General features: G+C 31.4%; 54 protein-coding genes, 4 tRNA genes and 1 riboswitch (2 of these 59 cut by a window edge). Of the genes, 33 read left to right on the top strand and 25 right to left on the bottom strand.

Annotation, left to right across the window (positions count from 1 at the left end; all coding sequences use genetic code 11):
- The 4 genes in view from F6464_RS09005 to F6464_RS08990 are tightly spaced (at most 44 nt apart) and all read left to right on the top strand, a layout consistent with a single transcriptional unit that may run on beyond the window.
- On the top strand, positions 1 to 500 hold the 3' portion of the coding sequence (locus F6464_RS09005; RefSeq protein ID WP_151107469.1) for a glycosyltransferase family 2 protein. 454 nt of this gene lie to the left of the window's left edge; only the last 500 of its 954 coding nucleotides appear in the window; the start codon falls outside the window, past its left edge; its stop codon occupies positions 498 to 500.
- A 44-nt stretch (positions 501 to 544) separates the two neighbouring features.
- Positions 545 to 2,272 carry a phospho-sugar mutase gene (locus tag F6464_RS09000; protein WP_151107468.1) on the top strand — a complete coding sequence of 576 codons (1,728 nt, stop codon included), beginning with the start codon at positions 545 to 547 and terminating at the stop codon, positions 2,270 to 2,272.
- On the top strand, positions 2,272 to 4,101 hold the full coding sequence (locus F6464_RS08995; protein WP_151107467.1) for an ABC transporter ATP-binding protein: 1,830 nt from the start codon (positions 2,272 to 2,274) through the stop codon (positions 4,099 to 4,101). The genes F6464_RS09000 and F6464_RS08995 overlap by 1 nt, the downstream gene beginning before the upstream one ends.
- A 10-nt stretch (positions 4,102 to 4,111) precedes the next feature.
- Positions 4,112 to 4,813: a hypothetical protein gene (locus F6464_RS08990; protein WP_151107466.1), complete on the top strand. Its 702-nt coding sequence runs from the start codon at positions 4,112 to 4,114 to the stop codon at positions 4,811 to 4,813.
- 14 nt (positions 4,814 to 4,827) lie between these two features.
- Here F6464_RS08990 and F6464_RS08985 read toward each other — a convergent pair whose 3' ends face one another.
- The 7 genes from F6464_RS08985 to tgt all read right to left on the bottom strand — a co-directional run bounded on the left by F6464_RS08985 (position 4,828) and on the right by tgt (position 13,132).
- Positions 4,828 to 5,676 (bottom strand): DUF1566 domain-containing protein, encoded by an 849-nt coding sequence (locus F6464_RS08985; protein WP_151107465.1) that lies wholly within the window; start codon positions 5,674 to 5,676, stop codon positions 4,828 to 4,830.
- 180 nt (positions 5,677 to 5,856) lie between these two features.
- The gene (locus F6464_RS08980; RefSeq protein ID WP_151107464.1) at positions 5,857 to 7,119 is read right to left on the bottom strand and encodes an asparagine synthetase B; all 1,263 of its coding nucleotides are present in this window, start codon (positions 7,117 to 7,119) and stop codon (positions 5,857 to 5,859) included.
- A 93-nt stretch (positions 7,120 to 7,212) separates the two neighbouring features.
- A complete protein-coding gene (gene dnaB, locus F6464_RS08975; RefSeq protein ID WP_151107463.1) occupies positions 7,213 to 8,757 on the bottom strand; it encodes a replicative DNA helicase in 1,545 nt (514 codons plus the stop codon).
- 140 nt (positions 8,758 to 8,897) lie between these two features.
- The gene (locus tag F6464_RS08970; protein ID WP_151107462.1) at positions 8,898 to 9,851 is read right to left on the bottom strand and encodes an acetyl-CoA carboxylase carboxyltransferase subunit alpha; all 954 of its coding nucleotides are present in this window, start codon (positions 9,849 to 9,851) and stop codon (positions 8,898 to 8,900) included.
- 151 nt (positions 9,852 to 10,002) lie between these two features.
- Positions 10,003 to 10,878, bottom strand: coding sequence for a DMT family transporter (locus tag F6464_RS08965; RefSeq protein WP_151107461.1), 876 nt, complete (start codon positions 10,876 to 10,878; stop codon positions 10,003 to 10,005).
- On the bottom strand, positions 10,865 to 11,950 hold the full coding sequence (locus tag F6464_RS08960; protein ID WP_151107460.1) for an LptF/LptG family permease: 1,086 nt from the start codon (positions 11,948 to 11,950) through the stop codon (positions 10,865 to 10,867). Before F6464_RS08960 ends, F6464_RS08965 begins: the two co-directional genes overlap by 14 nt.
- A gap of 51 nt (positions 11,951 to 12,001) precedes the next feature.
- Entirely contained in the window at positions 12,002 to 13,132 is a 1,131-nt protein-coding gene (gene tgt / locus F6464_RS08955; protein WP_151107459.1) for a tRNA guanosine(34) transglycosylase Tgt, read from the bottom strand.
- A 166-nt stretch (positions 13,133 to 13,298) separates the two neighbouring features.
- On the opposite strand from tgt, the gene F6464_RS08950 reads away from it, so the two are divergent.
- Positions 13,299 to 14,153, top strand: a complete 855-nt coding sequence (locus F6464_RS08950) for a transketolase (protein WP_151107458.1) — start codon at positions 13,299 to 13,301, stop codon at positions 14,151 to 14,153.
- A gap of 82 nt (positions 14,154 to 14,235) precedes the next feature.
- Positions 14,236 to 15,189, top strand: coding sequence for a transketolase family protein (locus F6464_RS08945; protein WP_151107457.1), 954 nt, complete (start codon positions 14,236 to 14,238; stop codon positions 15,187 to 15,189).
- Between the two features lie 80 nt (positions 15,190 to 15,269).
- Here the strand turns inward: F6464_RS08945 and F6464_RS08940 are convergent, their stop codons facing one another.
- Entirely contained in the window at positions 15,270 to 16,244 is a 975-nt protein-coding gene (locus F6464_RS08940) for an FKBP-type peptidyl-prolyl cis-trans isomerase (RefSeq protein WP_151107456.1), read from the bottom strand.
- A gap of 79 nt (positions 16,245 to 16,323) precedes the next feature.
- On the opposite strand from F6464_RS08940, the gene F6464_RS08935 reads away from it, so the two are divergent.
- Together F6464_RS08935 and F6464_RS08930 are read left to right on the top strand one after the other, a co-directional pair.
- Positions 16,324 to 16,692, top strand: a complete 369-nt coding sequence (locus F6464_RS08935; RefSeq protein ID WP_151107455.1) for an RNA-binding S4 domain-containing protein — start codon at positions 16,324 to 16,326, stop codon at positions 16,690 to 16,692.
- Positions 16,693 to 16,937: 245 nt separating this feature from the next.
- Positions 16,938 to 17,435, top strand: coding sequence for a phosphoribosyltransferase family protein (locus tag F6464_RS08930; protein ID WP_151107454.1), 498 nt, complete (start codon positions 16,938 to 16,940; stop codon positions 17,433 to 17,435).
- Here the strand turns inward: F6464_RS08930 and F6464_RS08925 are convergent.
- Positions 17,427 to 17,945: a shikimate kinase gene (locus F6464_RS08925; protein WP_151107453.1), complete on the bottom strand. Its 519-nt coding sequence runs from the start codon at positions 17,943 to 17,945 to the stop codon at positions 17,427 to 17,429. The genes F6464_RS08930 and F6464_RS08925 overlap by 9 nt on opposite strands.
- A 127-nt stretch (positions 17,946 to 18,072) precedes the next feature.
- Here F6464_RS08925 and F6464_RS08920 point away from each other — a divergent pair.
- The 3 genes from F6464_RS08920 to F6464_RS08910 all read left to right on the top strand — a co-directional run bounded on the left by F6464_RS08920 (position 18,073) and on the right by F6464_RS08910 (position 18,368).
- A tRNA-Lys gene (locus F6464_RS08920) sits at positions 18,073 to 18,145 on the top strand.
- Between the two features lie 27 nt (positions 18,146 to 18,172).
- Positions 18,173 to 18,245, top strand: a tRNA-Lys gene (locus F6464_RS08915).
- Positions 18,246 to 18,285: 40 nt separating this feature from the next.
- A tRNA-Leu gene (locus F6464_RS08910) sits at positions 18,286 to 18,368 on the top strand.
- 219 nt (positions 18,369 to 18,587) lie between these two features.
- On the opposite strand, the gene F6464_RS08905 is transcribed toward F6464_RS08910, so the two are convergent.
- The 3 genes from F6464_RS08905 to F6464_RS08895 all read right to left on the bottom strand — a co-directional run bounded on the left by F6464_RS08905 (position 18,588) and on the right by F6464_RS08895 (position 21,368).
- Positions 18,588 to 19,604 (bottom strand): type I restriction enzyme HsdR N-terminal domain-containing protein, encoded by a 1,017-nt coding sequence (locus tag F6464_RS08905; protein WP_151107452.1) that lies wholly within the window; start codon positions 19,602 to 19,604, stop codon positions 18,588 to 18,590.
- Positions 19,605 to 19,768: 164 nt separating this feature from the next.
- On the bottom strand, positions 19,769 to 20,254 hold the full coding sequence (locus F6464_RS08900) for a hypothetical protein (RefSeq protein ID WP_151107451.1): 486 nt from the start codon (positions 20,252 to 20,254) through the stop codon (positions 19,769 to 19,771).
- A 244-nt stretch (positions 20,255 to 20,498) separates the two neighbouring features.
- Positions 20,499 to 21,368 (bottom strand): SGNH/GDSL hydrolase family protein, encoded by an 870-nt coding sequence (locus F6464_RS08895; RefSeq protein ID WP_151107450.1) that lies wholly within the window; start codon positions 21,366 to 21,368, stop codon positions 20,499 to 20,501.
- A 337-nt stretch (positions 21,369 to 21,705) separates the two neighbouring features.
- On the opposite strand from F6464_RS08895, the gene F6464_RS08890 reads away from it, so the two are divergent.
- Genes F6464_RS08890 through F6464_RS08875 form a run of 4 tightly spaced genes read left to right on the top strand, consistent with a single transcriptional unit; the run spans position 21,706 to position 25,418 of the window.
- Positions 21,706 to 22,602 carry a MerR family transcriptional regulator gene (locus F6464_RS08890; protein ID WP_151107449.1) on the top strand — a complete coding sequence of 299 codons (897 nt, stop codon included), beginning with the start codon at positions 21,706 to 21,708 and terminating at the stop codon, positions 22,600 to 22,602.
- 55 nt (positions 22,603 to 22,657) lie between these two features.
- A complete protein-coding gene (locus F6464_RS08885; protein ID WP_151107448.1) occupies positions 22,658 to 24,118 on the top strand; it encodes a phytoene desaturase family protein in 1,461 nt (486 codons plus the stop codon).
- Between the two features lie 4 nt (positions 24,119 to 24,122).
- A complete protein-coding gene (locus F6464_RS08880) occupies positions 24,123 to 24,962 on the top strand; it encodes a phytoene/squalene synthase family protein (RefSeq protein ID WP_151107447.1) in 840 nt (279 codons plus the stop codon).
- Positions 24,963 to 24,974: 12 nt separating this feature from the next.
- Positions 24,975 to 25,418, top strand: coding sequence for a sterol desaturase family protein (locus tag F6464_RS08875; protein ID WP_151107446.1), 444 nt, complete (start codon positions 24,975 to 24,977; stop codon positions 25,416 to 25,418).
- Positions 25,419 to 25,595: 177 nt separating this feature from the next.
- Here the strand turns inward: F6464_RS08875 and F6464_RS08870 are convergent, their stop codons facing one another.
- From F6464_RS08870 to F6464_RS08855, 4 genes are read right to left on the bottom strand one after another with little or no spacing between them, the layout of a single operon-like run.
- Positions 25,596 to 26,132: a DUF4252 domain-containing protein gene (locus F6464_RS08870; protein ID WP_151107445.1), complete on the bottom strand. Its 537-nt coding sequence runs from the start codon at positions 26,130 to 26,132 to the stop codon at positions 25,596 to 25,598.
- 1 nt (position 26,133) lies between these two features.
- Complete coding sequence (locus tag F6464_RS08865) at positions 26,134 to 26,661, bottom strand: DUF4252 domain-containing protein (RefSeq protein ID WP_151107444.1); 528 nt, start codon at positions 26,659 to 26,661, stop codon at positions 26,134 to 26,136.
- A gap of 13 nt (positions 26,662 to 26,674) precedes the next feature.
- A complete protein-coding gene (locus tag F6464_RS08860) occupies positions 26,675 to 27,121 on the bottom strand; it encodes a hypothetical protein (protein WP_151107443.1) in 447 nt (148 codons plus the stop codon).
- Positions 27,108 to 27,617 (bottom strand): RNA polymerase sigma factor, encoded by a 510-nt coding sequence (locus tag F6464_RS08855; RefSeq protein WP_151107442.1) that lies wholly within the window; start codon positions 27,615 to 27,617, stop codon positions 27,108 to 27,110. The genes F6464_RS08860 and F6464_RS08855 overlap by 14 nt, the downstream gene beginning before the upstream one ends.
- 117 nt (positions 27,618 to 27,734) lie before the next feature.
- Here F6464_RS08855 and F6464_RS08850 point away from each other — a divergent pair, with 117 nt between their 5' ends.
- A complete protein-coding gene (locus tag F6464_RS08850) occupies positions 27,735 to 29,204 on the top strand; it encodes a S41 family peptidase (RefSeq protein ID WP_151107441.1) in 1,470 nt (489 codons plus the stop codon).
- 71 nt (positions 29,205 to 29,275) lie between these two features.
- Here F6464_RS08850 and F6464_RS08845 read toward each other — a convergent pair whose 3' ends face one another.
- Both F6464_RS08845 and F6464_RS08840 read right to left on the bottom strand, forming a co-directional pair.
- Entirely contained in the window at positions 29,276 to 30,346 is a 1,071-nt protein-coding gene (locus F6464_RS08845; protein ID WP_151107440.1) for a YncE family protein, read from the bottom strand.
- A gap of 5 nt (positions 30,347 to 30,351) precedes the next feature.
- Positions 30,352 to 32,175 (bottom strand): TonB-dependent receptor plug domain-containing protein, encoded by a 1,824-nt coding sequence (locus F6464_RS08840; protein ID WP_151107439.1) that lies wholly within the window; start codon positions 32,173 to 32,175, stop codon positions 30,352 to 30,354.
- A gap of 31 nt (positions 32,176 to 32,206) precedes the next feature.
- Positions 32,207 to 32,472, bottom strand: a riboswitch (cobalamin riboswitch).
- Positions 32,473 to 32,552: 80 nt separating this feature from the next.
- Here F6464_RS08840 and F6464_RS08835 point away from each other — a divergent pair.
- The 4 genes from F6464_RS08835 (at position 32,553) to F6464_RS08820 (ending at position 36,498) form a co-directional block, all read left to right on the top strand.
- Positions 32,553 to 33,698 carry an ABC transporter substrate-binding protein gene (locus F6464_RS08835; protein WP_151107438.1) on the top strand — a complete coding sequence of 382 codons (1,146 nt, stop codon included), beginning with the start codon at positions 32,553 to 32,555 and terminating at the stop codon, positions 33,696 to 33,698.
- Position 33,699: 1 nt separating this feature from the next.
- A complete protein-coding gene (locus tag F6464_RS08830) occupies positions 33,700 to 34,728 on the top strand; it encodes an iron ABC transporter permease (RefSeq protein ID WP_151107437.1) in 1,029 nt (342 codons plus the stop codon).
- Between the two features lie 165 nt (positions 34,729 to 34,893).
- A complete protein-coding gene (locus tag F6464_RS08825; protein WP_151107436.1) occupies positions 34,894 to 35,676 on the top strand; it encodes an ABC transporter ATP-binding protein in 783 nt (260 codons plus the stop codon).
- A 60-nt stretch (positions 35,677 to 35,736) separates the two neighbouring features.
- Positions 35,737 to 36,498, top strand: a complete 762-nt coding sequence (locus F6464_RS08820) for a dienelactone hydrolase family protein (protein ID WP_151107435.1) — start codon at positions 35,737 to 35,739, stop codon at positions 36,496 to 36,498.
- Here the strand turns inward: F6464_RS08820 and F6464_RS08815 are convergent.
- Together F6464_RS08815 and F6464_RS08810 are read right to left on the bottom strand one after the other, a co-directional pair.
- On the bottom strand, positions 36,491 to 36,943 hold the full coding sequence (locus F6464_RS08815) for a tRNA (cytidine(34)-2'-O)-methyltransferase (protein ID WP_151107434.1): 453 nt from the start codon (positions 36,941 to 36,943) through the stop codon (positions 36,491 to 36,493). The genes F6464_RS08820 and F6464_RS08815 overlap by 8 nt on opposite strands.
- A 12-nt stretch (positions 36,944 to 36,955) precedes the next feature.
- Positions 36,956 to 37,528: a pseudouridine synthase gene (locus F6464_RS08810; protein ID WP_151107502.1), complete on the bottom strand. Its 573-nt coding sequence runs from the start codon at positions 37,526 to 37,528 to the stop codon at positions 36,956 to 36,958.
- A 107-nt stretch (positions 37,529 to 37,635) separates the two neighbouring features.
- Between F6464_RS08810 and rmuC the strand changes: the two genes are divergently transcribed.
- The 4 genes from rmuC to F6464_RS08790 all read left to right on the top strand — a co-directional run bounded on the left by rmuC (position 37,636) and on the right by F6464_RS08790 (position 40,559).
- Positions 37,636 to 39,000 carry a DNA recombination protein RmuC gene (rmuC, locus tag F6464_RS08805; protein WP_151107433.1) on the top strand — a complete coding sequence of 455 codons (1,365 nt, stop codon included), beginning with the start codon at positions 37,636 to 37,638 and terminating at the stop codon, positions 38,998 to 39,000.
- 10 nt (positions 39,001 to 39,010) lie between these two features.
- Entirely contained in the window at positions 39,011 to 39,376 is a 366-nt protein-coding gene (locus F6464_RS08800; protein WP_151107432.1) for a 6-phosphogluconate dehydrogenase, read from the top strand.
- A complete protein-coding gene (locus tag F6464_RS08795) occupies positions 39,376 to 39,918 on the top strand; it encodes an acyl-CoA thioesterase (protein WP_151107431.1) in 543 nt (180 codons plus the stop codon). Before F6464_RS08800 ends, F6464_RS08795 begins: the two co-directional genes overlap by 1 nt.
- Before the next feature lie 101 nt (positions 39,919 to 40,019).
- Positions 40,020 to 40,559 carry a YceI family protein gene (locus tag F6464_RS08790; RefSeq protein WP_151107430.1) on the top strand — a complete coding sequence of 180 codons (540 nt, stop codon included), beginning with the start codon at positions 40,020 to 40,022 and terminating at the stop codon, positions 40,557 to 40,559.
- Here F6464_RS08790 and F6464_RS08785 read toward each other — a convergent pair.
- The 4 genes from F6464_RS08785 to F6464_RS08770 form a co-directional block, all read right to left on the bottom strand.
- Positions 40,546 to 41,514, bottom strand: a complete 969-nt coding sequence (locus F6464_RS08785; RefSeq protein ID WP_151107501.1) for an ion channel — start codon at positions 41,512 to 41,514, stop codon at positions 40,546 to 40,548. The two genes, F6464_RS08790 and F6464_RS08785, sit on opposite strands and share 14 nt — an antisense overlap.
- A gap of 12 nt (positions 41,515 to 41,526) precedes the next feature.
- The gene (locus F6464_RS08780) at positions 41,527 to 43,593 is read right to left on the bottom strand and encodes a CotH kinase family protein (RefSeq protein WP_151107429.1); all 2,067 of its coding nucleotides are present in this window, start codon (positions 43,591 to 43,593) and stop codon (positions 41,527 to 41,529) included.
- Positions 43,594 to 43,719: 126 nt separating this feature from the next.
- Positions 43,720 to 43,795, bottom strand: a tRNA-Gly gene (locus F6464_RS08775).
- Positions 43,796 to 43,947: 152 nt separating this feature from the next.
- Positions 43,948 to 44,655: a murein L,D-transpeptidase catalytic domain family protein gene (locus tag F6464_RS08770; RefSeq protein WP_151107428.1), complete on the bottom strand. Its 708-nt coding sequence runs from the start codon at positions 44,653 to 44,655 to the stop codon at positions 43,948 to 43,950.
- A gap of 280 nt (positions 44,656 to 44,935) precedes the next feature.
- Here F6464_RS08770 and F6464_RS08765 point away from each other — a divergent pair, with 280 nt between their 5' ends.
- Both F6464_RS08765 and gpmI read left to right on the top strand, forming a co-directional pair.
- Positions 44,936 to 47,332, top strand: a complete 2,397-nt coding sequence (locus F6464_RS08765) for a DUF5916 domain-containing protein (protein ID WP_151107427.1) — start codon at positions 44,936 to 44,938, stop codon at positions 47,330 to 47,332.
- Between the two features lie 124 nt (positions 47,333 to 47,456).
- Positions 47,457 to 48,974, top strand: coding sequence for a 2,3-bisphosphoglycerate-independent phosphoglycerate mutase (gene gpmI, locus F6464_RS08760; protein ID WP_151107426.1), 1,518 nt, complete (start codon positions 47,457 to 47,459; stop codon positions 48,972 to 48,974).
- Positions 48,975 to 49,007: 33 nt separating this feature from the next.
- Here gpmI and F6464_RS08755 read toward each other — a convergent pair whose 3' ends face one another.
- The gene (locus F6464_RS08755; protein ID WP_151107425.1) at positions 49,008 to 50,282 is read right to left on the bottom strand and encodes an acetyl-CoA hydrolase/transferase family protein; all 1,275 of its coding nucleotides are present in this window, start codon (positions 50,280 to 50,282) and stop codon (positions 49,008 to 49,010) included.
- Between the two features lie 201 nt (positions 50,283 to 50,483).
- Here F6464_RS08755 and F6464_RS08750 point away from each other — a divergent pair, with 201 nt between their 5' ends.
- The 7 genes in view from F6464_RS08750 to F6464_RS08720 are tightly spaced (at most 42 nt apart) and all read left to right on the top strand, a layout consistent with a single transcriptional unit that may run on beyond the window.
- Entirely contained in the window at positions 50,484 to 51,251 is a 768-nt protein-coding gene (locus F6464_RS08750; protein WP_151107424.1) for a DUF2490 domain-containing protein, read from the top strand.
- Between the two features lie 23 nt (positions 51,252 to 51,274).
- A complete protein-coding gene (locus F6464_RS08745; protein ID WP_151107423.1) occupies positions 51,275 to 51,949 on the top strand; it encodes a TetR/AcrR family transcriptional regulator in 675 nt (224 codons plus the stop codon).
- A 5-nt stretch (positions 51,950 to 51,954) separates the two neighbouring features.
- Positions 51,955 to 53,616 carry a peptidase domain-containing ABC transporter gene (locus tag F6464_RS08740; RefSeq protein ID WP_151107422.1) on the top strand — a complete coding sequence of 554 codons (1,662 nt, stop codon included), beginning with the start codon at positions 51,955 to 51,957 and terminating at the stop codon, positions 53,614 to 53,616.
- 2 nt (positions 53,617 to 53,618) lie between these two features.
- On the top strand, positions 53,619 to 54,968 hold the full coding sequence (locus F6464_RS08735) for an HlyD family secretion protein (protein ID WP_151107421.1): 1,350 nt from the start codon (positions 53,619 to 53,621) through the stop codon (positions 54,966 to 54,968).
- Positions 54,968 to 56,362, top strand: a complete 1,395-nt coding sequence (locus F6464_RS08730; RefSeq protein WP_151107420.1) for a TolC family protein — start codon at positions 54,968 to 54,970, stop codon at positions 56,360 to 56,362. The genes F6464_RS08735 and F6464_RS08730 overlap by 1 nt, the downstream gene beginning before the upstream one ends.
- Before the next feature lie 42 nt (positions 56,363 to 56,404).
- Positions 56,405 to 57,223 (top strand): type I methionyl aminopeptidase, encoded by an 819-nt coding sequence (map, locus tag F6464_RS08725; RefSeq protein ID WP_151107419.1) that lies wholly within the window; start codon positions 56,405 to 56,407, stop codon positions 57,221 to 57,223.
- A 16-nt stretch (positions 57,224 to 57,239) separates the two neighbouring features.
- Positions 57,240 to 57,671, top strand: partial view of a class I SAM-dependent methyltransferase gene (locus tag F6464_RS08720; protein ID WP_151107418.1) — the 5' portion only. 342 nt of this gene lie beyond the right edge of the window; only the first 432 of its 774 coding nucleotides appear in the window; its start codon is at positions 57,240 to 57,242; the stop codon falls past the right edge of the window.

The following is a 57,671-nucleotide window of genomic DNA, read 5'->3' as shown; positions in this document are numbered from 1 at the left end:
ATTTTAATTGTGGATTAAAAGCCTACAAAAATATAGTTGTAAAAAATATTGAAGTTTCTGGAGAAATGCATCGCTATATTCCAGTTCTAGCTAAAAATGCTGGTTTCGGTAAAATTGGCGAAAAAGTGGTGCTTCATCAGCCTAGAAAATATGGTGAAACTAAATTTGGTATGGATCGATTTATAAATGGTTTTCTAGATTTAATTACCATTTGGTTTCTTTCTCGTTTCGGAAAAAGACCCATGCATTTGTTTGGCGCTTTAGGTTCTTTAATGTTTATAATAGGATTTCTTTCAGCAGGATTTATTGGTATTATGAAACTTTATAAATTGTATCACGATTTGCCTTATGGGCTGGTAACTAACAATCCTTGGTTTTATATTTCGCTAACTACAATGATTATTGGAACCCAATTATTTTTAGCTGGTTTTTTAGGAGAGATTATTCTAAGAACCAAAAACAATGAGGAAAGGTATAAAATAAGTGAAACTACAAAGTAAATTAAACATATAGAAATAATTTTAGATTTATTAAAACATACATCATGGAAATCAAACAAAACATTTTAAACGCAGTAAACGAATGGTTAACACCAACTTTTGACAAACAAACACAAGACGAAATCAAAGAGATGATGACTTCTTCTCCAAAAAATTTAGAAGAAAGTTTCTATAAAAATCTAGAATTTGGAACTGGTGGAATGCGAGGCATAATGGGCGTTGGAACAAACCGTATTAACAAATATACTTTAGGAAAAAACACACAAGGTCTTTCTAATTATATGCTCAATTTTTTTCCAGGAAAAGCATTAAAAGTAGCTATAGCTTTTGACTGCCGACATAATAGCCAAACATTAGCAAAAGTAGTAGCAGATGTTTTTTCGGCAAATGGAATAAAAGTGTATTTATTTTCAGATATGCGACCAACTCCAGAGTTGAGTTTTGCTCTAAAATATTTGGGTTGTCAAGCCGGAATAGTATTGACGGCTTCGCATAATCCGCCAGAATATAATGGTTATAAAGTGTATTGGGAAGACGGTGGACAAATTGTTCCCCCTCAAGATGCGGCTATTGTTAACGTTATTGAAAGTCTAAAATACAATGAAATTAAATTTCAGGCAAATGAGGATTTAATTGAATATATAGACCTTGCTATTGACCAAGCTTTTATACAATCAACTATTGAAAATGCCAGTTTTAATACATCAAAGACTGCTAAGGAAAATTTAAATATTGTTTTCACTTCTTTACATGGCACATCTATAAAAGCTATTCCTGAAACATTATCAAAAGCGGGTTACACTAATGTGAATATTGTTCCAGAACAAGCTGTCCCGAATGGCGATTTCCCAACAGTGGTATCTCCAAACCCAGAAGAACCAGAAGCGTTAACGATGGCTTTGGCATTAGCAGATAAATTGAATGCAGATATTGTTATAGGAACCGACCCAGATTGCGACAGACTTGGAGTTGCGGTAAGAAACACTCAAGGCAAAATGATTTTGCTTAACGGAAATCAAACCATGGTTTTGATGACTGCATTCTTATTAGAGCAATGGAAAAAAGCAGGGAAAATAGATGGAAAACAATTTATAGGTTCTACAATAGTTTCTACTCCAATGATGATGGAATTAGCGACTGCTTATAATGTAGAATGTAAAATTGGCTTGACTGGTTTTAAATGGATTGCTAAAATGATTAAAGATTTTCCTGAACTTAAGTTTATTGGTGGCGGCGAGGAAAGTTTTGGTTTTATGGTAGGTGATGCTGTTCGAGATAAAGATGCGGTTGCTGCAACTTTATTAGTTTGCGAAATTGCAGCGCAAGCTAAAGCTAATGGAAGCTCAGTATATGCGTCATTATTACAATTGTATGTTGACTTTGGATTTTACAAAGAACACCTAGTTTCGTTGACTAAAAAAGGAATTGAGGGTTTAACCCAAATCAATCAGATGATGGTAGATATGCGTGAAAATCCTGTAAAAGAAATCAACGGACAAAGAGTAGTGATGCTTGAAGATTATAAAAATTCGACAGCAAAAAATCTTTTATCAGGCGAAGTAGAAACTATGAATGTGCCAAAATCGGACGTTTTGATATATTACACAGAGGATGGATCTAAAATCGCGGCAAGACCAAGCGGCACTGAACCAAAAATAAAGTTCTACGTAAGTGTAAATGCCAAATTAGATTCCGTAAATCATGTTCCAGAAGTCGAGTCTTATCTAGATGAAAAAATAAAAAATATCCTGCTAGATTTAAAAATCATTTAATGAACAATTTTAAAAAGTTATTTCCTTATATATTACCTTATAAAAAATACGCATATTTAAACATTTTTTTCAATATACTGTACGCCTTATTCAGTACGCTTTCTTTTATGGCTTTAATACCTATGATGCAGGTATTGTTTGACCAGACAAAAAGAAATACATCTGCGCCAGTTTGGGAAGGAATACTTTCAATTAAAGACTATCTAGAAAACTATTTGAGTTATTTTATTACCAATTCTACTGATAATTTCGGAATTGGATATACTTTATCAATAATGGTTTTTGTTATTATTTCGATTTTTTTATTGAAAAATTTATGCGATTACCTCGCCATGTTTTTTATTACTTTTTTAAGAAACGGAATTTTAAGAGACATGCGAAATGCCATGTACAAAAAAACACTAGAATTGCCTCTTGCCTTTTTTTCGGAAAAAAGAAAAGGAGATACCATATCTAGGATAGCTGGTGATGTAAACGAAGTACAAACTTCTTTCCTTTCTATACTTGAACTTATAGTAAAAGAACCCTTGACTATCATTTTTACAATAGTTATGATGTTTACAATAAGTATAAAATTGACTCTATTTGTATTTGTTTTTATTCCTCTTTCAGGCTATGTGATATCGGTAATTGGAAAACGACTAAAGAAGCAATCTACAAGAGCCCAACAGGAACAAGGTACTTTTTTATCTACTATTGAAGAAACTTTGGGGGGATTAAAAGTAGTAAAAGGATACAACTCCGAAAATTATTTTAATACCGTATTTCAAGAATCAACCAGTCGTTTTTTTAATTTATCAAACAGTATTAGCAACCGTCAAAATCTAGCCTCACCTATAAGTGAGTTTATGGGAATTATGGTAATTGCTATTTTGCTTTGGTATGGCGGACACATGGTTTTAATAGAAAAAACATTGAATGGCGCTTCATTTATAGCCTATATGGGATTGGCTTATAATATTTTAACTCCTGCAAAATCAATATCTAAAGCTTCATATAGTATTAAAAGAGGAAATGCTGCTGCCGAACGCGTTTTAGAAATTTTAGAACAAGAAAATCCTATTATTAGCAAAATTGATGCTCTGGAAAAAGACACCTTTAATGACACAATCAGTATTAAAAACATCAATTTTAAATACGAAGATGAAACCGTTTTAAAAGACTTTTCTTTAAATGTAAATAAAGGACAAACAGTTGCGCTAGTTGGACAATCAGGTAGTGGCAAAAGCACTATTGCCAATTTGTTGACTCGATTTTATGATGTAAACGAAGGTCAAATATCTATTGACGGTATAGATATCAAAAACTTAAATCTGCAATCTCTTCGGGGATTAATGGGATTGGTTACACAAGATAGTATTTTATTTAACGATACCATAAAAGCAAATATTTCTCTTGGGAAATTAGACGCGTCTGATGAAGAAATTATTGAAGCTTTAAAAATTGCTAATGCCTTCGAATTTGTCAAAGATTTACCAAACGGAATTTACACCAATATTGGAGACAGTGGCAACAAATTATCAGGTGGACAAAAGCAACGATTGAGTATTGCCCGAGCGGTTTTAAAAAATCCTCCGATTATGATTTTGGATGAAGCAACATCGGCATTGGATACTGAAAGTGAAAAACTAGTTCAACTAGCGCTAGAAAATATGATGCAAAACAGAACTTCAATTGTAATTGCACACCGGCTTTCGACGATTCAAAAAGCAGATGTGATTGTAGTGATGCAAAAAGGAAAAATAGTGGAACAAGGTAGTCACGAACAATTAATTGCTTTAAACGGAACCTACCATAAATTAGTTTCGATGCAGTCGTTTGAATCCTAAATGATTTGAAATGTACATTAGTGATAAAAAAATCAAGCAACCTAAAGACCCAAATACCATTGTTTGGAAGTATTTGGACTTGTCAAAATTTGTCGATTTGTTGTTGTACAGAAAACTATTTATGTCGCGTTCTGATAAATTTGAAGATCAATACGAAGGCACTTTCAGCGAGCCTACTTTTGAAGAAATCAAAAAACTTTCAGTCAACAATCCTGACTTTTTAGATTATTACAAAACCCACAGAAAAAATGTAGTTATTAGTAGTTGGCACATTAACGAATATGAATCCTTTGCAATGTGGCAAATTTTTACCCAAAAAAGTGAAGGTTTGGCCATTCAGTCTACTTTAGGTCGCTTACAAGAAGCACTGGCTCCTGAAATTAACTATGACCAGCACATAGGCGAAGTGAATTATATTGATTATAAAAAAGAATACATTCCTTTTAACAATACTTTTTTTCCGTTTTTGTTTAAGCGGAAAAGTTTTCAATATGAACGGGAAATTCGAATCATTTCTGATGTAACTTCACACAATTTGACAATAGATAACGGATTGAAAATAGATGTGGATATCAAGAAACTTATTGAAAAAATCTATATTCATCCCAAATCAGAAAACTGGTATAAAAATTTAGTGATTGAACTCGTTAAACGTCTTGGTTTTGATTTTGAAATAGAAAAATCAGATTTAGAAAGCGATATTTTGATATAGATAATTAGTATAACCTAAAATCTTCTTACTGCACGAACAAAAAAACCATTACCTTTAGTTGCGCCAGGTGTAGCATATCCTTGTTGAAAATAGGTTAAAAGGACATTAGTTGAACTTAATTCCGTAGAACTCCAATATCCACCCAATCTAAACCCATTAACTCCTAAAACCTTATTTACCAAAAATGCTGCATTATAGCAAAGGTCTAATTCATAATAAGAAGGCAAGTACCAATCATTGTATCCAGAATTAGAATATTGATCACACAATGTGGCCGCTGTATCTGCTGCATTACTATTTTGTGCAATTATAGCGCTTGTATTTGTCTGTCCATCTACAGTATTCGTAGCAAAAGGGGCTGGTACTACTGTAGAAGTAAACGCAGCTGATGTCCAAGGAACATTAAATTGAAATGGCCCTACTGCTGCTTTTCCAATATCTGTTAAAGAAGCAATTAGTCCATGTTCTACTCCAGATTCTTTCCAAACAGCAACAATAATTCCTCCCTCAAATAATTCACCTATATAGTGGCCAGACGAGCTTGAACCTGATCCAGAGCCCCCAACAGATTTCCAACTCGGTGTTCCAGTATTATCCCAATAATAAAATCCAGGTGGATTTAATCCAATTGTAGTAGTCAAATAAACCATCATCCCTTGCTGAGCAGCTGTTGGATTTGTAACAGGAAAAGCATCTATTTTTGGAATCAGAATACCATCAGTATTATTAGGCGTTGCCTGATTACTTGATGTAATTTCAAGTTGTGCATTTGGTGTAGTTGTATTTATCCCTACTTGTGCATTTGTAATAAATGACACAAACAAAAAAAATAATAACAATAGATTTGGGTTTCTTTTTTTCATCGTTTTATTATTAAATACAAACTGGTTGGGCTTATCAGCTATCTCGTTTTCATTTACTTAAGTAAATAAAAATAAGTGATTTAATTTATTTTGCAAAGTTAATTAAAAAAACAAAATATAAAATAATTGTTTAAAATTTTGGACAAAAGGATAATAATAATCGTTTATAGACATTTTTTCCTATGTTTTTAATTTCTTCTTTCTAGCAGCTGGAAATAAAACGTTATTTAAAATCAATCGGAAACCAGGGGAGTTAGGGTGCAAATCTAGTACAGTGGGTTCATCTCCTACTCGATGCTGATAATCCTCTGGATCATGACCACCATAATAAGTAAACATTCCTTTTCCTTTTTGTCCGTGAATATATCGAGCTTCACCATTTAGTTCGCAAGTCCCCATTACTAGGATATTAGATTTAATTAACTCTAACTCGTACGCTGTAGTTTGTCCCATAAAGCCTTTAATAAGCTGAGTATGATTTTGGCACAACATACTTGGAATTGGATCCCATTTTGCCGAAAAATCCATAAGAGTAAAATAATCTTTTTCAAAGGGAATTCGGCGTTTTTCAGTCATGTCAATATCAGAAAACTCATAGTGTTCGGGCTTTCTATCCAGTGTAAAGTTTTTGAAAGCAAATGTTTTTGTATAATCTATTTTAGTTTGATAATTGGCTTCACTTTCATCTCCGTCAAACATAGATTCACAAATGTCAACACCTTCCGCAGATAAAGCAATATCAAAACTATCAGTAGCTGAACACATGGCAAACATGAAGCCTCCACCAATAACAAAGTCTCTTATTTTTTTGGCCACGGCTAATTTTTCTTCAGAAACTTTTTTATAGCCCAATTTTGTCGCCAATACTTCAGCTTGTTTTTTCTGTTCAATATACCATGGCGCATTTCTATAAATCGCAAAAAATTTTCCATATTGACCTGTAAAATCTTCATGATGCAAGTGCAACCAATCATACAACAGCAATTGATCCGTTAAAACTTCTTCATCATATATGGGCGTAAAAGGAATTTCTGCATATGTTAAAACCATAGTCACTGCATCATCCCAAGGTTGCTTTCCTTTTGGCGTATAAACTGCTATTTTAGGTGCTTTTTCTAAAACTACTGCATCCATGTTTTGGGAAGGACTTGAAATTTCTTGTAAAATAGATTCTTGTTCGCTATCAGAAATGATTTCAAAACTAACACCACGAATTTGACATTCCTTTCTAATTTCAGGAGCATCGGGTAATAAAAAAGAACCTCCACGGTAATTTAATAACCAACTGGCTTTGTATTGTTTATCTAAACACCAATAGGTAATACCATAAGCTTTAAGATGATTTTTTTGAGTTGTTTCATCCATTGGCAAAAGAATAAAAGAGGCTTTTACTGAAAACGAAACAAGAAATAATATCAAATAAAATATTTTTTTGATGTGCATTCTTAAGTTTTTATTATTCAAAGATAATTGATTTATATGTAAATGAAATCATAAAAAAATCCACTCAATTGGTGGAATTTAATTATTTATTGCTTAAAAAGGGACATCGCTCTCATCATCTTGAGAATTTATATTACTCCCAAAAGCTTCGTTTGGCGAAGGAAGATTTTTTGTAGTAAATGGATTGTCTTCATGATTCATTTTTGAAGGAAGGTCATCATAACTTCCTCCATAATCGTCAAGATTGTCAAATTTACCAAGATTTCCAATAAACTTCAATCGGATATTTTCTAAGGAACCGTTTCTATGTTTGGCAATAATAAATTCAGCTTGACCTTGAGTTGGCGATTGTTCGTCGTCATCCCATTCATCAATTTTGTAATATTCTGGTCTGTATATAAATGATACAATATCGGCATCTTGCTCAATCGCTCCAGATTCACGAAGATCAGAAAGTAAGGGTCTTTTGCTAGAACCACGTGTTTCTACTGCACGAGATAATTGCGACAAAGCTATTACAGGAACACCTAATTCTTTAGCTAAGGCTTTTAAATTTCTTGAAATGGTAGAAATTTCTTGTTCTCTATTTCCGCCTCCTTTTCCGTTTCCGCCAGCGGTCATTAATTGTAAATAGTCGACGATTATTAATTTTATTCCATGTTGAGAAGCTAATCGTCTTGATTTTGCTCTTAAATCGAATATTGATAATGAAGGAGTATCATCAATAAAAAGGGGTGCTTTTTCTAAATTTTTTACTTTTATACTCAACTGTTCCCATTCGTGTTTTTCTAATTTACCTGTTCTTAATTTTTCAGAAGACAAACCCGTTTCAGAGGAAATTAATCGGGTAATTAATTGAACAGAAGACATCTCTAATGAAAATAAAGCTACAGGATGTCCAAAATCTATAGCAATATTTCTTGCCATTGAAAGCACAAAAGCAGTTTTACCCATACCAGGTCGCGCTGCAATGATTATTAAATCGCTTGGTTGCCAACCCGATGTAATTTTATCTAATTTTTCAAAACCAGTTGCAATTCCGCTTAAACCCTCTTTTCCAGCAATTTCTTCGATACGTTTTTTGGCTTGGATAACTAAACTTTGAGCTGTCTCTGAGCTTCGTTTAATATTTCCTTGTGTTACTTCGTACAATTTAGATTCGGCTTTGTCTAATAAATCGAAAACATCTGTAGTTTCATCATAAGACTCTTCGATAATTTCTGAGGATATTCGAATTAAACTGCGTTGAATGTATTTTTGTAAAATAATTCGGGAATGAAACTCAATATGTGCAGAGGATGATATTTTTTGAGTAAGCTGAATGAGATAAAAATCGCCTCCTGCCAATTCTAATTTTGCATTCTTTTTAAGTTGAGCCGATACTGTTAATAAGTCAATAGGCTGTGTATCTGTGAATAACTGAACAATCGCTTCAAAAATATGTTTATGTGCGTCTTTATAAAATGCGTCCGATTGAAGAATATCGATAACTTCATCTACTCCCTTTTTATCAATCATCATAGCGCCAAGAACTGCTTCCTCAAGATCTAGTACTTGTGGAGGTAATTTGCCTTTCTCTAAATTGATAATGGTAGTTTTATCTACTTTTATTGGGCTTATGTTTCTGAAATTTTCCATGTTGCGAATGTAGCTAAAAAATAAAAAATTAGGAATTAGAGTTATTAGAAATAGATGTTGATAAATCACTATTTTTTGTTTATAACTCAAAAAAAATCCGAAGCGATAAGGCTTCGGATTTAACACTCTTTTGTAAGATTTTACTCTTTGAATTCGCCCATTTTACAGTATTTATCCATCCTCTGGGCCACTAATTCTGTTGTTGATAAATCTTTTAATTCATTATATGATTTCATGATATATTGTTGCACCGTTTTAAAAGTAGTTTCTTTATCATAATGCGCTCCTCCTAATGGTTCTGGAATAATATCGTCAACTAATTTTTGTTTTTTCATATCGGCAGAGGTCAGTTTTAAAGCTTCTGCAGCTTGTTCTTTATATTCCCAACTTTTCCAAAGAATAGAGGAACATGATTCAGGCGAAATTACTGAATACCAAGTGTTTTCCATCATTAAAACTCTATCCCCAACGCCAATTCCTAAAGCACCCCCCGAAGCGCCTTCTCCTACAATCACTGAGATAATTGGAGTTTTAAGTCGGCACATTTCAAAAATGTTTCTGGCAATAGCCTCTCCTTGACCTCTCTCCTCAGCTTCAAGTCCAGGATATGCTCCTGGTGTATCGATTAAGGTAAGAACAGGGATATTGAATTTTTCAGCCATTTTCATCAATCGCAACGCTTTTCTATAACCTTCAGGATTTGCCATTCCGAAATTACGCAACTGACGCATTTTCATATTAATCCCTTTTTGTTGACCGACAATCATAAACGATTGCCCATCAATTTTTCCTAAGCCACCAACCATAGCCTTATCGTCTTTAAAACTTCTATCGCCAAAAAGCTCTAAAAAAGTTCCTTTTGTTAAATTAGTAATGTGTTCTAACGTATAAGGTCTATTAGGATGACGTGACAACTGAACGCGTTGCCATGCCGTAAGATTTTTGTATATTTTTTTCTTAGTATCTTCTAGTTTTTTTTCTATTTGTTTGCACGTATTGGTAACATCGATATTAGATTCCTGACCAATTGCTTGACATTTTTCTAGTTGGTCTTCTAATTCTTTTATGGGAAGCTCAAAATCTAAATATTCCATAGGATTTAATCGGTTTAATTGTAATTAGGAAAACAAAGATAAAATTTAATATTGTGAACGAAAGAATTTTTCTAAAATTAGTTGTGATTATTTTACAGAAACCTAATTTTTAAAGGCCTAAAAAAAGAAAAATTCAAAACACTATTAGGAATTATTTTTTATAATATTTCACAATTCCATTCAATATCACCATCGAAAGGATAACTCCCGCACCAATATAAAACGCTAAACTCATTCTTTCTTTTTCATTAAAAATAAGAACTGCTAGTATAACCCCGTAAATAGGCTCTAAATTTATAGTTAGCATTACCGTGTATGGACTTAAAAACTTCATGACCTTTACGGATGCAATAAAAGCATAAGCGGTGCAAATTGAACTTAACAAAATTAAGTACATCCAATCGGAAGCTTTTATAGTAAAAAAAGCCTTATCAAAACTATTGGTTACCAATAAATAAATTGAAATAAATAAAACACCTGCAAAAATTTCATAAAAAGAAATTATTGAGGGATTATAAATTTTGGCATACTTACTATTTGCAACAGAAAAAAGAGCGGATAAAAATGCAGAGCTTAAGGCATAAAGAATTCCATCTATATAATTTCCTTCCACTCTAAATATGATTCCTAATCCGAAAATAACGATTAATCCGAAGAGAACTTCATATTTAATGATTTTTCTTCCATGTAATAAGGGGTCTAAAAAAGAGGTGAAAAAGGCACCTGCTGAAAGACAAGCTAGAGTCACAGATACATTGGAAACTTTGATTGCTTTAAAAAAAGTTAACCAATGTAAAGCGATTATTAATCCTAGAAACAGAAATCCCGCAAGCGCTTTTAAAGGAACTTTGTATGAAAATTTTTTAAAAGAAATATAAAGTACTATAAAAACAGATGCAATTAACATTCTATACCAAACTAGCGGTATGGCATCAAGCGAAATTAAAGCCCCTAAAACAGCGGTGAACCCCCAAATAAATACAATTAAATGGAGATGAAGATAACTTTTTAGATTATCGCTTTGCATTTCGCAAAAGATATATTGCTAAAGATCCAAAAACAATATTTGGAATCCAAACGGCTACAATTGGAGGCATCGTAGATGATTCTGCCATAACTCCAAAAATTTTCTCAAAAAACACAAAAGAAAAAGATAAAAGAATGCCTATTGCCAAATTCAATCCCATACCGCCTCGTCGCTTCATTGAAGAAACTGCTACAGCAATTATTGTTAAAATAAAGGCTGAAACGGGTACGCTGTACTTTTTGTATAAAACGGTTAGATAAACATTAATGTTTGCATTGCCTCTACTTTTTTCTCTATCAATAAACTTAATTAAATCAAAAAGGCTTAACGTTTCAGCTACATAAACGGTAGGTGTTAAATCGTCAAGTTCAAAATTAAACTTCTTTACTTTTTGATCGGCTTGCTCAATAAAATCATCGAGTTTTCCGACTGTTCTTTTGGTATAACCAAAAAGAGTATACGTTTTATCTTTAGGGTTCCATTTTATTCTATTGGCAGTAATTTTATAATCTAATTTATCTCCTTTGAATTTTTCGAGAGAGAAATTGAAAGCAGTTTTTGATATCGAATTAAAATTACTTACATATATAAATTCATCGTCGCTAATTTGTCTAAACACATCTGACAGTTGCCTCATTTCAGCTTGTCCGTTACCTATAAGATAGGTGTACCTAAAATTTTTAAACCCTTCACTAGCTTTTGGGACTAAAAAAAAGCCCATTAATAACGAAACTAATGAAACAAAAGTAGCTCCAATGATATAAGGCCTTAGAAAACGTGTAAATGAAATCCCTGAACTTAGAATTGCAATAATCTCAGTATTGTTTGCTAATTTTGAGGTAAACCAAATTATTGATAAAAACAAAAAAATAGGAAAAAGAATATTGGCAAAATAAACTATAAAATCTATATAATAACTAACAACTTCTTTTAAAGGCACTTTGTGCTCTATCATTTTATTGATCTTTTCAGAAACATCAATAATAATTCCTATAGGAATAAATAACAATAACATAACCGAAAAAGTAGCTAAGTATCTTTTAAGAATATATTTATCTATTATTGTAAGCATTTTTTTTAAATTTTTGTTGGGTGTTGATAAAAACATTAATCCCCGTGCTCTTTACAATCTTTGGCTCATATTTTTAACCATCATTTCTTTCCAAACTCTGAAATCTCCTGCTAATATATGCTTTCTAGCTTCACGAACCAACCACATATAAAACCCAAGATTGTGAATGGTAGCAATTTGTTTTCCCAAATATTCATTGGCAGCAAATAAATGCCTTAAATAGGCTTTTGTATACTCGGTATCAACGAAAGTCATTCCCATTTCATCTAACGGAGAAAAGTCATCTTCCCATTTTTTATTTTTAATATTTATGGTTCCGTTTGCAGTAAATAGCATTCCGTTTCTTGCGTTACGGGTTGGCATTACACAATCGAACATATCTATACCTAGAGCAATATTTTCTAAAATATTTATTGGCGTTCCAACACCCATAAGATATCTCGGTTTGTCTTCAGGTAAAATATCACAAACAATTTCGGTCATGGCATACATTTCTTCAGCAGGCTCCCCTACGGATAATCCACCAATAGCATTTCCCTGTTGACCCGAATTTGCAATGTATTCAGCCGATTGCATTCTTAAATCTTTATAGGTACTCCCTTGTACAATTGGGAAAAAAGTTTGGTCGAAACCATACTTTGTAGGCACTTTCTCTAAATGATTGATACAACGGTCTAACCAACGGTGCGTCATCTTCATCGAGCGTTGCGCATATCTATAATCGCAAGGATACGGGGTGCACTCATCAAAAGCCATGATGATATCGGCACCGATCGTACGCTGAATTTCCATTACATTTTCAGGTGTGAAAAAATGATATGAACCGTCTATGTGTGATTTAAACTTTACGCCCTCTTCTTTAATTTTTCTATTTGCCGAAAGTGAATATACTTGATAACCACCAGAATCAGTCAGAATATTTCTATCCCAATTCATGAATTTATGCAAGCCTCCTGCTTTTTCCAAAATTTGTGTTTGGGGTCTTAAATACAAATGATAGGTGTTTCCGAGAATAATATCTGGGTTTATCTCATCTTTTAATTCTCGTTGATGCACCCCTTTTACAGAAGCAACTGTCCCTACAGGCATAAAAATTGGAGTTTCAATTACACCGTGCTCAGTAGTAATACTTCCAGCTCTAGCTTTTGTTTGCGGGTCTTTTTGTAATAAATCAAACTTCATATAATTATTTTCAGTCGGCAAAGATAAAAGATTTAGAACTTAGGATTTAAGATTTAGGATTTTATTTAATAGACAATAGTTACTCTTATGATAACTATTGCAAAAATCATTTGTCTTACGGCAAAATAAAAATTACTTTTGCGACAGTTTAACTTTAACATACAAAATGAAGCCTAACATACAACAATTAAACGATTTAACGATTCAAGTAAGAAGAGACATTCTTAGAATGGTTCACGCGGTAAATTCTGGACATCCTGGAGGCTCTCTTGGTTGTACCGAGTTTTTAATAGCCTTATACCAAAATCTAATGGATAGAAAAGAAGGTTTTGATATGGACGGAATTGGGGAGGATCTATTCTTCCTTTCAAACGGTCATATTTCGCCTGTTTTCTATAGTGTCTTAGCAAGAAGTGGTTATTTTCCAATTGAGGAATTGGCTACTTTTCGACTTATTAATACAAGACTCCAAGGGCATCCAACAACTCATGATGGTTTACCAGGAGTGAGAATAGCTTCAGGTTCATTAGGACAAGGACTCTCCGTAGCAATTGGAGCTGCTCAAGCAAAAAAATTAAATGAAGACAATCACATCATCTATACCCTTCACGGCGATGGCGAATTGCAAGAAGGTCAAAACTGGGAAGCCATTATGTATGCTTCAGCAAAAAAGGTAGACAATCTTATTGCCACAGTTGATCTTAATGGAAAACAAATAGACGGAACTACTGATGAAGTATTGGCAATGGGAAGTATCCGTGCTAAATTTGAGGCTTTTGATTGGGATGTTTTGGAAATAAAAGAAGGAAACAATCTAGAAGCTATTATTGCTGGGATGACCGATGCAAAATCCAGAACTGGAAAAGGAAAACCAGTTTGTGTTTTATTGCATACTGAAATGGGTAATGGTGTAGACTATATGATGTATAGTCATGCTTGGCATGGTAAAGCACCAAATGATGCACAATTAGAAAATGCTTTAGGCCAAAATTATAATACTGGAGGAAATAGAGACTACTAGAATTAATATTGTAGGTTACCATTTTCTCAAAGGAGGATTTTTAATCTTTCCATTTTTAAATCATTCAATTTTAAATTAAGTAATGAAAAAATATACAAATACAGGAAGTAAAGATACCCGTTCTGGTTTTGGAGCTGGAATGACCGAGTTGGGTCAAAAAAATGAAAATGTAGTAGCACTTTGTGCTGACTTAATAGGTTCCTTAAAATTTGATGAATTCAAGAAAAATCATCCTGAACGTTTTTTTCAAATAGGAATAGCCGAGGCCAACATGATTGGAATTGCAGCTGGTTTAACCATTGGCGGAAAAATTCCTTTTACTGGAACATTTGCTAACTTTTCTACAGGAAGAGTTTACGATCAAATTCGTCAATCAGTTGCTTATTCCGATAAAAACGTAAAAATCTGTGCTTCACATGCAGGTTTAACTTTAGGAGAAGACGGTGCAACACATCAAATATTAGAAGATATTGGATTAATGAAAATGCTGCCAGGAATGACCGTAATTAACACTTGCGATTACAATCAAACTAAAGCAGCTACACTAGCAATTGCTGACCATCACGGTCCAGTTTACTTGCGTTTTGGACGTCCGGTTGTTGCTAACTTTACACCAGCAGATGAGCCTTTCGAAATAGGGAAAGCCATTCTTTTAAACGAAGGTTCAGATGTAACCATTGTTGCAACAGGACATTTAGTTTGGGAAGCATTAATTGCTGCAGAAGCATTAGAAGCTAAAGGAATTTCAGCAGAAGTGATCAATATTCACACTATTAAGCCTTTGGACGAAGCTGCCATTTTAAAATCATTAGCCAAAACAAAATGTATCGTTACTGCCGAAGAACACAATATCCTTGGCGGATTGGGAGAAAGCATTTCTAGAGTATTAGCCTTGAATAATCCAGCGCCACAAGAGTTTGTTGCCGTTCAGGATAGTTTTGGCGAAAGCGGAACACCCGAACAATTAATGGAAAAATACAAACTAAACAATCAAGCTATTGTTGCGGCAGTAGAAAGAGTGATAAAAAGAAAGTAATCTTCTTTGCATTGTATAAGAAATCCCATCTCGATAACAAGATGGGATTTTTTTATTTTATTAATACTATCAATGTATTGTTAATGGCAAGAAGAATCTAAATGTTTTTTCTTTCCATTTCCTGAATTTCCACAAGTAGGAATCAAATCAAAAGAATAAGCTAAACCAGTTATCGGGTCTTTAATTTCATTTTTCGTTAAATACCCATCTCCATCGTCATCAATATCTAAATAGTTTGACCTCCCGTCGCCGTCAGTATCAAGATTGGTAAAATTACCATTTTCATCTACAACATTTTCATCTATCGAAAGGACTCCGTCTTGGTCTTGATCGCCTCGTTTTAAATCATACAACTTAAAAGTAAATACTAAAGGAGCGTAAGAAGGGATTCTAGAACCCAATGGAGGACTATTGAAATACGCTAATCCCGAAGGAAGAAACATAACTCCTGCGCCAAAGTTCGTAAACGAAGCAGGATTTGGACTTGGAGTTGCATCATATATTCCAGTCTTAAATTTTGGAAAAATCTCTCCCCAACCTCGAATGGTTCGGTCTAAACCTAACATTGATTGCGGAAATACAACAGTTTCAAAAAATGTTGCCGTTATAGTCGTTACTGATTCTTCACTTTTACTACTCAAGTAAAATCCACTGTAAGCTGTTAAAACCTCATCAACCCTTATAGGTTGTTTGCCTGATTCGTTATCTGCTCTTAATTTTAAATAATAAATTTTATAAGTAATGTCATGAAGTAGTACCTCTTTCGTCAATAGCTTTGGATAACTATCACTATTCAAAAAGTCAAAAATAGATTTTTGTTCCCCAACATCAGGAATTTTCGCGAAAGTTATATCTTCATCCGCAAAATCTGGATTGCTAATATCATTTACAATGTAATACGATTTCAGATATCCTTCAATTGTAGCTAGGTCAGTATCGTATTGCACATTAAAAGCTCTTACTGGAACAGGTTCTGGAGTATCGTCGTTTTTGTTGCAAGAAAAAAGCAATGCAGCGAAAGAAATTACAACAAAATAAAACTTAAATTTGTTCATTTATTAGATGATTTTTGTGGGCGCAAGATACAATTTTGATTTACTTTTGTGAATAATTTAACGCCGATTTTAGAAAAATATGAGAGTAGATAAATTTTTATGGTGCGTACGGTATTATAAAACTAGAAATATGGTTACCGAAGCCTGTAAAAAAAACCATATTACAGTAAACGGACAACTGGCAAAACCTTCAAAAGAAGTCTTTCCATCTGATACTATTACCTTTAGAAAAGACCAAATCACTCAAATTATAACAGTGCTCGACATTCCTGAAAGTCGTGTTGGCGCAAAATTAGTTGACATTTACAGAAAAAACGAAACTCCTGCCGAAGTATACCAACATTTAGAATTATTAAAATTGTCAAAAGAACATTACAGAAAAACGGGAGACGGGAGACCTACTAAAAAAGACCGAAGAGATCTTGACGATTTTGGAAATGAGCTTTAAAAACCATTCTGAAATTAAACTAAACTACTATGGACTAAAAGTCCATAGATTTGGTTTTGCAGACTGAAAGTCTGTTAAGCTAAAGCATATAATTTAATTCGTGAAATTTCACCGCAGATTCACAAATTTTAAAAATGATTTGAAAATCTGTGAATCTGTGGTAAAAAAAACATTTTTAGAAGCTATAGCTAAATGCACTAAAGTGCATAGTTTTAACTATTTTTGTGACCTGTAAAATAAAAAAAATGAGTCAAAATATCATCCTAAACAACCTTGAAATAGATCATAAAATAAAGCGGATCGCCTATCAAATCTACGAAACTTTTGTTGATGAAGATACCATTGTGATAGCTGGAATTACAAGAAATGGATATGTTTTTGCCGAAAAGATTGCACAGGCTTTAGAATCCATCTCAACACTAAAAGTAATATTGTGCGAAGTTTATATCGATAAACTAAATCCTACTGCTCCTATTACAACCTCTATACCAAAAGAAGATTATCAAAATAAAGGGCTTGTTCTTGTAGATGATGTTTTAAGTTCGGGAACAACACTCGTTTATGGCGTAAAACACTTTTTAGAAGTGCCACTTAAGAAATTTAAAACAGCCGTTTTAGTAGATAGAAATCACAAAAAATATCCAGTTAAGGCCGATTTTAAAGGAATTTCATTGAGCACGTCGTTACAGGAACATGTTCAGGTTGTTTTTGAAAAGGACAACAGTTATGCGTATTTAAATTAAGACAGCTCTTATTTCCGAAACTGTTTCCGCAGGCGATTTATTATCTGTAGTAAAAATATATTTTGCTTGATTGTAATAAAAACTGCGTTCAAAAAGATGCTTTGCAATAAACTCTTTCATTTCTTCTTCATTTTTTGAGGCTATTAAAGGTCTATTGGCTTTTTGAAACTGCAATCTTCTGTATAAATTTTCAATAGAAGCTTTCAAATAAATGGTCGTAATCGTGTCTGCTTGCAGCAATTCTAGATTATTAGCAAAACAAGGCGTGCCACCTCCTAGACTTATAATCAAATTTTGATTTAATTGGAGTGTTTTCTTTAAAATCTCGTGTTCCTTTTTCCTAAAATAGACTTCTCCCTTTTGCTCAAAAATAGAAGAAACCGATGAATCTAGCTCTTTTTCAATCAATTCATCCAGATCTAGATACTCAAAACCGATACTTTTTGACAATAATTTTGCAATTGTAGACTTCCCAGAACCCATATAACCAATCAAAATTATTTTCTTCATAGCAATAAAACCTTATAAACAAAGACATTAACAATAAATAGTAAAAAAAGGCAAATTTAAAATAAAATAGCTTTGAAAAATAAATAATAACGCCTTATATTTGCACCCGCATTGAAGAAATGTTAATGACTCGATAGCTCAGTTGGTAGAGCACATCACTTTTAATGATGGGGTCCTGGGTTCGAGCCCCAGTCGGGTCACAAATTTTCACATAATCTTCATGCTACGACTCGATAGCTCAGTTGGTAGAGCACATCACTTTTAATGATGGGGTCCTGGGTTCGAGCCCCAGTCGGGTCACTAAAGTCGTTCGTTTAAGCGAATGGCTTTTTTTGTTTTAGGCCACGTGGAGAAACGGTAGACTTGCCAGCTTGAGGGGCTGGTGCTCGCAAGGGCGTGCGGGTTCAAATCCCGCCGTGGTCACAGAATAAAGCCATTTATAAGGCTTTGCAAGGTTTTTAGTTCCATTACTAAACTAATTAAAAAAAGGCGTTCCGTTGTGGTTCGCCTTTGTTGTTTTAATTTACCAATCTGATTTTGTTTTTTTCTTGATTTTGAATAATTCAACTAAGTGTGGATTCAGTTGTTCGGTTAAATTAGAATTTCTGAATGAACCATCTTTTTTAATTAATAATATCAATTTTATTCAATTAACAATAATGTTCTATTTGTCAACTCCGTTTTATATTTAAGTAAATCATCAATATGTTCTAAATTATACTCATTGTCTCCAATAAAAATTTTCATTTTAGCACCATTAAAAACTAATTTACAAATGACTTTTTTTGAATTATCATCAATACTGATATTAAAAAAACCTTTAAAATCTCTGTAACTTACCCTTTCTTTTGGAATTTTTTTGTTTTGAATAAGCAATGTTCTTATTGTATGATATGCCTGAATTTCTAATTCTGTTGTAATAACTCCCTGAGAATTTGATAACGATTCTAGTTGAACTTTTTTATCATACAAGCATTTTAAAAAAGACGAATTGACAAGATTAATCATTTTGCCGATGTTTTCCTCATTAAATTTTGTTGCAAAAGTCATATTTCTATGAATTATTTTTAGTAAATCTTTTGAGGGAGCAACTAATTCTTTAAAAAAAGCATTTTCGAAACTTTCAACAAAAACTACTTCTTGAGCAGTTTTAACTATGTCAATTACTTTAATATACCTTTTATCAAATTTAATCAATGATTCAATATCATTTTCACTATAATTGATAATGTTAAATGTGTAAAATGGTTTATTATCAATTATGTTAGGCTCAACAACATCTGAATAAAATCTATATTCAATACCGTTTGTTAGAATTGCGATTTTAGAATTTTTTGTATTATTAAAATATCCGTTTAATTGTCCGGCCTCTTTATCAGTAAGTTTACTACTGTATTTTTTGGCTTCAACAAGAATAGTATCTTTTTTATTTAACAAGATTGCATAATCAATTTTTTGGCTTATTCTATCTCCAAAATCTGCATTATACTCAGGAATTAAATCGTTTGAAACATAATTAAGCATTAAGAAAAATGGTTCAATTAAAAACTTTCTAGTTTGTGCTTCATTCGTACATAATTCTATTGCATCATTAATTTTAAAATTATCAAGTGCTTTTTTTAATTGACTTATAGCTTGTTTTGGTATATTGACTTCCATAAAAATATTTAAAATATTAAATTAACAATTACCAAATCTAACCAATCCAAATGAATTAAAATTAGTGTTTCCCGTAAATGTTAAAAATTTATTGCTTTTGACAATTTGAACAAAAAAAGGCGTTACTTAATTGTTACGCCTTTTAATTGTTTAAGAAATTTGGATTAATTGTAAAATGGACCCCATTTACTCATTAAAAATATGATTATTAAAATAATGCCCCAAATAATAATCCTTCTTTTTTTAGTTGACTTCTTTTTTTCAATTATTTTATTTGATTCAGTTTCTTTAATATCAATAAAATCCTCTTCAGAATAAGTTATTCCTTTTGAGAGAATTTCTAAAATTTTACCAATATGTTCGTTTGCATTAGTTACCTCATGTGATTTATCAAAAGAACCAATTTTTCTTCTTATTTCTACTGTAATTTCTGTTCTATTTTCGTTTACAGATGATAAATTAATATCAATATAAACACCAAAACTTAAAAATTCTGTTGCCTCAAAAGTTGATTGATTAAAAACCTCATTACTTTTAGTAAACTTGTAAGTTTTGGAAAGTTTACTTATTCTATCAACTCCAATTTTTACCTTTTCAATTGGGAAATCTACTGTAATAGTTTTTTTGGGATTTGGTATAACTCCTATCATGATTTTATTTTTAAATTAATAATACCCAAATCTAACCAATCCAAATGAATTAAAATTACGGCTTCTCGTAAATATAAAATTTTATTGCTTTTGATTTATGTAAAAAAGAAACTCCTTTATTTTATTAGACCCATTAGTGGTTGTGCAACTATTTCCTTTTCAATTTTTGTAAGTGTTTCTCTAGCGGTGAGCAATTTTTTTTATGATATCGCTGTAAATTTCTATTCCGTTTAAAGTGATGCATTTATTCGTTTACGTATACCTTTTTAGTAAATAGCAATCCGTTTTTTCTTCCTTTGACTATTGTGATTCCTTTTGGTTCTGACATTATTTGTCCTAATATGTTATAATATAGAATGTCTGTAAAAGTTTCGTTTATTTCAAATTCAGAAGTGGATAATTTAGGTTCAATGTATAAATCTTTAATGATATTGTCGGCAATTATTTTATGCATAAATGTATTAGGATGAATTTCAATAGCGTCTAGATAAGATACGGCATCTGGTATAGAAGATAAGGAATCCCAATGGTCAAAATACTGAATTCCGTAACCGTCTAATTTTAATTTTAATAAATCAGCAAAGGCATTGTATCGTTCTAAAGTTGCTTTATTAGGCACATATAATCGATTAATAGTTGTGTAGTCAATTCCTTTAGATGTTATAAAATATCTAACATTAAATTTAATTCTGTCTTTTGGCCAACCAGCATTAATAATTCCCTGAACAACATAATCTACAGCTTTTCCATAGTTTTCTATAGTATAATCAGGATAAAATAACCCAACATCATTTGTCAAAAAGGATATAAATAGTAACCCGTCTTTTTTAGAGTCGTAAATTGGAGTGTTTGGAAATGTTGCCCAATATTCCATATTATTAGCCGCTAATTTATTTATAGGCTCTTGTTTCATCATTGTAGTTCCTGAAACTGCCTTATTCATTGTAATAGCTCCATAATGATAGCTTACATAAGCCGGATAAGAAAGCCCTCCTATGTCTTGTCCCATTGTTATGCTGTCGCCAAAATACCAAATCCGCTTCCCTTTTAAAGAAGAAAAATCATTTTGTGCAAAAGTTGAAATTGATACTAAAATAAAGAGTAATTTTTTCATTTTTTTTAGGTTTTAATTAAGAATGATCAAATTAAATCCTATAAAAATCAATTACTTTACGGCTTTCCGTATACGAGTTAATTAATTTGCTTTTAAATAAATTATATTGCTTTTGACTTATGCAAAAAAGAAACTTCCTTATTTATAACACCCAAAAAATTCAATAATTGCACCCAATGGGTTTTCTTGTTTAGTAATTGTTTATTCGCCTTGTGTAAAAAATTACGTTTAGAATCTAACAAAAGATACTGCTCCTAGTTGTTTTTAAATTATTTTACTTATTCTATCGTTAAACAAAAAAATATTGCTACTTTTGTTTAATAAATATTTAAAAAACATGAACAACGTTAAAAATGTTTTTAGCATTAAGGATTTAGAAAACCTTTCTGGTATTAAAGCACATACCATTCGAATCTGGGAAAAGAGATACAACGTTCTGGAACCCATGCGTACCGATACCAATATTAGATACTATGATTTAGCGGGTTTGCAAAAGCTGTTAAACATAGTCTTGTTGCACAATCATGGCTACAAAATATCAAAAATATCAAAATACCCACCGGAAACTATACCTGCTTTAGTAAGGGAAATTGTTTCTGAAAAAAGTGCAAAGAATCATGCTATAAATGCATTTAAAATGGCAATGATGAATTTTGATCAGGCATTATTTTTTAATACTTACAATACTTTGCTTTCTAAAAAATCATTCCGCGAAGTGTTTTACGAAGTGTTTATTCCGCTTATGAGTGAAATTGGATTGTTGTGGCAGTCTGATACTATAACTCCAGCACATGAGCATTTCATCACGTATTTAATTAAACAAAAAGTACTAATAAACACAGAGAAATTACAAACTTCTGAGCCGGTAAATACTGATAAAGTTTTTGTTTTGTACCTCCCATCGAATGAAATTCACGAATTGGGATTGATGTATCTGAATTATGAAGTTAATTTTCATGGCTATAAATCTATTTATCTTGGCGAAAGTGTGCCTATTGATAGCCTGAAAGACCTTAAAAACTACTTTGACAAAATTGTATACATTTCGTATTTAACTGTTGAACCAAATAAAGACGAAGTAAATGATTATGTCAAAAAAATAAATTCAGAAATAATCGACGAAAATTCAGAATTATGGATAATTGGCAGAATGGTTGAATTTATTGACACGAATAATTTAAAACCCAACAATAAAATTCATCATTCCATTTCTGAATTGGTAAATAATTTATAAAATTGACTACAAATAATTATTATTGTTTAGCTTTTTATTACCTTTGTTAGACAATATGAAAAAAGATATAAAAATAATTGGTTCTGGTTTTTCGGCACTTTCTGCTGCTTGTTACCTTGCAAAAAAAGGGCATCGAGTAACGGTTTATGAAAAAAACGATTCTATTGGCGGTAGAGCACGCCAACTTAAACGAGATGGTTTTACTTTTGATATGGGGCCTAGCTGGTATTGGATGCCCGATGTATTCGAACGCTTTTTTGGGGATTTTGACAAAAAAACTTCCGATTATTACCAACTCATAAAACTGTCACCTGCCTACAGAGTTTATTATGGAATAAATGACTTTATAGCCATCGCCGATAATTTACCAGAAATTATAACCACTTTCGAAGCCATCGAAAAAGGTAGTGGAAAAATTCTACAAGAATTCATGAACGAAGCCAAAAGCAATTATGATATTGCCATAAAAGATTTGGTTTACAGACCTGGTGTTTCTCCGTTAGAATTGATTACTCTAGAAACTGCCAAGAAAGTAAATCAGTTTTTTAGCAACATTAGCAGAGATATTCGTAAAAAATTCAAAAACATTCGATTAATTCAAATTTTAGAATTTCCGGTATTATTTCTTGGAGCTAAACCTTCAGATACGCCTTCCTTTTATAGTTTTATGAATTTTGCTGATTTTGGACTGGGAACTTGGCATCCAAAAACAGGCATGTATGATGTAGTTTTAGCCATGGAAAAATTAGCTAAAGAACTAGGCGTAACTTTTCATGTAAATGCAAATATTGAAAAAATATTTGTTGAAAATAAAAAAGCAGTAGCATTGGTGGTTAATGGAGAAACGCTGAAAGCAGATGTCATTTTGAGCGGCGCCGATTACCATCACACCGAAACTTTATTAGACCAAGAACATCGTGCGTATTCTGAAAAATATTGGGAAAGTCGAGTTTTTGCTCCTTCCTCTTTATTATTCTATGTAGGTTTCGACAAAAAAATAGAAAACATCTCGCATCATGCCTTGTTTTTTGATGTCGACTTTAATCAACATGCCATAGATATTTACGATAAACCTAAATGGCCTAACGAACCTTTGTTCTATGCTAATTTCCCATCCATTACTGATGAAACAGCAGCGCCAAAAGGAATGGAAACGGGTTTTTTCCTAATACCATTAGCACCAGGAATAGAAGACTCTGAAGAATTGCGTGAAGCTTATTTTGAAAAAATTATTGACCGTTTTGAAAAATTAACACAACAAAAAGTAAAAAATAATATTATCTTTAAGCAGTCTTTTTGTAAAAATGATTTTGTTTCTGAATACAACTCCTATAAAGGAAATGCTTACGGAATGGCGAATACATTGTTGCAAACGGCTTTTTTAAGACCTAAATTGAAAAGCAAAAAAGTAGAAAATTTATATTTTACCGGACAGCTTACGGTTCCTGGACCCGGGGTTCCTCCAGCATTAATCTCTGGAAAATTAGTAGCCGAATTAATAGAAAAAAACATTTAATACTATGAAATCGCTATTTGATAAAATTTCATTTGAATGTAGTAGGAATGTAACTCAATCCTATAGCACTTCTTTTTCTTCTGCGGTAAAAATGTTGGCACCAAGTATTCGACAAGATATTTATAATATTTATGGTTTTGTTCGTTTTGCAGATGAAATAGTTGATAGTTTTCATGAGTATAACAAAGAAGAATTGTTTGCGCTTTTTGAGACAAATTTAGAACTGGCCTTAAAGCACAAAATTAGTTTAAATCCTATTTTGAACTCTTTTCAGCATACTGTCTCTAAATATAATATTCCAAATGAATTGATTGATGCTTTCATGAAAAGCATGAAACTCGATTTAACAAAAACCGAATATAATAGTCAAGAAGAATATAACGAATACATTTTTGGATCAGCAGATGTAGTAGGTTTAATGTGTTTGAAAGTTTTTGTAAAGGGCGATGAAGCCAAATATGAAGAATTAAAAAACTCTGCCATGCGACTGGGATCCGCTTTTCAGAAAGTCAATTTTCTTAGGGATTTGAAAGCCGATTTTGAAGGTTTGAATAGAACCTATTTTCCAAATACTGATTTGAATAAATTAGACGAAGTTTCTAAATTAAAAATTGTAGAAGAAATTGAAGCCGATTTTAAAGCGGGTTATGAAGGAATTGTAGATTTACCATTAGAAGCTAAATTTGGTGTTTACACCGCCTATTGCTATTATAAAAAATTGCTTTCCAAATTAAAAAAAACGCCTTCATCTGAAATAAAAAACTCTCGAATTAGGGTTTCTGATTATCAAAAATACGGGCTTTTTGCCAAATGTTATTTATCTTATAAATTAAATATAATTTAAATTTAATACATCATGTGGTTGAATATTTTTGTTTTTTTTGTGACTTTTATCTTCATGGAGTTTATGGCTTGGTTCAGTCATAAATACATTATGCATGGTTTTTTATGGTCATTACACGCGGATCATCATAAAAAAGATCATGATTCTTGGTTTGAAAGAAATGACGCTTTTTTTATTTTTTATGCTATGGTTAGTATTGGATGTTTCTTGCTGTGGCAGAACAACATTTTAAAAATAGGATTGGCTTTAGGACTAGGAATTTTTGCTTACGGATTGGCTTATTTTATCGTTCATGATATCTTTATTCATCAACGTTTTAAATTGTTCCGAAATGCTAATAGCGCTTATGGTAAAGCCGTCAGAAGAGCTCACAAAATGCATCACAAACACGTTGGCAAAGAAGATGGAGAATGTTTTGGGATGTTATTTGTTCCTTTTAAATATTTTAAGAAGTAATTTCATTTTAAAGCCTTTGGCATAATTTACTTTATATTAATCGGTTCTCGATACATTTTTTGTTCCGTTTTACTGCACTAAAACATTCGAACTAACGGTTGTAAAAGCTATTATATAAAAAAAGCGTTCCGATTTACTAAATCAGGACGCTTTTTTAGTAGAATTAACCTCTTAAAACTATTTTTTTAACATTTCCTGCAAGGGTTTTAGTTGTTCTAAATCAATATTAGCACTTTGCAAAACCGACATCATGGTCATGATACTTGTTGGATTCATGTCTTTTCCTAAAATTCGGATCACAGCAAATCCGTTTTCTTTTTTATTGGCAAATAGGACAAACTCTTCAATATGATTGTCTGAACCCACAAAATTTACAGAAGCACCTTCTTTGCCTGAATCAAATTTCATTAATTGTTGGTACTTTTTGTCTTTTAAAATAGTGTCTACTTTAGCTCGTTCTATTTCAAATTGTGCTTTGTTAGTGTCATTTAATTTAAATGCTAGAATATTCATTTTATCAAACGATTGCAAGGCTTGGTTTTGCTCTGCTGATAATTTTGTTTTATCAATATTCAAAATACTTGGCGATACATCTAGTGCAATAAAATTTTTGTTTTCTGTGTTTTCTACAAAGTATTTCTGTAAACTAGGTTCCGAATTGCAGCTTATAAAAAACAAACTGCTAAGCGCTAGAAAATTATAAATCAGTCGCATGCTACTTTTTGCCTTTTGTTGCTTTCTTCAAATCGTCGCCGCCAGGAATTCTCATTTTATCCGTAAGAACTGAAATTTCATTCAAATCGAAATCACCAGTCAATGACATTAAGACCGTATCATCATTCTTAGCACCTTCAATAAACATGAGTAATTCTTTAACTTGGGAATCATTTGTACCTGACTTCACAAGAATCTTAATATTTCTTCCGTTTTCATTTACACGCATCAATTCTTCTAAACCTGATGATTTTATGTATTTGTCGGTAGCAACTTTCATTTCGTTTTCTACTCTTGTGCTTTTTGTAGTAAACACTTTTAAATTGTCTAATTTTTTTATCAAGTTGAGATATTGCTGCGCTTGTTTGTCGGTGGCATCCATTTTTACTTTGCTCATCAATTCAAACATTTTTTTGTTCACTATAATTGATGTTACATCATCTTGACCATCAAATTTATCGAAAGCCGACTGTCCGAAAAAAGTATTAGAAACTAATACTACTACAACTGTAATTATAAATTTTTTCATTTTTTTTTATTTATTATGGTTTAAAAATTAAATTTTTGGAATTCTGATATTCTTCAACATAGTGTACACTTTCTATGCCAACGTTTACATGATTTGACAATAAGGCTAATGCTTTTTGGGTTTCCTTAAAAGCAATTTCAGGATTATCATAAGTGCCTAAATCTTGATTCTGACTGGTATTAGTATTCAGATATACATACATTCCTATTCCTAGCATAACAACAACCGAAGCTGCAATTGACAACCAATTTAGATTCTGTTTTTTAGATTTTAATGGTATTAGATGATTAAATTCTTGTTGTTTGGCTTGAGTAAAGTAACCGAACAAAGATTTGTATTGTTCTAAATGGGGCAAAACATTTGGTGAAGAAAAGTATTTTTTTAACTCATTCTCTTCAGCAATACTCGTATCGCCTTGAAAGTATTTTTCTAAAAGTGTTTCTATTTTACTGAACTCCATAACTGTGTGTTTTTATCATAAATTCTCGTATTGTTTTTCGTGCTCTTGAAAGTGCTACTCGAATAGCAGTTTCATTCATTACTAAAATTTTGGCAATTTCCTCAAATTCATATTGCTCAATGTCTCTCAGTTGAATAATTAATCGTTGTTGTTCAGGCAATTGGTCAATTATTTTTTCCACCCAATTTAAACTATCCCTATCCTCTACTTTTTTATCTAATCTAGGTTCACTGTCTGCAAAATTAGTATGAACAATTTTAAGATTCCCTGCCCTTTTTGATTTTAACTGATCTAAACAATAATTTTTAGTGATGGTCATTGCAAAAGCTTCAACACTCGTATACTTGTTTAAACTTTCGTCTTTACTCCATAATTTAACCAAAACTTCCTGAGTGGCATCTTCTGCTTCTTCAGTACTTATGAGCAATCGCTTCGCTAGCCTAAAAACTTTGTCTTTGAATGGAGCAATTAGCAACACAAACTCGTTTTGGTTCATAAAAAAAATAATAACTAGTTATACAATCAAGACGAGCATTAATACTATTTGTTACAAAGTATTGAAAATAAAACTAAAGTTAGTATTTTTACGTTGATTATGTATCAACCTTTTTTTATGAAAACACTTTCAAAATTTTCAATTCTATTAGTACTACTATTTTCAATTTTTCAGAGTTGTGAAGATTTTGATGATGTTTCTACTCCAAGCAATATAAAAGTAAATGATTTTATTTGGAAAGGATTGAATTTATACTATTTGTGGCAAGCCGATGTTCCTAATTTATCCGATTCAAAATTTAAAAATCAAAAAGATTTGAATTCATTTCTTTATGGCTATTCTAGTCCCGAAGATTTATTTCAAGACTTATTAAACAAACCAAAAAGTAAATTTCCCGAAGGAGAGGCAATAGATCGATTTAGCATTATTACTTCTGATTATTCGTTATTAGAAGGAGTGCTTTCTGGAACCACTAAAAACAACGGTGTTTCATATAGTTTGAAGTATAAAAACAACACAGAAAATGCTGTTATAGGCTTTGTTGAATATGTATTGCCCAATTCAGATGCTGCAAGCAAAGACATTCGCCGTGGTGATATTTTTTATGCCATTGATGGAGTTCCGCTTTTTAGAGACCGAATTAACACAAAAAATGGTAATTTATCACTTTTAAATAATTCAGAAACCTATACTTTAAATCTTGCTGATTTTGATAACGGAAATTTTACGCCAAACAACCGCTCCGTCACATTAACAAAAACCGTTTTATCTGAAAATCCTGTTTATATTAATAAAGTAATTGAAAGCGGTAGTAATAAGATTGGCTATTTAATGTATAATGGTTTTTATCCAGCTTACGAGTCTCAATTGAACAACGCTTTTGGAGAACTAAAGTCTCAAGGAATAACTGATTTTGTTCTAGACTTACGTTACAATTCGGGTGGTTCAATTGCAACTGCTACACGATTGGCTAGTATGATTACGGGACAATTTACAGGACAGATTTTTGCTAAACAACAATGGAATGCTAAAGCAGAAGCCTATTTTGCCAATAACAACTCTTCCAATTTATTAAACCTTTTTACGGATAAAATTAATAATGGGGCTACTATAAATAGTTTAAATCTGACTAAAATTTATATTTTAACTTCTAAAAACACAGCATCAGCTAGTGAATTGGTCATTAATGGATTAAAACCATATATAAATGTGATTCAAATTGGGGATTATACTACTGGAAAAAATGTAGGTTCTATTACTTTATACGATTCTCCAACGTTTGCAAAAAAAGATGTAAATACTTCACATCGTTATGCCATGCAACCCTTAGTTTTAAAAATTGTAAATAAAGTTGGTTTTGGTGATTATAATAAAGATGGCTTAAAACCAAATACTGAATTAAAAGAAGATTTTACTAAATTGGGTGTTTTAGGAGATGCTAGCGATCCCCTATTAAATGTCGCTATTTCACAAATTAAAGGTTCAGGAAGAGGAACTCCGCAAAATCCGAAAATGATTTTTGAAAATGTTATTGACAGCTATCCTTTGAATAGAATGAAAAGTGAAATGTATGTTGATTTGCCTTAAAAACAAGTTTGAAAAATAGTGTTTAATAAAAAAATGGCTTTCACAAAACGAAAGCCATTTTTATTTAAATACTAGTTAAAATAGAATCCAGCAGGAACTACTCCAACTGTTTTAGAAATTTCTAAATTTCCAGTTGAAGAATACACATAAATTTTTCCATCTGAACTATAATCTACAGCATCTCCAATATAAATTTTTTCATTTTGAACTTCAAAACTATACACACCATAAACCCCTTGTGCAGTAGTTGAAAACAAAGCAGTAGTTGGCAAAGTTGAAGTATTTACTAATGTTTTAAAAACATCAGAATCAACTGTATAAAACAAATCACTGTTTGAAATTTCTAAATTAGATGGATGGGATGTTAAAGCAAAATCTATTGTGCCTGAAACAGTATCATTTGATAAATTGATTTTTGATAATTTACCCGCAGTTTCGCTACCTGTCCAACTCGGCTTCCCTCCGCTTAAAACGTATAAAGTTTCTCCTGAAATCTCTAAAGAATTTGGTGCATCACCAACACTTAGAGATGAAATACCATTAGTAGATAAATTAATAATGGAAACCGTTGATCCAACTCCTAAACCACCAAGATGCGCCACGTACAATTTACCGTTAGCAATTGCCATTTGCTCAGGTCCCTCCATAACAGGAATTGGAGCTGATAATGTGTTGTTTGATAAGTTTATTACAGCAATATAGTCATCGCTAGTACTACTCCCATTTCCCCAATTTGAAACATACCCTTTGCCATTATAAAACACAATATATCTTGGATTTGACAAACCTGTTGAAATTGTTGCAACATGTGCCATCGTATATCTATTTACAATTTCAATTTTATTGGAACCATTCATAACAATATACGCAAATTCATTATAAAAACCAACATCTTGACCCGTATCACCTAATATAATTGTAGGATTTACCAATGCAAAAATATTATTTTGAAATGTGTTTGAATCAACTGAGAGGTAGGATAGTGAAGCATTTCCCTTGCCAAATCCTCCTTGATTTAAAATCAAAACGCCATTATCATAAGCCCCAATTGGTGTTTCAACAATTGTATCATCATCGTCACTACACGATGTAAAAAAAACAACACTAAATAGAGCACCAAAAACTAATTTTTTAAGATTCATGATTATTATAGATTAAAGTTAAAATTCACAGTATAATTCCTTCCTGGCAAAGGGCGCTGCTCCACATTTTGATATTTCTCATTAAAAATATTTTGCACCTGAAATCCTAGTTTGCATGACTTCAAAAATTGATATTCAATTCCTGAATTCACAACTGTATATTCTTTTAGTTTGTATTTGTTATCAAACGAGGTAAAAACCTGACCATTAAATAAATAATTAAAATAAAAAGTTATTTTTCTATACGAATAAGCGGCATTAGAAGTCAATTTGTGATAAGGAACATAAATCAATTGCTTTTTGGTCATTTCATTTTCTGAAATGGTATATCCATAATTGGCAACAAATTGTATGGCTTGATTTTTACTAATTTGCTTGTCATACCTTAGATGTGTTTCTACACCGTACGTTTTTACTTTATTGGTATTTATAGGTTGCCAAAGACCAGAATCATTTGGTTTCCAACTTATCATATCGGTAATTTTATTGAAGAAACCTGAAATTGAAAAAACAAGATTATTAACTGTAATCTCTTGAATTAAATCTAATTGATAGGCGCTTTCGGGTTTTAAGTTTTCATTTCCACCGGCTTGATAATACAAATCATTAAAAGTTGGAATTCTGAAATTTTTTGAAAAATTAAACTTTGAAGTATATATTTTCGAAACTTTATAATTTGCACCAAAAGCATATAAAACTGGACTTTTATAATTGGATGTAATTTCATTTCTAAAATTCAATTCGTATAAAAAAGCATCTGTTAATTGATGTTTCATCAGAAAGATTCCAGATACAATTTGGCGCTTATTTTCTTTCAAATCTGATCCAAAACCAATAGTTCGGGTATAATCTATAAGTGTATTAAAATTAATTTTTTTGTTTAATTGGTATGAAAAGTCATATTTAGCAATAGCTGTTTCCGATTTTCCGTAACTAAAATTGTTTAAATCTTTGTCTTCAAAATAGTTGTACTCCTCGGTTAAATATGCCAATCGAACATTCGAAATCGTGTTTTTATAAAAATTAGAAAACTCTATTAAACTTCTAGTATTAAAATCCTGATACTTGCTTTTAGAACCTGCAGCAAGAGTGCCGGAAAAATGTCTTTCACCATCAAAAATCTGATTATAGAATTTTATAAAATTGGTAGCATTTAATTTATATCCAAAATTAAAATTAGTACTTGTGTTGTAAAATTGACCATTCTCATTTTTCTTATTCGTGCCTAAATAATCAAAATCATTGTCAGAGCTATTTCTAGAAACTGAAAATTGTGAACTTAACTTTTTTGTAGAAGCTTTAAATAAATAATCTAGATTTTGTGTATTGAAACTACCGTATCGTAACAGTAAATTATTTGAAAATTCATTTTCGAAATTCAAATCGTTATTCAAATGAATGCTTCCGCCAATGGCACTAGAGCCATAAATCGAGCTTCCGCCTCCAGCACGAATGGTTATAGAATTGTAATTTGAACTGTTTATAGTATTAAAATCAGTTAGTCCGTTAAGTTGTGAATTGATATTAATTCCGTTCCAAACAACAGCTGTTTGTTGGGCAGTTGTTCCTCTAAAAGAAGGAGAAGAAACCATTCCTAAGCCGTTTTCTTTGAAGTAAATGGTAGAATTAAAGTTTAAAAGTGAGGTCAATGAAGACCTGTTTTTGAAAATAACAGAATCATTGATTTTTAAAATCGATTTAGAGTTCGAAAACTTTTTTAATTGGCTATCGGTAACATTTACTTCTTTTAAAACAATAGAATCAGTTTGCCCCAAAATAAATTGGCACATAAATAACAAGAGCAACATCAACTGTTTTCTTAAAGTCATAATTTCAGAATCTTTTTTCCCGAAGATTCGATATTCGTTAAAAAAAAAGGCAGGTCTCCTGGCTTGCGTCTTGTTGTTGACCTTCTCATTCCGAATTAAGGATTAAAGATTTTTTGGATTAAGGATTTTTAAATCCTAATTCCCAAATCAGTAATTCCTAATTTGAACAATGGTTTTGTAGATAACAACAAGCTTAATAGCTTACAGTTGCGGGAACAGCCTAGGTTTTGAACCTAATTCCCTTTTAATGTGATTTTCATATAAACGAAAACCACAACCTTAATTCAAGTGCAAATATAGTTTTATCCTTTGAATAAAAATAAAATTTGAATTTTAAATGCGATTAGATATACCTTTGTGTTTTTGAAATTAATCCAATGAAATTATATTTTTTAAAAATTACACTTTTCCTATTTTCAATTTTATTCATTGGATGCAAACAAAATAGCGAATTTGTTTCAACTCATAAAAAGTCTAAATCAGAGAATACCATTCAGTATGCAACGGGGCTTTCTATTATAAATCACAAAGGATTTTCAATTGTAATTGTTTCAAATCCTTGGCCTAAAGCAACCAAAAAATTCACTTACATTCTAAAAGAAAAAAACGGAATTGTCCCTGATAGTTTGCAACAATTTACCACTATTCAAGTTCCTATTCAATCAATTGTAGTAACCTCAACCACGCATATTCCCTCTTTAGAAATGCTAGGTGTTGAAAATTCGCTAATTGGTTTTCCCAACCTCAACTATATTTCTTCTGATAAAGTTAGAACTCAAATTGAAAAAGGAAAAATTAAAGAATTAGGCAATAATTCCTCATTAAATACAGAAAAGCTGATTGATTTACAGCCCAATATAATTGTAGGTTACGGCTTAGACAACAATAATCCTACGTTAGATAACTTGCAAAAAAGCGGATTAAAAGTAATCTTAAACGGCGATTGGAACGAAACAACTCCGTTAGGAAAAGCAGAATGGATTAAACTATTTGGCGCCTTGTATTGCAAACAAGCTGAGTCAAACAAAATCTTCGCTTCTATCGAAAAAGAGTATTTAGCAGCAACTTTTATAGCAAAAAAAGCAAAATACAAACCATCTCTTTTAGCTGGAGATATTTTTGAAGGCAAATGGTATTTACCAAGTGGCACGAGCTGGGGAAGCTTCCTTTTTAAAGAGGCAAATGCCAATTATATATGGCAAGAAACTACTGGCACAGGTAGCCTATCCTTATCTTTTGAAACGGTATTTGAAAAAGCAAAAAATGCTGATTTTTGGATAACTTCGGGGCAATTCTCAACTTTAAAAGCTATGTCCGGTGCCAATCCGCATTACAATCAATTTAAGGCTTTTCAAAATAAAAAAGTATATTCGTTTTGTGGTAAAAAAGGAAAAACTGGTGGCGTTTTATATTATGAATTGGGTCCGAACCGACCTGACATTGTTTTGAAAGACTTGGTGAAAATTTTACACCCTGAATTATTAATAGGCTATGAGCCTTTCTTTTTTAAAAAATTGAACTGATTTGAAATCCAAAAACAGAAATACATTTCTATTCTCAGCATTGCTATTGCTATTGCTATTGACATTGGCATTGAATATTTCTCTAGGTCAAGTGAACATCCCATTAAAAGAAGTCTTCAAAAGCCTTACTGGATTATCCTCAAGTAAAGAAACTTGGGAATATATCATTGTGAATTTTAGATTGCCTAAAGCTATTACAGCAATTTTAGTTGGAATCGGATTGTCAATTAGCGGTTTATTGATGCAAACGCTTTTTCGAAATCCGCTTGCCGGTCCTTATGTGCTGGGTCTAAGTTCTGGTTCAAGTTTAGGGGTTGCCTTGGCAATTTTAGGCGCAGGATTTTTACCTGATTTCCTATCTTCTATTGTGCTTTCATCCTATGGGATTATACTAGCATCTTGCTTAGGAAGTTTTTTAGTATTGCTTTTAATTTTAATTGTTTCGGTAAAAATAAGAGATACCGCAACTATTTTAATTGTAGGATTAATGTTTAGTAGCTTTACAGGCTCGATTGTTTCAGTTTTAACCTATTTCAGTTCAGCTGAACAACTACAAAAATTTACTTTTTGGAATATGGGAAATTTAGGAAACTTATCTTGGCAAAACATACTTATTTTAACCATTGTTGTTGTCTTAGGATTGCTTTTGAGTTTAGTTTCTGTAAAATCTTTAGACGCATTATTACTGGGAGAAAACTATGCAAAAAGCATGGGTTTAAATATCAAAAAATCGAGATATATAATCATTATTGCGACTAGTTTATTAGCGGGAAGCATTACTGCATTTGCGGGACCAATTGCTTTTATTGGATTGGCTGTTCCTCATTTAGCAAAATTAATTTTTCAAACGAGTAATCATAAAATCTTGTTTTGGAGTACGATTTTAATTGGAGCAATACTGATGCTTTTTTGCGATATGATTTCACAAATGCCAGGATTAGAATTTACATTACCTATTAATGCAATAACTTCAATTATTGGTGCGCCAATTGTAATTTGGTTGATTGTTAGAAAGAGAAGTTTAGTTTGATTAAAACGAATATATTTTGTGCGAATAGTAAAAACATTTAAAATAAATTTACAAACATTTTAAACCATTAATAAAATTAAGCTTTGCTTTTTCTTAATTATCGCAATGGTTTTAAAAAGTGAATGATCAAAACATTTCTGGTATAACCCTTTTTCTTAATATCCCATGAATACTAAAAACATTCTTTCTACTTCAAATTTATCCATTGGTTATACAACTAAGAGGGAAAAGAATTGTATTGCTCAAAATGTCAATTTAAATTTAGAATCTGGAAAACTAATCTCCTTGATTGGAGCTAACGGAATAGGAAAATCGACTCTCTTACGCACATTAACTGGAATTCAAAAACCACTTTCTGGAACTGTTTTTTTGAATGAAAAAGATATTAAATCCTACAAACCTTTAGCACTAGCAAAGCAATTAAGCTTGGTGCTTACCGAAAAATTACCGCCAAGCAATTTGACGGTTTTTGAACTCGTTGCACTTGGAAGACAGCCTTACACTAATTGGGTTGGTGAACTAAGTAACGAGGATGTTATAAAAGTTAGTGAAGCAATCAACTTGACCCAAATTATTCATTTGGCGAACAAGAAGCATTACGAAATTAGTGACGGACAATTACAAAAAGTATTGATTGCAAGAGCATTGACTCAAGATACGCCTTTAATTATTCTTGATGAACCTACAACCCATTTAGATTTGCTTCACAAAGTTTCAGTTTTTAAACTATTAAAAAAACTATCTCAGGAAACCAATAAATGTATTTTATTTTCAACTCATGATATTGATTTGGCAATTCAGTTGAGTGATGAAATGATTATAATGACACCCGAAACCGTTGTTCAAGATCAACCCTGTAATTTGATTAGTAAAGGTATTTTTAATACTTTATTTCACGATGAAAATATTATTTTTGATGATAAAAAAGGGAAGTTTATTATACAATAATTATGATTTGTTTCAGTAGCATTTCATTTTAAAAATAGTAATTTTAAAAAAAATTAAATCATGAAAAATATCTTTATCCTTATCTTTACTTTAACAATGGTTTCATCGCAAGCACAAATAATGGTTTCTTATTCAGATGGTAATCAAAAACTGGAGGGAATTGTTGAAGTTCCTAAAAAGAAAGTTGCTAACGGAAATGCAGTTTTATTACTTCCTGCTTGGATGGGAATTGACAATAATGCTAAAGAAAATGCTTCTGAATTAGCTAAACTAGGATATTTGACTTTTGTAGCAGATATTTATGGAATTGATAAAAGACCATCAAATCCCAGTGAAGCAGGGAAAATTGCTGGATATTTTAAATCGAACATAAAAGAATATCAAAAACGAATTCAATTAGCTTTAGACGAGTTAATCAAACAAGGTGCAAATCCCGATAAAATTGCAGTAATTGGATATTGTTTTGGAGGAACTGGAGCTATTGAAGCTGCAAGAACCAATATGAAAGTAAAAGGAATTGTTTCATTTCATGGCGGATTAGGAAGGGATGCAACGAGAACTATTGATCCAATTTCAGTAAAAATTTTAGTGCTTCATGGTGCAGACGATTTTTATGTTCCTGAAGCTGAAGTTAAAGCTTTTCAAAATGAAATGAGAACTGCAAAAGCAGATTGGCAAATGAACTATTATGCAAATTCAGTTCACGCTTTTACCCATAAAGATGCTGGAAATGATAATAGTAAAGGGACTGCATACAATGAAAAAGCTGCAAAAAGATCTTGGCAAGCTATGAAAGATTTTTTTGATGAAATATTTAAATAATTGAAATCTGTCGCTTCGCTTCCCCAACCACAAAAGCCACAGAATTGGCAATATTAAAACTCCGAATTAAGTTTGCCATCGGAATTTTTAAATGATTTTCAAATTGATCCAAAACCTCCTGACTCAAACCTACACTCTCTTTTCCAAAAACCAACCAGTCACCATCTTGATATTCAATATCATATATAGAAGTTGTTGCATGAGAACTCATTAGAAAAACTCTCGATTCATTAGTAATTTTGGCTTTCCACTCAGCTACATTCTGATATTCGGTAACATCAAGATGTACCCAGTAATCCAATCCTGAACGTTTCAAATTCTTATCATTAATCACAAATCCAAAAGGATGAATTAAGTGCAAACGACTTTCGGTTCCTACACACAACCGACCAATATTTCCAGTGTTGTTAGGAATTTCAGGCTCAACTAAAACAATGTTTAACATTTATAATTATTTTTAATCAATTATTTTAAAATCATCAACTTCTAAAACTTCACCAGCTTGTAAATCATTTAGTCTAACATTCCCAATACGAACACGAACCAAGCGCAATGTTGGAAATCCTACGGCAGCAGTCATTTTTCTAATTTGCCGAAACTTACCTTCATTTACTATTAAAGCCGCCCAAGAAGTTGGCCCATGACGGTCATCGCGAATCTGCTTTGCTCTTGCTCCAAAATCAGGAATTACATTTACAATAAAAGCTTTACAAGGCTTGGTCATGTATTTTGTACCCTCAAAACCTATTTCAACTCCAATCATTAATTGTTTAATAGCTTCCTCAGTAATGATTCCATCTACTTGAACATAGTATTCTTTATCCACTTTTTTACTACATATTTGCTCGCTCACTTTTCCGTCAGTTGTTAATAAAAGTAGTCCTTCAGAATCTTCGTCTAGTCTGCCAATTGCCATAGTTCCAGATGGAAAATCATGCAATTCACCTAATAATTTCTTATTTCGTTTGAGTTGATAAACGAATTGACTCAAATAACCATAGGGTTTATGAAGAATAAAATGACGATGCATATTAAAATCTATAATTTGGAACAAAAATACATTTTTAAATTCTGTAATTTAAAATTCTAAAATTGATAATATTCCTTACTTTTACTTTTTTACAAAAATTGCTTTTTATGTCGAACTTGTTTCCCTTTTTATTTGTTTTTATAATTGCACTCGGAATCGGTGTTTTTATTGGAAAAATCATTTTTTCGGCACGATTTCAAACCGACAAAATTAGTTTAGAAGAAAAATTACTCGCTTTAAACAATCTGTTTGACTCTTTAAAAGAACAAATTCAAATAGACAAATCTAATTTTGAAAAACAGCTTTCAGAAACTAATAAAGACAAAGAAAGTATTAGAAACGAAAAAGACAGTTTGGCTATTCAACTTTCTAAAAAAGAAGTCGATTTTGACAATTTATGGGAACGTAACAAAGAACAAAAAGAGGAAGTAGAAAAACTGCAAGAAAAATTTACCAAAGAATTTGAGAATTTAGCCAATAAAATTCTAGAAGAAAAATCGAATAAATTTACCGAACAGAATAAAGAAAATATGAAAAACATCTTGTCGCCTTTGCAAGATAAAATTCAATTATTTGAGAAAAAAGTCGAAGACACCCATAAAGAAAGTATCGATTACCATGCCGCTTTACGTCAGCAAATTTTAGGTTTACGAGAAATGAATGAACAGATGAGCAAAGAAACCATTAACCTAACAAAAGCGCTTAAAGGCGATAGCAAAATGCAAGGCAATTGGGGCGAATTAGTTTTAGAACGGGTTTTAGAGAAATCAGGTTTAGAAAAAGATCGAGAATATTATGTACAACAATCGCATACAAATGATGATGGACAACGAGTTTATCCTGATGTCGTTATTAATTTACCTGATGGGAAAAAGATGATTGTTGACTCGAAAGTATCATTAACCGCTTATGAAAAATACATCAATGAAGAAGAGGACGTTATAAAAAACGGCTATTTGAAAGAACATGTCAATTCTATAAAACGCCATGTTGAGCAATTGGGCGAAAAAAATTATCAGGATTTATATCAAATAGAAAGTCCCGACTTTGTATTGCTTTTTATTCCAATAGAGCCAGCTTTTGCCATTGCTTTAAACGAAGATGTATCTTTATACAACAAAGCATTCGAAAAAAATATTGTCATTGTTACTCCTTCAACTTTACTAGCTACTTTACGAACTATTGACAGCATGTGGGCCAACCAAAAGCAACAAGAGAACGCTTTTGAAATTGCACGTCAGGCTGGTGCTTTGTATGATAAATTCGAAGGTTTTGTTGCTGATTTAATCCGAGTAGGTAAAAAAATTGAAGAAAGTAAACTAGAATATCAAGGCGCAATGAATAAATTAGTAGAAGGAAAAGGAAACCTAATTACAAGTGTCGAAAAATTAAAAAAAATGGGCGCCAAAGCCAAAAAATCATTACCCGATAGTATTTTGAAGCGTTCAGGTGTTGAAGAAAATGAACTTTAAATTAATCTATATGAGAAAATTTATAATATATGTAATACTATCTATTTTTTTAGGAATTGCTGCTTACATTTCTTTTGCTTATTATGCAACCTATAGTGAAGGTGTTCGTGCTGGCGAATTAATAAAACTAAGTCACAAAGGCATAATTTTCAAAACTTGGGAAGGCGAGATAAGTCGCGGAATTACAGGTTCTCATATTTTTACTTTTTCAGTTTTAGATAGTGATCAAAAAGTCATTGACGATTTAAATGAGTTGCAAGGTCAATATGTAAAAGTTACTTATAAAGAAAGATATAAAACCTTTCCTTGGTGGGGAGAAAGCAAGCATTTTGTTGTTAAAGTCGAAAAAGAAAATTCACCTTTTAATATTAAATAATGAATACAGGTTTTAAATCCGTAAAAGAATCCAAAATTACCATTTCGCAATTGATGTTGCCATCTCATTCTAATTTTAACGGAAAAATTCATGGTGGTTATATTTTATCACTAATGGACCAAATTGCATTTGCCTGTGCTTCAAAATATTCAGGAACCTATTGTGTTACCGCTTCGGTAGATACTGTCGATTTTTTAAGTCCGATTGAAATTGGCGAATTGGTTACACTAAAAGCTTCTGTGAACTATGTAGGAAAAACATCTATGGTTATTGGCATTCGGGTAGATTCTGAAAACATACAAACAGGAACAGTTAATCATTGCAATTCGTCATACTTTACTATGGTTGCCAAAGACAAACAGGGAAATTCAGTACTAGTCCCTAGATTAGCATTATCAAGTTTAGAAGAAAGAAGACGTTTTTTTAGTTGTATAAAAAGAATCGCTACAAGAAAAGAAAGAGACAAACATGAAGAAACCTTCGATTACTCTTCAAAAGAAGTTTTAGAAGAGCTTAAAAAATATAATGTAGAAATGAAATAACACCCCTATTTACACTACTTAATATTAGACAATTTTAGCAACATTATTGATTTTTTTTATTAACTTTAATATAGTTTTTGGGACTTTTAAAGTTAATCAAAATGAAACTATTACTGATATTTTGTATTCAACTCCTATCACTGTTTATTTTTGCTCAAGATAAAATGGTTGAGAAATCAGGCAAAATTATTTTTGAAGCTTCGGTACCGTCTTTTGAGGAAATTACTGCACTAAACGATAGTGTTTCTTGCTCTTTAGGAACAAAAACTGGTGAAATTGATTGTATTGCAATAGTTAAAAAATTTCAATTTAAACTTTCCTTAATGGAGGAACATTTTAATAAAAATTATTTACAAAGTAATATTTACCCAACAGCAAGATTTAAAGGGATAATTAATGGATTTAATAGCAATATAATTGGAGACACTCCTAAAAAATTCACACTTATTGGCAAATTAAAAATTCACGGAAAATCAAAAAAAATAAACACAATAGTTACGCTAATAAAAAGGAACAATCAATTGCTTCTATTTTCAGATTTTGATATAAATTTAGATGATTATAACATCAGTATTCCATCAATAGTAAGTTATAAAGTTGCAAAAACAATCCACTTGAAAAGTGAATTTAGTTTAAAGTAGGATTTAAGTCAACTTCATAAAATGAATTTAATTTATCTAAATGCAAAATTGTATTATACTTATTTTCAGAATACATTAATTCAAATTTTGCTCCATAAAATACTTCTTTAAAAGTATATGAAGTTGATGTGGCTACTGTCGTGCTAAACATATCGTCAAAAATCTTTACAAAGACCATAACTTCTCCTTCAATATCCTCAAAATCTTTCTTAGTAAATTTGAAAAGCGGACTGTTCTCTGTTATAGGATGAACAAGTGTCCAACTTAACGTTAAAGAATTAACTTTACTCATTTCCAAATCTAAAGTGTAGAATTTATTAGTCATCTTTCCATCCTCATCAATGCGCATTCCTAAAGTTATTTTAGCCTCTGCATCAGTAAATCTAGTATTCTTAAACGGTGTCATTCGAATCATTAATGCCGAAATTTCTCCATAAGGAGAGATAAGAGCATTGTGTGAAAATTTTAAAAAAGCAGTAGGTTTACTAAATCTTCCAAAAAACAACCCTGTTGCTATTGCAAAACTCAACAATCCGATAAGGGCCTCAGCAGCAGCCAAAGAACTTGTTAAAAACCCATTTGGACTAATATGGCCATAGCCTACAGTTGTAAAAGTTTGCGCACTAAAAAAATAGGCCTTTGCAAATTTTTCCCATTCTGAACCTGACAAATCAATACCATCAAGATATTCAATACCAATAGAGTAATAAATAGTAGCAAAAATAAAATTTATTCCTATGTAAAAAATAAGTAAAATACTCATGAATTTCCAATTTTGCAATTCAATCATGGTATGATACCAACTAATACGACTAATGAAATTCATACCTCGTTTTTGAATATTCGCCGAGCCATCTTTATTCAAAAAGCGTCCACCGTAATTACTTGCATTGGAACCAAAACCTGAATTGATCTCTGATTTTGCTTTTATATTTAATTTTTTTAAAAGAGCCATATCCATTATTACTTAGAATTTAACTATTTTCTCAGTAGTTATACCCAATTCGTTAAAAACTGTAACAAAGTAAATTCCTTTTGAATAGGAACTAAAATCTATAGAAATAGAATCAGATTTCTTATTAGAACTAAAAATTAATGATCCTAAAACATCAAAAACTTCAACTTTTTCTATTCCTTTTTTAGAATGAATATTCACTATTTGAGATGTTGGGTTTGGATAAATAGAAACTTCATCTTTTTTTAAAAAATCAAAGTTTGTTAGAGTTTCGTCGTTTGACGCAACCCAACTAGTAGGCAAACTATTATCTAAATTAGTATTAATCAATTGCAAATAACTTCCGTTTCCGTCTGCATCTGGCCAAGGTAATATATCCGAATACTCTACTGAATCTATTGCATTTCCAAAAGCATCAACTAAAACTAATTTTTGGGTACTGTTAGATAAATTACGCGTAAATTGTCCGAAAGCAGTAATTCCATATTTAGCTTTGAAAACGGAAGAATTACTAGCTAAAAAAGCACTCTGATTTGCCAAAATAGTTGAGTTTGCGGGAAAAACATAAGTTAATCCTAATTCTTTAAAATAATAACCTGTAAGATTTATTGTCGTTAATCCTGTGTTTTTTATTTCGATAAATTCTAAATCATTAGATTCTGGAAAATCATTAGACTCAAGAGGATGATAATTGATTTTATTAATAACTAATGCAGGAGCATTAAAAGAATTACACGAAGAAAATGAACCTAGATTTTTTGTTATCCAAGAAATTCTTAATTCAAGAAAAGTTTTTAACTGCTGTATTTCGAGTGCATGATTAGGAATTGTTTCCCATTTTTGATTTTCTCTGACAATAACATCTTTAATTTGGCTAACCGCTGAATCTATAAACTGTACTAAACTAGAATCATTTAATGGCTGACCAGCTTGCAAGAGTTGGTTCCATCTTTTAGATAAATAGCATTTATAAGTAGGATTGTTAAACAAATCTGTCCAGAATTTTGAACCCTCGTTATCTCCATTCGAAAACTGCCATACATCTGTTTTACTCCTATCATAACCCCAGTCAAATAAGTCATTCCCATAGGTTAAATTAAAATCCCAAATTGGACCTGCCCGTAATTTCCCATTTCTGTCTTTATGAAAATAGGTGCTAAATTTATAACCATCTACATTTGAAGCTAATTCATTAGAAATCATAAAATCTATAAAAGAAGGCACATCAATAAAAGATGGATAACCATCACTAAAACTACTGTTATTAGAATTTGAAGATGAAGCCAAACTAAAGAACTGCCCTTTGATATAAACTTTTTGTTGAGTCGTAATTTCTTCAGGCTTAGGCGAATCATATATAAAATCTGTTTGCCCAGAATACGAAGGCATATTCCACGCTACAGGATCACCCCCTGTCGTTTTATCAGCTTTAATAATATAACCTCCTGTAATATTGGGCATTACATTGTCGGTTATAGTCATTTTAAGTATATCTACTCTATTAGAATCAGCTTTAATTTTTTCCTGCAAAAGATATAATCCTTTGTATTCATTATTGATTATTACCTCACAGTAGGCCGCTCGAGTTGCGTAATTACCCATTTGTCTAGATAAATTATAAGATAAATAATCCCTTATCAATGAAGGGTCAAAAGCTAACGAATTTAAAATCCAATCATTCTCTTTTGGCATATCAAGTAGGCTAATATTATTGTTGCTATTGTCCTCAAGCAATGTACTAAAACCATATTGCTTCTTAGGCAATAACTGAGAAAACGAACCTCTAATTTCGATATTTATTTTGCCATCATAATTTAAATATTGAGGAGTATTGATATCTGAAAAATAATTAGTAGTTCCGTCTGGATGCTTAATTATTTTCAAGTTAGCAAATATTCTATAGTCATCAGTAATTTCTCGATTTTCATTAGTATTCGGATCAAGATTTGTCGTGATTATAACTATAGGCAAATTGCTACTTGTTAAGATTTGTGAGAATCCAGAATAAAAAGTTGATAACAATAACACTAAAATTAATTTTGAAAAAAATGTTACTGTTTTAAATAATAAAAATTTCATTATGAGTTTATTTCCAACAAAAGTAAGTATAAGTGTATTTAATAGTTAAAAAATGAATAGAAATATTTAAATTGTAGAATCTTAATTAATAAAAAAAGTCTAAACTTTCGTTTAGACTTTAAATTATGGAGCGAAAGACGAGGCTCGAACTCGCGACAACCAGCTTGGAAGGCTGGAGCTCTACCAACTGAGCTACTTTCGCATTACAACGGTGCAAATATAATTAATAAGTTTAGTTTGTTGCAAGTTTTTTATAAAAAAAATAGTTTCTTTTTTTACAAGACTCCTAAATAAAAAAATTAAAAGTACTAAGACATTTATTATTAATTCATTAGTAAATAATGATTCTTATTTTTAAGAGATAAGTTTCAGTGATTTATAGCTATTTATAGTTGGATGGTAAATAAATAAGCATGATTTATTTTTTATAACATTTATAATTTGATTTGAAAACTCAATAGGTATTGCTGGGCAGCCCTGACTTCTTCCTAACCTATTATTGTTTTTAATAAAAAGATTTGAAACATAATTAGCCGCATGCATCACTACTCCTCGTTCTCTAGCTTTATCATTTATCCCTTTTTCAAGTCCATCTAATTTTAATGAGTTTCCGTGTTTTCCTTGATAAATCTCTCCCGTAACATAAAAGCCTAGACTACTTTTAAAGGAAGATGCTTTGTTTGAGAACGATGTTGCAAACTCTTCTCCTGTATTTCTTCCGTGAGCCACGAGAGAATTAAATAAAATTTTCTTTGAAACTAAATCAATAACCCAAAGCCTTTTTGTATTTGACGACAAACTAAAATCTATTAAAGTTAAAACATCTTTTTTAACAACTCCTTTTTCTTTTAACAAATAAAACCCTTTTAAAGCCTCAGAGAAACTTTCTATTTTGGGCAATTCTAAATTATTAGAATTCAAACCACAATAAAAACTTTCCACATTAGAATCAATGTTAGAAATAATTGTCTTTTCTACTAACTTGATGCTTAAATGACTATTCTCATTTGAAGTAAAAGACATCAATAAAAACATTAAAAGAGGAATTAATTTATAAATCATTGGCTTTGTATTAGTTATGAGACAATATTAATTTTTATTTTAGACAAATATCATGCCAACAGGCAAATTAAATATCAAAAAAAAATATTAACAAAAATCGTATTTTAGTTTTTAGTTCTTATTATGATCTTGAATTACAATAATTTTATTAAAAAATAATATAAACAACGAAAAAAAAGAAAATATATTTTATTATAATTGTGTTTGTCGATATAATATTTATTTTTGTAAGATATAGTATATTTTTATGTTAAACTTTCGACTGTTTATAGTATTTTTAATGGTTTTGTTACATTTAAATTTTTTCGGTCAAAAGAAAGTTTTACGTGCAATAACATCTGGAGATATAACAATAGACGCGAAATTTAACGAACCTATTTGGGAATTTGCTCCAATTGCTACAGATTTTGTTATGTTTTCTCCAGATAACGGAAAACCAATTTCAAAAGAGAAGAAAACTGAAGTTCAAATTGTTTACAACGACGACGGAATTTTTATTGCAGCAAAAATGTTTGATGATGAACCCAATAAAATTCTTAAAGAAATTACTCAAAGAGATAATTTTGGAACTTCAGAAAACTTTGCTATTTTCCTAAATGGCTTTAATGATAGTCAGCAAGATTTTAGATTTTTTGTAAGTGCAGCTGGAGTTCAAGCTGATTGTGTTTTTACAAATCAAAACGGAGAAGACTATACTTGGGATGCCATTTGGGAGAGTACCGTTAGAATAACCGATTATGGTTGGGTTGTTGAAATGAAAATTCCATATGCTGCATTACGTTTTTCTACCAAAAAAAAACAAACTTGGGGGGTGAATTTTTATCGTGAAATTCGAAGAGACAGACAATCCTATACTTGGAATTTTATTGACTCTTCAATTAATAATGAGAGTGCTCAGTCAGGACTTCTTGAAGGCATCGATGACATAGAAACTCCTACTCGATTATTTTTTATTCCTTATTCTTCTTTTTATCTTAATTCAAATACTTCTCAAAAAACACAAGGAGAATACAAAGGAGGATTAGACATTAAATATGGCATTAGTGATGCCTTTACCTTAGACGCGATTTTAGTACCTGATTTTGGACAAACAAAATTTGATAACGTTATTCTTAATCTGAGTCCTTTTGAACAACAATTTACTGAAAATCGTCCTTTTTTTACTGAAAGCACCGATTTATTTCAAAAAGGAAATTTATTTTATTCCAGACGAATTGGAGAAACCTTCCTAGAAGATTTTGAATATGAATCGACATTGAATACTAATGAACAACTAAATGAATATCCAAAATCAATAAATTTATTAAATGCTATAAAAATTTCTGGCAGAACCAAAGGTGGTCTTGGTATAGGAGTATTAAATGCTATAACTGAAAGGACAACTGTTTCAATAAAAGACATAGATACAGATCAAACAAAAAGGGTACTTTTAGAGCCTTTAGCAAATTATAATGTTTTGGTTTTAGATCAACGTTTTAAACAAAACTCATCAGTTTCATTTGTAAACACTAATGTAACTCGTAACGGTCAATTTCGGGATGCAAACGTTTCTGCTTTAGTTTGGGATTTAAATACAAAAAAAAACACTTATAACTTAAGTGGGGATTTTAAATATAGTTCCATTAATAATTTTGGTAAAACCGATGATAAAGCAGGTATAAATTCTTCTATAAATATAGCTGAAACTTCAGGTAATTATCGTTATGGAATTGGAGGAAAATTCATTTCTAAAGATTTTGATAGCAATGATTTAGGGATTCTATTTCAAACTCATTTTCATTCCCTTTTCGGAAATGCTACTTATCAAATTTTAAATCCAAACAAGACTTTCAACACATTTACTGCAAAACTAAATCTTTACAGTGAATTTGAAAATAAGACGGGAAGACTTCAAACTGGTACAATTAAGTTAAGTTTTGACACAACTAATCACAAAAACAATTATTTGGGTTATAACTTTACTGTTTCTCCGGTAAAAACCTTCGACTTCTATGAGCCTAGAAGTTTCGACGATTCTAAATTTTTACTAATCCCAGAAAGCATTCGTCTTTCTTCTACTTATTCAACAAATGCAAATAGTAAACTCGCTGTTGAGTTTAATCCTCAAGTTACATTTTTAAACGAAAAAGATAGAATAAATACTGGCGTCTATATTAATCCTAGATATCGTTTTAATGACCATTTTTCATTGAGTTATGAGTTTGAATTTTTTAAACAAAAGAACAATATAGGATCTGCTCAAGATTATGATGATTTAAGTGTATTTACAAAACGAAATATAACTTCATACAATAATACACTACAAGGAAAATATGCCTTAAACCATACTATGACATTTAATTTATCCGTTAGACATTATTGGGCATACGCTAAAAACAAACAGTTTTTAACCTTGTTAGACGATGGTTCAGTCGTTGACAATTTAATTTACAATAAAAATATAGACTCTAATTTCAATACTTGGAATCTCGATTTGTCCTATTCGTGGTGGTTTGCTCCAGGAAGTCAAATTTCTGTATTATATAGAAATTTTAACCTTTCTACTTTTACTCAAGGAACTGATTTTAGTAAAGAACTTAGCAGAAATTTTAGTGATGCTATAAAAAACAATAATTTAGATCACATATTTTCTATTAGTATTCGGTATTTTATTGATTACAATTCTTTAAAAAATTAATTGTCTTTCCTCAAAATAATTATTAAATTATCATTACTAATTTTCGTTTCAAAAAATTAAAATACTTTATCTTTGTTTATTCGAGACTGACAGGCCGAACTCTATGAAATAAATATAAAAAACAATGAACAAAAAAGTAATTTTGATGATTCTTGACGGATGGGGGAAATCGCCAGACCCAAAAGTTTCAGCTATTGACAATGCGAATGTGCCTTTTATAAATTCACTTTATACTAAATATCCAAGTGCACAACTAAGAACTGATGGTTTGAATGTTGGTTTACCCGAAGGTCAAATGGGAAATAGTGAAGTTGGTCATATGAATCTTGGCGCAGGAAGAATTGTATATCAAGATTTGGCCAAAATAAATCTGGCTGTTGAGCACAAATCTTTAAATCAAGAACCTGTTCTTGTAGAAGCTTTTCAATATGCTAAGGACAAGAATGTAAATATTCATTTTTTAGGTTTGGTTTCAGATGGCGGGGTCCATTCACACACTTCGCATCTTAGAGGATTAATTGATGCTACACAAGATTTTGGCTTACAAAAAGTATTTGTACATGCATTCACTGACGGTCGTGACGTAGATCCAAAATCAGGTAAAAAATACATACAAGATTTAGAAAATTATATCACTAATACTTCTGTAAAATTAGCTTCGGTAGTAGGTCGTTATTATGCTATGGACAGAGATAAGCGTTGGGAAAGAGTTAAGTTAGCCTATGATTTACTAGTAAACGGAGTTGGAATTCATTCTAAAAACGCAGTAGAAAGCATTAAAGAAAGTTATAAAAATAATGTAACCGATGAGTTTATCAATCCGATTATTGTTGTTGATGAAAACGAAAAACCATTAGCAACTATCAAAGAAAATGATGTTGTAATCTTCTTTAACTTTAGAACTGACAGAGGAAGGGAACTTACCGAGGTGCTATCGCAAAAAGATTTTCACGAACAAAACATGCATAAACTCAATTTATATTATGTAACGTTAACAAATTATGATGAAACGTATAAAAATGTAAAAGTAGTTTACAACAAGGATAATATTACCGAAACTCTTGGAGAAGTTTTGGAAAAAGCAGGCAAAAAACAAATTAGAATTGCCGAAACAGAAAAATATCCACACGTAACATTCTTTTTTTCTGGCGGTAGAGAGCTGCCTTTTGAGGGAGAAAGTAGGATTTTAAAAAACTCTCCAAAAGTGGCTACTTATGATTTACAACCCGAAATGAGCGCTTTTGAACTTGCCGACGCATTAGTTCCTGAATTGAACAAAGGCGAAACAGATTTTGTTTGTCTAAATTTTGCAAACGGTGATATGGTAGGACATACAGGCATTATGAGTGCAGCAATAAAAGCATGCGAAGCTGTTGATAAATGTGTCGAAAAAGTAATAACCGCAGCCCTAGCAAACAACTATACTACATTAATCATTGCCGATCACGGAAATTGTGAAACCATGATTAACCCTGACGGAAGTCCAAATACAGCTCACACTACGAACCCAGTACCAATTATTCTCGTGGACAAAGAATTGAAACAAATTCACGATGGCGTTTTGGGTGATTTAGCTCCTACCATTTTGGAATTGATGGGAATTGAGAAACCAGAAGTGATGACGAGACATTCTTTACTTTAAATTTAAAAGCTCCAAAATGGAGCTTTTAAATTTTTAATTTCCATTTACCAAATTAAAATACTCTTTTTCAATCCATTCCTGATGATTAGGGTGCGCAATTTTTACCATTTCCACAGCACGCTGTTTGAGCGTTTTTCCATACAAATCGGCTATGCCATATTCGGTAATAATGTATTGTACGTGAGCACGAGTAGAAACAACTCCAGCACCTTTTTTAAGAAAAGGAACTATTCTGCTTTCTCCTCTGCTTGTAATAGAAGGTAGTGCAATTATGGCTTTACCTCCTGGACTTAAGGATGCTCCCCTAATAAAATCCATTTGACCACCTACTCCAGAATACATTTGGCAGCCTATAGAATCAGCACAAACTTGACCCGTAATATCAACTTCTATAGCTGAATTGATAGCTACCATTTTAGGGTTTTTTCTAATTCTGGCTGTATCATTTACTATCGATGATTCTTTCATTTCAATAAATGGATTGTCATTTACAAAATCATACAATCGTTTAGAACCAATTAAAAAAGTTGCTAAAGCCCGGCCTCTTGAAGTTCCTTTGTAATTACAATTGATAACGCCATTTTTAATCAAATCTATCACACCATCAGAAAACATCTCAGTGTGTAAACCTAAGTTTTTATGATTTGTTAATTTAGTTAATGCCGCATTAGGTATAGAACCAATACCCATTTGTAAAGTGCTTTTATCCTCAATTAATGAAGCAATATAGGTTCCGATTTTATCTTCTAGAGGAGAAATAGCATCCATTTCGTGACCAAATATTGGCAAGTTAACATCAACTAAATAATCAATCTCTGAAATATGCAAAATGCCATCGCCAAAAGTTCTTGGCATTTGAGGATTTACCTGAGCAATTACAGTTTTCGCATTTTCAATAGCAGCAAGAGTAGCTTCAACCGAAACTCCTAATGAGCAATAGCCATGACTATCAGGTGGTGAGACATGAATAAAAACAACATCTAAAAGCAATACTTTTTTACGAAACAAATAAGGTAATTCGCTTAAAAAAACGGGAGTATAAGAACCATTTCCTGCCGCCAAAGTATGCCTAACATTTTTTCCAATAAAAAATGAATTAACATGAAAACTTTCAGAAAATTTAGGATTGGCATATGGAGCAGGACCTTCGGTATGCAAATGACAAACCTCTACGTTTTTTAATTCCGAAGCTCTTTCAGATAGTGCTTCTGTTAATATTGTTGGACAAGCTGCAGCAGCTTGAACATATACTCTATCATTTGATTGGACAACTTTTACAGCCTCTTCTGCAGTTACATATTTTCCCATGATCTATTTAATTTTAATCAAAAGTACTCTATAAATAGCTTACAAAATATGACAAAACTCATGTTATAACCATAATTTATCGAGCACTCTAAAATAAAATAATTATAAATAAAAGTTAAAATTTCATTTTTAATAGTATTACTGTTATATTTGCGACTAAATTTACAATTATAAAGTATATTAATATTTATTGGAAAACAAATGAAGACTTTGATAATTATTTTTGCCTTTTTCTCGTTTTTAGGAGTATGCGCTCAAAATACAAGAATTACTGATAATAATTCTATTGGTTGGTATACATTTAACGGGACATTTAAACTGAATCAAAAATTCGGAATACATTCTGAATACCAATGGCGTCGAGATAAATTAACTACAAATTGGCAACAAAGCCTTTTGCGATTAGGTATAAATTATCAACTCAATCCAAAAATTCAACTTCGCTTAGGTTATGCTTGGATAGAAACTTTTCCCTATGGAGACATTCCTATAAATGTTTTTGGTAAGGATTTTACTGAGCATAGAAGTTTTCAGATGGCTGCAATAACGGACAAAATTTCTATTGTAGAACTTTCACATCGATTCATGTTAGAACAAAGATGGGTAGGAAGATATACTAATACCAGTTTAAATACTGAAGATGATTATCTTTATATGAATAGGTTTCGATATATGTTTAGGGTACAAGTTCCTTTAAGGGGAAAAGCTATGAGTGACAAAACCCCTTATTTTGCTATTTATGATGAGATATTCATTGGTTTTGGTAAAAATGTAAACGAAAATGTTTTTGATCAAAACCGTTTGGGATTAATTTTTGGATATAGATTTAATAAAGCTTTGCGAATTGAAGCTGGATATTTAAATCAAATTTTACAATTAGGACGAGAAGAAAAGGGCAGAAATGTATTTCAAAACAATAACGGCATTATAGTAAATACTGCATTTAATTTTGATTTAGGTAAAAAATAATTTTATAAAATCATTCTATTTTCATGGATCATTTATTAGCAAATATTAAAATTCAAGTTAACAGTAAAATTTATGTTAAAGACCCTGAAACTTCTGTTCTAGGAAAAAAAATCATTCAACATAGCATATTACTTATTGATGAAATTGGATTTGAGGAATTTACCTTTAAAAAACTAGGGGACTTGATAGGCTCCAACGAAAGTTCTATTTATCGTTATTTCGAAAATAAACATAAATTATTAGTCTATCTTTCTTCATGGTATTGGAGTTGGATGGAGTATCGATTGGTTTTTGCTACAAATAACATATTTGATTCTTTTGAAAAACTAAAAAAAGCAATCACAATTGTTACAGAAACCATAGATGACGATTTTAAAACAGAACACATAAACGAATCTGTTTTAAACAAAATAATAATAACTGAGTTTACTAAAACTCTTTATAATAAAGAAGTTGATAATGAAAATAAAGAAGGATTTTTCCTTATTTATAAAAGAGTAATAAATAGAATGGTGATGATGATTCAGGAAGTCAATCCAAATTATATATTTGCTAAAAGTTTAGCATCAAATATTATAGAAGGAGCATTGCATCAACATTTTTTGAAAAACCATTTAAAATCAATTACAGATTGCAATGAATTAGTAAGTCCAACGGATTTTTACATTAACTTAGTTGAAACAATGTTAAAAAAATAAATAGAATGACACCATTAAAACGATTTTATAACTTGTTAAGTTTAGATAAAAAAGATGTATCTCAAATCTTTTTTTATGCTATTTTTTCAGGATTAGTAAGCTTATCTCTCCCGCTTGGTATTCAGTCAATTATAAACTTTATTCAATCGGGACGCATTAGCACTTCTTGGATTGTATTAGTGTTTTTAGTAGTTTTAGGGGTTATCTTTGTAGGCATTTTATCCTTAATGCAACTGAGAATTACTGAGAATTTACAACAAAAAATATTTGTACGCTCATCATTTGATTTTGCATACCGATTACCAAAAATTAAATTTGAAGACTTTTACGATGTTTATCCACCTGAATTAGCGAACCGCTTTTTTGATACCATTTCAATACAAAAGGGAACATCAAAACTATTAATTGATTTTTCTGCTGCACTATTGCAAATCCTCTTCGGGATCATCTTACTGTCATTGTATCATCCTTTTTTTATTGTTTTTGGATTATTTTTGATTATTCTATTATATTCTATATTTAAATTCTCCTATCGTCTAGGTCTTGAAACTAGTTTAAACGAATCAAAATACAAATATAAAGCGGCAAGCTGGTTACAAGAAATTGCTCGAAACAACTTTAGTTTTAGAAAGCAACTTAATTTTGATTTTGCGCTTCAAAAAAATGATAATTTAGTTAGTGATTATCTTTCTTATCGTGAAAAACATTTCAATGTAATTAAGAAACAGTTCACACAACTTATCATATTTAAATCGATAATAACAGCAAGTTTATTATTAATTGGTGGGTTTTTAGTAATTAGCCAACAAATGAATATTGGCCAATTTGTTGCTGCGGAAATCATTATTTTGTTAGTAATTAATTCTGTTGAAAAAATCATTTTAGGATTAGAAACTTTCTACGATGTTTTAACTTCTATCGAAAAAATTGGTCAAGTAACCGATATGAATGTAGAAAAAGAATCCAACAAAAAAATTACAGATTGTTTTGTTAATATTTCATTAGAAACAGAAAACATAAAATTTAAATTCCCAAATGCTACAGACAATGTATTAAACAACATTACTTTATCTGTTAATCAAGGAGAAAAAATTATTATAAATGGAGAAAACGGATCGGGTAAGACCACTCTAATTAGACTCCTTTCTGGACTCATTCAGCCCACATCTGGTTCGTTTACAATTAATGATGACACCTTTAATAAAATCGATTTAAAACAATATCGTTCACATATTGGCGCTATAATTCAAGGCGAAACTCCTTTTGAAGGAACCATTTTAGAGAACATAACCTTTAATGATCCCGGAATAACCCAAGAAGATTTAAAGTGGGCTTTAGATGCTGTACAACTAACCTCTTACATCAAAACGTTAACTAATGGTTTAGATACTCTTATGTTTCCAGAAGGGAAACAATTATCCTCTTCTAATGCTCAAAAGCTGTTATTAGCGAGAAGTATTATTAACAAGCCAAGAATATTGTTTTTAGAGGACCCAACAGATAAAATGGATGAAAAAGCGGCAAACGAAATTATTGATTATATTTTGTCGAGCAAAAATAAATGGACTGTAATAGTATCTTCTAAAAACAAGCAATGGCAAAAAAATTGCACAAGAGAGATTGTTATGAATGATGGAGAAATTATAAAGGACCAAAAAATTAATTAGTTATGCTTAATTTATCACAAATAAACAAAACAGATCAGAAATTATTAGGTCGTTATTCTACAATTAAAAATTTAGCAAACAGACCTCATTACAAAATTTTAAATCGAATAATTGTTACCTTTTCTATTTTTGCTGTGCTTTTTTTATTTGTTCCTTGGACACAAAATATTTCAGGCTCTGGAGCAGTAACAACATTAAAGCCCAATCAACGACCACAGACTATTCAGTCATTAATATCTGGAAGAATAGAAAAATGGTATGTACAAGAAGGTGATTTCGTTAAAAAAGGCGATACCATTTTATTTATATCTGAGATAAAAGAAGATTATTTAGACCCTAATTTGGTACAAAATACAAAAGACCAAATGGATGCGAAAAAAATGTCGGTTGAGTCCTACTTGGGAAAAGTCACCACTTTGTCATCCCAAATACAATTTATCGAAAATGAAAAAAAATTAAAATTAGAACAAGCTCGTAATAAAATTCGGCAATCTATTCTTAAAGTGACTAGTGACAGTATCGATTTAGTTGCTGTTAAAACTCAAGTGAAAATTGCAAATACGCAGTTTAACCGAGCAGTACAGTTAAATAAAGAAGGACTAAAACCCTTAACGGACGTAGAAGAAAAAAGATTGAAATTACAAGATGTTGATGCCAAAATCATCACACAAGAAAACAAACTTTTAACCAGCAAAAACGAACTAATAAATTCTAAAGTAGAAATTAACAGAATTACTGCTGAGTATAATGAGAAAGTTGCAAAAGCACGAAGTGACCAGTTTACAGCACTTAGTAATCAATTCGATACTAAGGCTCAAGTAAACAAACTAGAAAATCAATATGTCAATTATAGTATACGAAACGGTATGTATTATATAAAAGCTCCTCAAAATGGATATGTAAACCGTGCCTTACAATCTGGAATTGGCGAGAATATTAAAGAAGGAACCTCAATAGTAAGTATTATGCCATCTAATTATGATATTGCTGTAGAGACTTTTATTACGCCAATTGATTTGCCATTAGTTAAAAGAGGAGAGAAAGTTCGTGTTTGGTTTGATGGCTGGCCTACAATAGTATTCTCAGGTTGGCCAGATATTTCCTATGGAACTTTTGGAGGAAAAATAGTGGCCGTAGAAAACTTTATCAGTGATAACGGTAAGTTTAGAGTTTTAATTGCTCCTGATGAAGATGAAGATAAATGGCCAAAACAATTAAGTATAGGTGCTGGTGCGCAAACTATAGCCTTGCTAAACGATGTTCCAATTTGGTTTGAGTTATGGAGAACTTTAAATGGTTTTCCTCCTAACTATTACAATCCTACTACAAAAATTTCTAAAGAGAAAAAGTAATGAGGCAGTTTGTTGTACTATTTCTAATATTTAGCGTTTCGGTTTTTAGTCAAGATATTGATCAAAAACTAAAACAATTGAGCTATAATGAATATTTAGGATTTGTAAAAAAATACCATCCTTTGGTAAAAAATGCCAATTTAGAAGTAAATAAAGCTCAGGCAAACTTAATGATGGCTCGAGGTGGTTTTGACCCAAAAATTGAAGTCGATTTTAGTGAAAAGCAATTTAAAAACAGCGAATATTTTTCTATATTAAACAGTAGTTTTAAGATTCCAACTTGGTACGGAGTAGAAATTAAAGCAGGATTCGACAATAATGAAGGTATTTACTTGAATCCTGAAAACACTGTTCCCAATCAAGGATTAACATCATTAGGAATTGCCATTCCGTTAGGACAAGGCTTATGGATTAATCAAAGAATGGCCGATATACGAAAAGCCAAAATGCAAATTCGTTTAAGCAATGCCGAAAGAAAGCTTCAAGCCATTACTGTTTTGTATGATGCTTCAATTGCTTATTTTAATTGGAAACGAACGTACAATGAACTCAAATTATACGAAACCTTTACAAAAAATGCTCAAATACGTTTCACAGGAATTCAATCGTTAATTAGAGAAGGCGATAAACCCGCGATTGATAGTGTTGAAGCTGGAATTATTGTAAAAACCCGACTATTAAGTTTAGAGGATTCTAATTTAAAATTAACCAAAGCTAAGTTAGAATTATCTAATTTTCTTTGGCTCGAAAACAATATTCCACTAGAACTTTCTGAGGGGATTATTCCAGAAGAACAATTAGATAAAACCATACAAGAAACATTGCGAACTTATGATTTGTCAACTAATGATTTTTCTATAGAAAATCATCCAAAAATTAACGCATTGCAAAGTAAAATTGATATTTTGAATGTAGACAGAAAACTTAAAGCCAATATGCTTTTGCCTAAAATTGATGTCGGATATTCCTATTTATCAGAACCCAGTTATTTTGATAATTATCAATTTGAAAATTATAAAATTGGTATGAATTTTTATTTTCCTTTGTTTTTAAGAAAAGAACGAGGAAGCTTAAAAATAGCTAAATTTAAAGTACAAGAAACCCAATTCACTTTAGATTTAGAAAGAGTACAACTCAACAATAAAATAAATGCTCAAAAATTCGAAATACAATCTCTTGTAAAACAAAGAAATTTTGTAAAACAATTGGTTAATGATAATTCAGTTATGTTAAACTCTGAAGAACGCCTTTTTAATTTTGGGGAAAGCTCTCTTTTTTTGATTAACACTAGAGAGAATAATTTAGTTTCTTCAAAATTATCTGAAATTGCTATAGAAAATCGATTTTATGTTTCCAATTCAGAGTTGTTTAAAATCATGGCAAATCCAGATTAAATAATATAAAATTGTTACTTTTACAGATTGTAAAATTGAACTATGATTATTCAAAAAACACGGGAGCAAATAGAATTAATGCGTGAAAGCGCTTTAATTGTTTCTAAAACATTAGGAATGATTGCCAGCGAAATTAAACCTGGCGTTACCACTTTATATCTTGACAAACTAGCCGAAGAATTTATTCGTGATCATGGAGCAGTACCAAGCTTTTTGGGTTTGTATGGTTTCCCGAATACTCTTTGCATGAGCCCAAATGCTCAAGTGGTACATGGAATTCCTAATGACAAACCCTTAGAAAGTGGAGATGTAATATCTGTAGATTGTGGTGCTTTTAAAAATGGTTTTCATGGCGATCATGCCTATTCATTTGAAATAGGAGAAGTTGCAGAAGAAACCAAAAGACTTTTGCAAATTACTAAAGAAAGTTTGTATGTTGGAATACGGGAGTTTAAAGCAGGAAATCGTGTAGAAGATGTTGGCAATGCGATTCAAAAATATACTGAAAGTCATGGTTATGGCGTAGTTAGAGAATTAGTAGGTCATGGATTGGGTCAAAAAATGCATGAAGATCCTGAAATGCCAAATTATGGAAAAAGAGGACGAGGAAAACTTTTTGTTGAGGGAATGGTTGTGGCAATAGAACCAATGATAAACATGGGGACTCGAAATATTAAACAACTAAAAGACGGCTGGACTATACTTACAGCTGACGGAAAACCAAGTGCCCATTTTGAGCATGACGTTGCACTAATTGATGGAAAGCCAGAAATTTTATCGACTTTTGCTTACATCTATAAAGCGCTAGGAATTGAAAGCCCTGAAGAAGACGAGTTTAGAAAAGTGCCATTAGTCATTTAATCCCTATTTCAATACAGTGAAAAACATCTTCAAATTTATTCTTAACACCATTCCTCGACCACTATTAATTCGATTGAGTTATGTTGCGCACCCAATTCTTGCATTTATACTTAAAGGAAACAAATATACCGACCCTATAGACGGGAAAAGTTTCAGCCAGTTTTTACCTTATGGCTATGGTACTCAGAGAAACAATGTGCTTTCTCCAAGCACCTTATCACTTGAAAGACATCGTTTGCTTTGGCTGTATTTAATGAATGAAACCGATTTTTTTACTTCAAAAACTAAAAAGAAAGTGTTGCATTTTGCTCCTGAGCAAGCTTTCTATAAACTTTTCAGAAATCAGAAAAACTTAGACTACACCACAACCGATTTATTATCGCCTTTAGCTGACGTAAAGGCTGACATTTGTAATTTGCCTTTTGAAGACAATTCATACGATATTATT

Origin of the sequence: Flavobacterium luteum, assembly GCF_008806775.1 — a bacterium.
GTDB lineage: Bacteria > Bacteroidota > Bacteroidia > Flavobacteriales > Flavobacteriaceae > Flavobacterium > Flavobacterium luteum.
The sequence above is the reverse complement of the archived record's forward strand: the minus strand, read 5'-3'. Positions and strand labels throughout refer to the sequence as shown.

What these genes read in the sequence shown, in the direction of transcription:
- F6464_RS09000 (WP_151107468.1), top strand. Translation starts at nt 545, where the DNA reads ATGGAAATCAAACAAAACATTTTAAACGCAGTAAACGAATGGTTAACA.
- F6464_RS08995 (WP_151107467.1), top strand. Translation starts at nt 2,272, where the DNA reads ATGAACAATTTTAAAAAGTTATTTCCTTATATATTACCTTATAAAAAA.
- F6464_RS08990 (WP_151107466.1), top strand. Translation starts at nt 4,112, where the DNA reads ATGTACATTAGTGATAAAAAAATCAAGCAACCTAAAGACCCAAATACC.
- F6464_RS08985 (WP_151107465.1), bottom strand. Translation starts at nt 5,676, where the DNA reads ATGAAAAAAAGAAACCCAAATCTATTGTTATTATTTTTTTTGTTTGTG.
- F6464_RS08980 (WP_151107464.1), bottom strand. Translation starts at nt 7,119, where the DNA reads ATGCACATCAAAAAAATATTTTATTTGATATTATTTCTTGTTTCGTTT.
- dnaB (WP_151107463.1), bottom strand. Translation starts at nt 8,757, where the DNA reads ATGGAAAATTTCAGAAACATAAGCCCAATAAAAGTAGATAAAACTACC.
- F6464_RS08970 (WP_151107462.1), bottom strand. Translation starts at nt 9,851, where the DNA reads ATGGAATATTTAGATTTTGAGCTTCCCATAAAAGAATTAGAAGACCAA.
- F6464_RS08965 (WP_151107461.1), bottom strand. Translation starts at nt 10,878, where the DNA reads ATGCAAAGCGATAATCTAAAAAGTTATCTTCATCTCCATTTAATTGTA.
- F6464_RS08960 (WP_151107460.1), bottom strand. Translation starts at nt 11,950, where the DNA reads ATGCTTACAATAATAGATAAATATATTCTTAAAAGATACTTAGCTACT.
- tgt (WP_151107459.1), bottom strand. Translation starts at nt 13,132, where the DNA reads ATGAAGTTTGATTTATTACAAAAAGACCCGCAAACAAAAGCTAGAGCT.
- F6464_RS08950 (WP_151107458.1), top strand. Translation starts at nt 13,299, where the DNA reads ATGAAGCCTAACATACAACAATTAAACGATTTAACGATTCAAGTAAGA.
- F6464_RS08945 (WP_151107457.1), top strand. Translation starts at nt 14,236, where the DNA reads ATGAAAAAATATACAAATACAGGAAGTAAAGATACCCGTTCTGGTTTT.
- F6464_RS08940 (WP_151107456.1), bottom strand. Translation starts at nt 16,244, where the DNA reads ATGAACAAATTTAAGTTTTATTTTGTTGTAATTTCTTTCGCTGCATTG.
- F6464_RS08935 (WP_151107455.1), top strand. Translation starts at nt 16,324, where the DNA reads ATGAGAGTAGATAAATTTTTATGGTGCGTACGGTATTATAAAACTAGA.
- F6464_RS08930 (WP_151107454.1), top strand. Translation starts at nt 16,938, where the DNA reads ATGAGTCAAAATATCATCCTAAACAACCTTGAAATAGATCATAAAATA.
- F6464_RS08925 (WP_151107453.1), bottom strand. Translation starts at nt 17,945, where the DNA reads ATGAAGAAAATAATTTTGATTGGTTATATGGGTTCTGGGAAGTCTACA.
- F6464_RS08905 (WP_151107452.1), bottom strand. Translation starts at nt 19,604, where the DNA reads ATGGAAGTCAATATACCAAAACAAGCTATAAGTCAATTAAAAAAAGCA.
- F6464_RS08900 (WP_151107451.1), bottom strand. Translation starts at nt 20,254, where the DNA reads ATGATAGGAGTTATACCAAATCCCAAAAAAACTATTACAGTAGATTTC.
- F6464_RS08895 (WP_151107450.1), bottom strand. Translation starts at nt 21,368, where the DNA reads ATGAAAAAATTACTCTTTATTTTAGTATCAATTTCAACTTTTGCACAA.
- F6464_RS08890 (WP_151107449.1), top strand. Translation starts at nt 21,706, where the DNA reads ATGAACAACGTTAAAAATGTTTTTAGCATTAAGGATTTAGAAAACCTT.
- F6464_RS08885 (WP_151107448.1), top strand. Translation starts at nt 22,658, where the DNA reads ATGAAAAAAGATATAAAAATAATTGGTTCTGGTTTTTCGGCACTTTCT.
- F6464_RS08880 (WP_151107447.1), top strand. Translation starts at nt 24,123, where the DNA reads ATGAAATCGCTATTTGATAAAATTTCATTTGAATGTAGTAGGAATGTA.
- F6464_RS08875 (WP_151107446.1), top strand. Translation starts at nt 24,975, where the DNA reads ATGTGGTTGAATATTTTTGTTTTTTTTGTGACTTTTATCTTCATGGAG.
- F6464_RS08870 (WP_151107445.1), bottom strand. Translation starts at nt 26,132, where the DNA reads ATGCGACTGATTTATAATTTTCTAGCGCTTAGCAGTTTGTTTTTTATA.
- F6464_RS08865 (WP_151107444.1), bottom strand. Translation starts at nt 26,661, where the DNA reads ATGAAAAAATTTATAATTACAGTTGTAGTAGTATTAGTTTCTAATACT.
- F6464_RS08860 (WP_151107443.1), bottom strand. Translation starts at nt 27,121, where the DNA reads ATGGAGTTCAGTAAAATAGAAACACTTTTAGAAAAATACTTTCAAGGC.
- F6464_RS08855 (WP_151107442.1), bottom strand. Translation starts at nt 27,617, where the DNA reads ATGAACCAAAACGAGTTTGTGTTGCTAATTGCTCCATTCAAAGACAAA.
- F6464_RS08850 (WP_151107441.1), top strand. Translation starts at nt 27,735, where the DNA reads ATGAAAACACTTTCAAAATTTTCAATTCTATTAGTACTACTATTTTCA.
- F6464_RS08845 (WP_151107440.1), bottom strand. Translation starts at nt 30,346, where the DNA reads ATGAATCTTAAAAAATTAGTTTTTGGTGCTCTATTTAGTGTTGTTTTT.
- F6464_RS08840 (WP_151107439.1), bottom strand. Translation starts at nt 32,175, where the DNA reads ATGACTTTAAGAAAACAGTTGATGTTGCTCTTGTTATTTATGTGCCAA.
- F6464_RS08835 (WP_151107438.1), top strand. Translation starts at nt 32,553, where the DNA reads ATGAAATTATATTTTTTAAAAATTACACTTTTCCTATTTTCAATTTTA.
- F6464_RS08825 (WP_151107436.1), top strand. Translation starts at nt 34,894, where the DNA reads ATGAATACTAAAAACATTCTTTCTACTTCAAATTTATCCATTGGTTAT.
- F6464_RS08820 (WP_151107435.1), top strand. Translation starts at nt 35,737, where the DNA reads ATGAAAAATATCTTTATCCTTATCTTTACTTTAACAATGGTTTCATCG.
- F6464_RS08815 (WP_151107434.1), bottom strand. Translation starts at nt 36,943, where the DNA reads ATGTTAAACATTGTTTTAGTTGAGCCTGAAATTCCTAACAACACTGGA.
- F6464_RS08810 (WP_151107502.1), bottom strand. Translation starts at nt 37,528, where the DNA reads ATGCATCGTCATTTTATTCTTCATAAACCCTATGGTTATTTGAGTCAA.
- rmuC (WP_151107433.1), top strand. Translation starts at nt 37,636, where the DNA reads ATGTCGAACTTGTTTCCCTTTTTATTTGTTTTTATAATTGCACTCGGA.
- F6464_RS08800 (WP_151107432.1), top strand. Translation starts at nt 39,011, where the DNA reads ATGAGAAAATTTATAATATATGTAATACTATCTATTTTTTTAGGAATT.
- F6464_RS08795 (WP_151107431.1), top strand. Translation starts at nt 39,376, where the DNA reads ATGAATACAGGTTTTAAATCCGTAAAAGAATCCAAAATTACCATTTCG.
- F6464_RS08790 (WP_151107430.1), top strand. Translation starts at nt 40,020, where the DNA reads ATGAAACTATTACTGATATTTTGTATTCAACTCCTATCACTGTTTATT.
- F6464_RS08785 (WP_151107501.1), bottom strand. Translation starts at nt 41,514, where the DNA reads ATGGCTCTTTTAAAAAAATTAAATATAAAAGCAAAATCAGAGATCAAT.
- F6464_RS08780 (WP_151107429.1), bottom strand. Translation starts at nt 43,593, where the DNA reads ATGAAATTTTTATTATTTAAAACAGTAACATTTTTTTCAAAATTAATT.
- F6464_RS08770 (WP_151107428.1), bottom strand. Translation starts at nt 44,655, where the DNA reads ATGATTTATAAATTAATTCCTCTTTTAATGTTTTTATTGATGTCTTTT.
- F6464_RS08765 (WP_151107427.1), top strand. Translation starts at nt 44,936, where the DNA reads ATGGTTTTGTTACATTTAAATTTTTTCGGTCAAAAGAAAGTTTTACGT.
- gpmI (WP_151107426.1), top strand. Translation starts at nt 47,457, where the DNA reads ATGAACAAAAAAGTAATTTTGATGATTCTTGACGGATGGGGGAAATCG.
- F6464_RS08755 (WP_151107425.1), bottom strand. Translation starts at nt 50,282, where the DNA reads ATGGGAAAATATGTAACTGCAGAAGAGGCTGTAAAAGTTGTCCAATCA.
- F6464_RS08750 (WP_151107424.1), top strand. Translation starts at nt 50,484, where the DNA reads ATGAAGACTTTGATAATTATTTTTGCCTTTTTCTCGTTTTTAGGAGTA.
- F6464_RS08745 (WP_151107423.1), top strand. Translation starts at nt 51,275, where the DNA reads ATGGATCATTTATTAGCAAATATTAAAATTCAAGTTAACAGTAAAATT.
- F6464_RS08740 (WP_151107422.1), top strand. Translation starts at nt 51,955, where the DNA reads ATGACACCATTAAAACGATTTTATAACTTGTTAAGTTTAGATAAAAAA.
- F6464_RS08735 (WP_151107421.1), top strand. Translation starts at nt 53,619, where the DNA reads ATGCTTAATTTATCACAAATAAACAAAACAGATCAGAAATTATTAGGT.
- F6464_RS08730 (WP_151107420.1), top strand. Translation starts at nt 54,968, where the DNA reads ATGAGGCAGTTTGTTGTACTATTTCTAATATTTAGCGTTTCGGTTTTT.
- map (WP_151107419.1), top strand. Translation starts at nt 56,405, where the DNA reads ATGATTATTCAAAAAACACGGGAGCAAATAGAATTAATGCGTGAAAGC.